The sequence below is a fragment of the Pedobacter suwonensis genome, assembly GCF_007833675.1.
GTDB lineage: Bacteria > Bacteroidota > Bacteroidia > Sphingobacteriales > Sphingobacteriaceae > Pedobacter > Pedobacter suwonensis.
Map to the genome: position 1 here is coordinate 2,594,982 of NZ_CP031708.1, position 57,671 is coordinate 2,652,652.

Sequence of the window (57,671 nt, forward strand, 5' to 3'; positions counted from 1 at the left end):
GTTAAACTCCCAGGCATCCATTACGCTAAAGCATCGCCCGATTTGATGTACATATTTTTCCCAGAGCGAATTGTCGCCTGTTAAAATAGTATAGGCAGATAAACCAATTACTGCCCAAGATGGGTTATCGGCCCGGCCTGATGTGCCTCCAAAACTTACCGATCCATCGATGGGTGAAACGTTGGAGGGCATAAAACCGCTTTCGTGCTGGTGGTTAAAAATGGTTTCGATAGTTGCTTTGGCAGTACCTATAAGTGCTTTGTTACCGCTTAGCAAAGCCGCTATGCTTGTAATTACTCCATCCCTTGTCCACACCCGTTTATAATTATCATGTTCCTCTACTGCAGCCACAAAACCAGAAGGTGTTGACGCCCGGGCCATCAGTTTCAGTGCTAGCTCATATCCTTTTTGATTAACCATTGGTCTTGCCTCCTATATCACGCTTGCTGATCAGTGAAACCATTATGCCTGCTACTACAAGCAATCCACCGGCAAACAGGATGGCGTTTTCGGGCTTATGCCCTAAAAAATACCGGTATACATATTTAAAAGTGATGGTTTCTAAAAGCATGGGCAGCACAATAAACATGTTGAGGATACCCATAAAAATGCCGGTTTTCGCTTTTGGTATACTACCGGCAAGCATGGCATAAGGCGTACCCATCATGCTCGCCCAGGCAATGCCCAAACCAATAATGGGTATAAACAACAAAGCTTTAGTGTGGATTAGCGGCAAACAAGCCAAACAAACACCTCCCGTTAATAAACTGATGAGGTGAACTTTCTTTGCTGTTATTTTTCTGGCGAAATAAGCAAGTGGAAAAGCAACGATGAAGGTAACCACATTATAGCCGCCATTTACAGTCCCGGTTAAAAGCTGCGCCGAAGCAAAACCATCAGCTGCTGCATTACTGGTATTGTAAATGGTTTTTGCCAAACAAAGGGTTACAAACTGCCAGTAAACAAACATGCCGTACCAGTTAAAAAGGTAAACCAGACCAAGTTTTTTCATTGTTGTAGGCATTACCTTAAAGGCCTCGATAATATCTTTAAAAATATTGATAACACCCCCCGGCATTGCTTTAACCTTTTTAATTTCTTCAGGGCTTAACGGGTTTTCCTTTGTGGTAAAACAGCTGTACATGATAGAGCCGATGGATACCAGCCCACCGATAAAAAATGCCGCGTAAGTGGTATGCGGAATGTTGTTGCCACTGCGAGCATGTATGCCGATTAAACCTGCAGCAATTAAAATACCCGGAGTAAGATTGGCAAGTGTAATACCCAGACCGGTAAAAAAACTTTGTGTTAAAAAACCGAGGGCGTGCTGCTCTGACGGGAGTTTATCGCTAACAAAGGCGCGGTAGGGCTCCATGGTAATGTTGTTGCCTGCATCCAGTATCCATAAAATTCCTGCAGCCATCCAAATCGAACTGCTGTAGGGCATGGCAAATAAACAAATGCTGCATATAATGGCCCCGATTAAAAAATATGGTCTCCGCCGTCCAAATTTACTGGTCGTTTTATCGCTCATGGCACCTACTATCGGCTGGATAATCAGTCCGGTCATTGGCCCTGCGAGGTTTAGCAATGGAATCTGATCTGCATTTGCTCCCAGATAGGAATAAATTGGAGTCATGTTGGTTTGTTGCAAACCAAAACTATACTGTATACCGAAAAAACCCAGGTTCATGGCTATGATCGAACTGAAATTCAGTTTCACTGCCGATGAAATACCCTTGTGTTCTTCTGCTTGTGCAATTATCATATCAGGCCCTTTTAAGTTGATAAACAATAGCCTGCCAAGGCTTCAGATTTAATTTATTGTTTGCAATGCCCACTGTTCCGCTGTAGTTGTTGATGAGCTGTTTTGCAGAAAGCGTGTTGATACCTTTATCCAGCTGGTAAGTAACTTCGTGGTTAGAAAAATTTAACACAACCAAAACTTTTTCCTTACCCAAGCTGCGTGTATAACAGTAGATACATGGATTTTCGATATCGAAAACCTGATAACTGCCATAAACCAATACCGGGGATGTTTTACGCAAGGCCACTATCTTTTTAAAATAAGCGAGCTCACTTGCCGGATTTTTTTCCTCATCAGCTACATTTGCTTCGTTATAATTTTGGTTTACTTTAATCCATGGTGTTCCGGTGGTAAAACCTGCATTTATTGTTCTATCCCATTGAAACGGGGTGCGTGTATTATCCCTCGAAATGAATTTCTGTTTATCCATAAAAGCCGGCAGATCCTCATTTTTGTCCTTTGCATTTTTGTAAGCGTTTATGGTTGCGATATCGCGGTAATCTTCAATCTTGTCAAACCTGATGTTGGTCATCCCCAATTCATCTCCATTAAAATAATAGGGCGTTCCACGCATGGTCATAATCAGTGTGGTTAATAGTTTAGAAGATGCCGTTTTAAATGCTTTGCTGTCATTCCCGTATTTGCTCACCATGCGGGGAACATCGTGGTTGCCCAGAAATATGGCGAGCCAGCCTTTATTCGCAAACGAATGGTCCCATTTGGTAAATGCCTTTTTCAGATCCGGCAGTTTATAACCTTTGGGATCGTTCCCGATATCCATGATCTCAAAATGGTAGGCCATATTTAACTCCTGCCGGTCTGCGTCGACCAGCGAATGTGCATCGGCTAAAGTACTCCCTGCACCTTCTGCAACCGTCATAATGTTGTACTTACTTAAAACGGTGCGGTTCATTTCCTTTAAATATTGATGGAGGTGTGGACCCATTCCATAATATTTGATGATGTTGCTTTCGTAGCCTTCGGGATATTTTTTCCAGGTGGTATCTTTCGAAACATATTGGAAAGCATCCATCCTTAAGCCATCAATTCCTTTATCCAGCCAAAACTTCATTATGCCATATACTTCGTGGCGCAGTTTTTCATTTTCCCAATTTAAATCGGGCTGTTTTTGCGAAAAATAATGGAGATAATAAGATTTGGTTAAAGGCTCGTATTTCCAGGCATCATTGTTTACATCAAAAAAGCTGTAACGGGGTGTGGGTTTTCCTTTTTCTGCGGGCCACCAGTGATAATAATTACGGTAAGGACTATTGCGCGACGACATGGCCTGTTTAAACCATTCATGCTCATCACTACTATGGTTTAACACCATATCAAGCACCAGCCTGATCTTTCTTTTATGAAGGCCACTAAGCAGTTCGTCAAAATCCTGCATAGTGCCGAATTCTTTCATGATACTACGGTAATCACTAATATCATAGCCATTATCATCATTTGGCGAAGCAAATATCGGGTTAAGCCATACCACATCAATCCCGAGGCTTTTTAAATAATCCAGTTTTGAAATAATCCCACATAAATCGCCCACACCATCTCCGTCGCTATCTTTAAAACTACGTGGATAAATCTGATACACTACGGCTTCCTTCCACCAGGCCGGCTTGTTCGTTTCGCTGTATACATTATGATTAGAAACAGGCTGCGTGCGGCCATTACTAAAATAGAAAAGCAAACTTAAAATGATAAATGGTTTCAGGGATCTCATATTTTTTGATAACAACATGCCAGTCCCAAATGAGCGGGCTACTATATGTTGTGCTTTAGTTTAGTATCTGGTTAATGTAATTGCGAATTGGCAATGCCGAACATTTAGTCCTACATGCTTCATCTGTTTAATGATATGAAGATAGGTTTATAAAATATTTAAAACCATACAAACCAGCAAATTATGACCGCAAACGTTTGCGGAAACATTTGCGAAAATGTTTGTTGTGGAAAACTTATATTTGGGTAACCAAATATTAAACCATGAAACAGAATGCAACTTTAAAAAAAATTGCAGAAAGGCTAAACGTAAGTATATCAACCGTTTCGAGGGCACTAAAAAACCATCCAGACATTTCAGAGGAAACCAAAAAGAAAATAAATGAGTTAGCCGCATTGCTGGAGTACGATCCCAACCCCTATGCGGTTAACCTGCGTACACATAGCAGCAGGGAGTTTGCCGTGGTTGTACCAAGTTTATCAAACTTCTTTTACCATTCATTTATCAGTGCAATTGAAGAAGATGCACGCATTGATGGTTATACCGTAATTATCTACCGTTCGGCTAACGACCCGGTGATTGAACAGGAGATCTTAAAAAGCTGCAGACACAAAAGGGTTTCGGGAATATTTATTGCCATAACTTCCGGAACAAAAGAAATAGAACCTTTCCTTAAATTGGATTTACAGGGGATTCCGGTTGTTTTTTTTGACAAAGTACCAAAATACGAATCCTGTAACAAAATCTGCGTTGGAGATGCACATGCGGCAACCATTGCGGCGAATGAAATTTTAAAAAAGGGAATTACAAATGTCCTGGCTATTTTTGGTGATGAAAATATGTCGATTACGCAGGTAAGGCTGCAAAAATTTACCGAAATTGTTTCAGGTTACGCAGAATTTAAGGCTGTACACGCCAACAATTCGGAAGAAGCAGAGGAAATTGCCCTATCAATGATTCCCGGGTTTGAAAAAAAACGTTTTGCTATTTTTTGTATGAGCGATGAGATTTTGGTGGGGGCAATGAAAGCCATCCAGCGGATGGGCCTAAAAGTGCCGGCCGACCTTGGGGTAATCAGCATCAGTGATGGAATGATCCCCTCACTTTTTTATCCTGAAATTACCTATGCCGAAACCAGCGGTTTTAAACTGGGCAAACTGGCCTTTGGCAGAATGATGAGATGTATTGCCGGAAGTTCTTTTGCACAAACCATTATTGATGAATCTATATTAATCGAAGGCGGATCTATATAACCCCATAAAATCAGCGGCTGTGTTGCTTACTAAAAACAACACAGCCGCTAAAAAAATTATCTTGCCGAAGGGCCTTTCATTTGGTAATCTTTCGGCGGCTCTGCTCCTAAAAGATGTTGAACAAAATAATCCCAGCGGCGGCGCATCATATATGGCGAGTAGGCACCGTAACCATGCGCACTGTTTGGAAAAATAACCAGGTCGAAAGATTTATTGGCCTTTTCCAATGCCTCAACAACTAATAGTGTATTATAAGGCGGCACATTATCATCCATCATACCATGCACTAACATTAATTTTCCTTTTAGGTTTTTAGCATAATTCTGGTTGGCCTGTGCTTCATAATCCGAATTTTCTACCAAACCATTATAGCGCTCGCCCCAATCGTCCTCGTAGTTTCTATTATCATGATTACCTGATTCGGAAATGCCTACCTTGAAAAAATCAGGGTAACGGAACATCGCAGCAGCGGTTGCAAAACCTCCGCCTGAATGCCCCCAGATGCCTACCTTGTTGGTATCGATGGGATATTTTACAGATAGTTGCCTGATGGCTGCAATCTGATCTGGCAAGGTATTCTCGGCCATATTGCCGTAACTCATATCATGGAAACTTTTAGAACGGCCAGGATTACTGGTTCCTTCCATAACCACCACAATAAAGCCCAGCTCGGCCAAAGCCTGGTGATCCCCACGCGAAGCAACGAAGGCCCAACTGCCTACGCTACCACCCTGAGGCCCCGGATAAATATAATCGATAACCGGGTATTTCTGATTGGCATCCATTTTTGTTGGCGTAAAAACCAGACCATAAATATCAGTTTTGCCATCTTTGGCTTTCACCGAAACCGGAGCTGGTGCTTTCCAGCCTGTAGCAGTTAACCTGGAAACATCTGTTTTTTCTAAAGTACTAATCAGTTTACCACTAATATTTCTTAAAACAGTAACTGCAGGAACATCAGGTTGCGAGTAGCTATCAACAAAATATGCGAAAGATGGCGAAAATACAACCTGGTGATTGCCAACTTCTGGTGTCAAAAGCGTCAAATTTTTACCATCGAAACCAATTTTATACAGGTAACTGAAATAAGGATTACCTTTTTCGCGACCGTTGGCAAAGAAATAAAGTGTACGCGTCTTTTCATCAACCTTAACTAAACGTGTAACCACGAAATCGCCTTTGGTAATCTGATTCTTTAATTTTCCATTACCAGAATCATACAAATAAAGGTGTCCCCAGTTATCCCTTTCCGAATACCAGATAATCTCTTTAGAGGCAGGAAGATAACGCCAGTTAATGGCACCCTGCCCGGATTCGTATTGCGTTTTAACAGTTTCTTCGAAAACTTCGCGAACGGCGCCGGTTGTGGTGTTGGCAATGCGGAATTTTTCATTTTTATGATCGCGGGAAGTAGATACAAATGCCACTTCCGTACCATCCGTTTTCCAATCAATATCATCAAAAGTGCCACTGCTCGAAATATCATCGCTTAAGGTGGCCCGATGTGGATCTGCAGGAATAGTAAGTGAAATTACTTTTGGATTTTCTACATCAATGATCACCCTCCTGATCGTTGCAATTTGTTTATCGCCAGGCAAAGGATATTTCCAGGCTTTTAATGTTGGTGCTCCAACATTGGTTGTTACCAGGTACATATCTTTCGAATTCCGCTGATCTTGCTGAAAAGTGGCAATTTTTTTCGAATCAGGTGACCAGCGCAGAATTGGCGCATCACTATGCTTCCAACCTGCATTATCGGTTGCGTAACCATAATCCTTAATGCCGTCAGTAGTTAACTGGGTTAATTTTCCGGTGGCTATATCTTTAACAAAAAGGTTATAATCTTTAATCAATATTGCCTTTTTCCCGTCAGGAGATAATACCTCGCTCCAGCTAAGCCCTCGACGTGATGGCATCGCACTACCTTTATAATCGGTAGTTAAAGTTTTTGTTTTCTTTACCGGATCTACCAAAAAAGCCTGTTCATTACCATTTACTTTAGTGCTGTACCAAAATTTATCTCCTTCAAGCCAGTTTGGTTGCACAGTGGCATGATCGATGTATTTTGCGGTATTGTAGCTCATCAAACTTTCAGCCCTTTCGTAATCTTTAACGGTTAAAGCTTTCTGTTGGGCATTTGCTGTAAAAGCCAGCGTACAAGCTGTTACAGTAAACCAATATTTATTCATCATGTTAGTTAATCTTGCGATAAAAATAAGACTGTTTTGGCAAACGATTGGTATTAATCATGATACAAAATAACAGGTCCTTAGATGAGGTCGGGTAGTGAGAAATGCAACAAACAAACATCTATGCCGTAATTCCTTGATTTGCTTACAAACTTCGGGGATTTGCATACATCAGCTCAGTTTGGCTTGCTGATCTTTGGATTATGGAAATAAAACAAATGGCATTGGGCAACCAGGGTTTGGTTGTACCAATGATTGGGCTTGGCTGTATGGGTATGACAGGCTTTGAAGCAGGGCACATATATGGCCCTTCGGACGAGCATGAAGCCATTGCAACGATTCACCGTTCACTCGAGTTGGGCGGTAATTTTTTGGACACTGCCGATCTGTACGGCCCGCTGAAAAACGAACAGCTTATCGCGAAGGCCATCAGCGGGAAACGAGATCAATATATTTTGGCCACCAAGTTTGGCTGGGAAATCGACGATAACAATAAAGTAACCTGGGCCATTAATGGCAAAAAGGATTATGTAAAGAAATCTTTGGAGCGTTCGTTAAAAAACCTTAATACCGATTACATCGATCTGTATTACCTGCACCGCCTGGATAAAAATACGCCGATTGAGGAAACAGTTGAAGCCATGGCCGAGCTGGTTAAAGAAGGTAAGATAGGCTACATCGGCTTGTCAGAAGTATCGTCTGAAACCGTTAAGCGGGCGCATGCCGTACATCCGGTTACCGCCGTGCAAAGCGAATACTCTTTATTTGAACGAACAGTAGAAGAGCGCGGGGTTTTAACCACGTTAAATGAACTGGGTATCGGCTTCGTCGCTTACTCACCACTGGGCCGTGGTTTTCTATCCGGCCAGATCAAAAGCATCAGCGACCTGCCGGAAAACGATTTTAGAAGAGCGATTCCACGTTTCCAAGGCGAAATGTTCAACAAGAATATCGAATTGGTTAAAGCAATCGAAGCTATGGCTGAAACAAAAAACGTCACATCTTCGCAGCTGGCTTTAGCCTGGATCATGAGCAAGGGAATTTTACCTATTCCTGGAACGAAACGCACAAAGTATTTGGAACAAAACATAGCAGCAACCAACATTGAGTTGACCGAATCGGATCTTTCACAACTGGAAAGTATCGTACCATTGGGTACAGATACCGGTGCGCCTTATGATGAGTTTAGTATGGGTTTAATTGATTAAATTTGTTTATGAACGCCATTAACTCCTTATCAGAATTTCACCGCTTACTCTCGCTGCCAGAACCCCACCATCCGCTGGTGAGCGTAATTAACCTGGCACATAGCGTTTTTTTGGAAGATGAAATCTGGAAAGGTTTCGTTAACCGCTTTTATTGCATAGCGCTTAAACGCGAAGCTAAGGGTAAAATCAGGTACGGGCAACAGCATTATGATTATGATAAAGGCGTATTGAGTTTTACCGCGCCCAACCAGGTGCAACAACTAGACCTGCAAAGTATGGAATGTGGGTCTGGTTACCTCCTGATCTTCCATCCGGACTTTCTGTTACAGCATCCTCTTGCGAATAGCATTCATCAATATGGTTTTTTCGATTACGCGGTTAACGAGGCACTACATTTATCGGCAGAGGAAGAAGATGACCTGATCACGATTCTCCATAAAATTGATAAGGAGTGCCGGCATATCGATAAACATACCCAGGAGATCATCCTGACACAGGTTGAAAGCCTCTTAAAATATTCCAACCGTTTTTATGAGCGGCAGTTTTTGACCCGCAAAAACAATAACTTTGCACTTCTAACCAGGTTTGAGCAGTTGATAGACGACTATTTTAACAGCGATATAAACACTTTACTCACGGTACACTATATTGCAACACAGATGAACCTGTCGCCGAACTACCTGAGTGATCTGCTTCGGATTCATACCGGACAGAACACACAGCAGCACATTCACGAAAAACTGATTGCGAAAGCGAAAGAACAACTTTCTACCACTAATCTTTCAGTCAGCGAAATCGCTTACGCCCTCGGCTTTGAGCATGCACAATCCTTCAGCACACTTTTCAAAAGAAAGACAAATCTGTCTCCGCTGGAATTTCGTCAGGCTTTTAACTAACCAGAGGCGAAAAACAGAATTTGATTCTGTCTGACTGTTAGATTTTATTAGCATAACGGAAGATGATATGTTGCATGCATTTAGTTTGAACCCTTTAATGCATAATGTTTTGGGTTCATGCCAATATGCGCTTTAAATATTCTTGAAAAATGGCTGAGGTTTGTGAAACCCATCCGGTAACCAGCAGCTGAAACAGATAGCTGCTCCGTTCTTAGCAAAAAGGCGGCTTCCTGCATTCTAAATCTCTGATAATAATTGAAAATGCTGTCGCCAAAAATTTGCCTGAATAAACGTTTCAGTTTAGTTGGACTCATATGAGCAACAAATGCGAGGTCTTTAATCATTGGCGGCGTTTCTAAATGTTCAAGCATTTGCTGTTTTACGCGGTAAATGGCTTGTAAATCATGAATGTTTAAGGCAAGTAATTGTTTTTCACCGCGATTTTCCAGCTCCATCAATAACCTGCAAATCAGTTCTTCGGCCTTTACCCTTAAAAAGAAAAGTTTAAAGGTTTCATTGGCCGGTTCAGACAAGATTTCATCCACATTTTTTTGTAAAGAAGGCCACATAATCTGTTCAAACAGAAGAGGGCGTTCATTCTGCAAAAGGCCTTTCAAAACCGATGATTCTTGTGAGGCAGTAAACAAACTGTTCAGATAATCCACATCAACTTCTATAGTAATGGTAGCAGTATTGGAATGGATCGTAATCACATCATCTGTATTGATCCGACTGGTTCCTATTAATACCGATGGTATTGTATGCCTGAGGGGCGGTGACGTTTCTGCTCTGGGAAATATATTTTGAAACTTGAAAAATATCGTCTTCTTAGCAACATTGATATCAGGATTTTCAACAATTACATCTTTATTGAGCTCATAGTTACTAATAAGCATACGGATGTATTCATTAAAAACAAATCCGATACAGTATCCACTGCCAAACTGCGGTGGAATCTCTAATCTTGTATTTTTTAATTTTGTTCCCAATAGGCGGGCTAATCTTTTCAGCACTTGCGGAACCGTCTGATCTTCAATTTCCATAAAGTCTTTTACGACTGTTTTTAGGTCTAATATAGCTATTTTATACCTAAATTGACTAATAATTTTGTGTATCAATTAAAGGCAATGATACTAAAAGAAAAAAAAGTGGCTATAATCGGTTCGGGGCCAGTCGGCCTGACCATGGCGATATTATTACAGCAAAAAGGCATAGATGTAAGCGTTTACGAAAGGGATAAAGATCCACAAGCCAGAATTTGGGGCGGTACGCTCGATTTACACAAAGATTCAGGGCAGAAAGTGATGAAAAAAGCTGGTTTACTGGAAAGTTATTACGCCATAGCAAAGCCTATGGGGATGACGATCACAGACGAAAAAGGAAAAATATTATTGACCAAACAAGTTACACCGGAAAATCAATACGATAATCCTGAAATAAACAGAAATGCCCTTAGAAAAGTACTGCTAAACACGTTGAAACAGGGTACGGTGATCTGGGACAGCAGATGCAAGAAACTCAAGGTATGTGATGAAAAATGGCATTTGCGATTTGAAAACGAAACATTAGGAATTGCTGATTTTGTTATCGTGGCCAATGGCGGAATGTCTAAGATAAGGAAATATGTTACGGACACAGTCGCTGAAAACACCGGAACTTTTATCATACAAGGCGATGTAGCTCAACCTGAAATAAATTGTCCTGAATTTTTCCGACTCTGTAATGGTAACCGGTTAATGGCTGCCTACAAAGGAAATTTATTGGTAACAAACCCCGATAATAAGAGTGCGTTAACCTATGGTGTGATTTTTAAAAAGCCTGAAAATTGGGGTGATGATTATAATGGTTTAAACTTTCAGGATCAGGACAGTATCCGAACGTTTCTTTTAGAGAGGTTTATGGACTGGAATGAACATTACAAACAATTATTCCGTTCAACCTCTTCTTTCTGGGGCTTGCCGACAAGAATATTATCACTGGATAAACCCTGGAAAAAAGACCGCCCTTTGCCGATTACGCTTATCGGAGATGCTGCGCATTTAATGCCGCCTTTTGCAGGCGAAGGTGTAAATACCGGGCTAATGGATGCATTAATTTTAGCAGATAACTTAACTGAAGGAAAATTTGAAAACTTAGCAGATGCTATTAATGATTATGAAAAACAAATGTTTATTTATGCCAACGAGGCACAACTTGCATCAGTAAGGAACGAAATAGAAATGCATCAGCCAGATTTCACTTTCGAGAAGTTTATCCGTTAAGGTGATTAAGGTAAAAAGGGGTGATTTAAAAAATCACCCCTTTCAGCGGAGAGAGAGGGATTCGAACCCTCGATACCGTTGCCAGTATACAAACTTTCCAGGCTTGCTCTTTCGACCACTCAGACACCTCTCCGTATTGGACTGCAAAAGTAATTTTTTTATTCATATCTCCATAAAAATTAATGACAAGAAATTCGGTCTGATGAATTTATTCTTTTGTTAAGTTATATCCCGTTTAACCGCTTGTTTTTTTTAAAGCTGAAGTCGTATAAAACACATTGCAAATATTTCTCCACTGCGGTCGAAACGACGGTTCGCAAAAAAGACGGCTAGACTCCTTTAACGGACTTTCGCCGGACTTAAGCCGGGGTTTCGTCGGACTTATGACAATTCTACCCGACTAAAATCTAAATTAAATCCGTAGTATATCTTTTGATAAGGATAAGCGATTAGCCTGATGTTTAAAAGATCAGGCATAAAAAAAAAGGCGCCTCATTTAAAATGAAGCGCCTTGTAATAAATTATATATAATTAATCTATAACGGTAATTTTTAACATATTGGTTTTGCCTTTTGCTTCGATTGGAATAGCGGCGGTATTGATGATGATATCACCTTGTTTAACCAACTTTTTACTTTTCAAGAATTCGTTTACTTCAATAATGGTATTATCAGTACTTTCCCAATTATCATAGTAGAAACCTCTTACCCCCCAAAGCAAACTTACCGCATTTAATAATGCCCTGTTGCTGGTAAAAATAAAAGTTAGGGCTTCCGGACGGTGGCTTGAAATTTCGAAAGCAGTATAACCACTTAAAGTCATCGATACAATACCTACTGCATTGGTCTGTTTCGCTAAGAAACAAGCCGAATCACAAATCGCATCGCTTAAGAAAGAAGGTGATTTTGGTTTTAAAAACTTATCAGGATGGAAAGGATAATTGTTCTCTTCAATGTTCTGAATAATTTTTTGCATGGTTTCGATCACAATCAGCGGAAATTCTCCAACTGAAGTTTCACCACTTAACATTACCGCATCAGCACCATCCAAAACAGAGTTAGCTACGTCATTTACCTCTGCACGTGTTGGACGTGGGGTTGTGATCATACTTTCCAGCATCTGGGTTGCTACAATTACCGGTTTAGAAGCTGCCCTACATTTCGCAACAATCATTTTCTGTAACAATGGAACTTCTTCCATCGGACATTCAACACCCAAATCGCCACGGGCAACCATAATACCATCAGTTACCGCAATAATTTCATCAATATTAGCAATAGCCTCTGGTTTTTCTATTTTAGCAATTACGCGGGCAGTTTTACCACGCTCAGCAATAATCTTTTTAAGTTCGATAATGTCTTCTGCCTTACGCACGAAAGATAAACCGATCCATTCTACATCGTTTTCCAGAACAAATTCTAAGTTTTCACGGTCTTCAGGAGTTAAAGAAGGAATAGAAACTTTAGTATTTGGCAGGTTAACACCTTTTCTGGAAGTTAAAATTCCACCATGAACAACTTCACAAACTACTTCATCTTTTAAATTGGTAGAAATCACTTTCATCTGAAGCTTTCCATCATCCAGAAGTATAATTTCGCCAGCCTGAACATCCTGAGGGAAGTTTTGGTAAGTAATGTAAATGCGTTCTTCGTTACCGATGCATTCGTTCGTTGTAATTACGGTAGTAGTTCCATTGATCAGGTTAATGCCGCCTTCTTTTACTAAACCAATACGGATTTTAGGCCCCTGTAAATCAGCAAGAATACCTACATTATACTCATATTTTTTATTCAAATCGCGGATGGTATCCAAAACCGCCTGGTGATCTGCCTGTGATCCGTGTGAAAAATTTAGACGGCAAACATCTAACCCTGCGTTAAACATACTATATAATACATCTGGTTTTGCTGATGCAGGCCCAAGCGTGGCAACAATTTTAGTTCTCGAATGAAAAGGTTTCATTTATTAATTGATTTTAGGAATGCAGTTTAAAGAAAGCACTAATTATTATCTAAAATAATCAAACTGCATTAAATTTTATATATTTTGTTTTTTAGTTCTTTGTTTGTAACTGCCAAATATAGTGTATTTAATACACCATGTGTATAATTTTTATATTACCAAATTTTCACGGCTCTTTAATTTCGTCGGATCTATCTTTGCAGCTACCTGTATATCAGGAAGTTTATTCAATCCATTAATTAAATAATCCAAATCTTCCTTATCAATAAATTCTTTAATAATGATAAAAAAATCTACCTTGCTCATCTCCGGAATCAGGAAGCCATCGCTGCTTTTATTGCAGATTAAATAGTATTCTACTTCACCCTGCTCTACAAAAAAGTAATATTTAGAAAAAGACCAGGCGGGTTCATCGATATTAAAAAATATTTCGTGGTCCTCTATTTTTTCAAACTGGGTATTTAACCGGGTATTAATTTTGTGGCAAAGCACATAGTCTTTTAGGGGTGCTGTGATCGCAATTAGTGTAAAATCAAGGTCTAAGGTAAGTTTTAGGTAAGTCTTATTCAAAGCGAAATAAATTATTTACAGAACGAAATTAAAAAACTAATTCTATATTCGCTGTGTTATTGAGGTACCAAAATTACGTATCGAAATAAAAACATTTGAAAATTGTAAGAATTTATTTTTCTTTGCACAGAATTATTTAACCATTAAATTATAAAATTATGTCTGATATTGCTTCAAGAGTTAAGGCTATTATCGTAGAAAAACTAGGTGTTGACGAAAGCGAAGTTACGCCAGAGGCTTCATTCACCAACGATTTAGGTGCAGATTCTTTAGATACCGTAGAATTGATTATGGAATTTGAAAAAGAATTCAATGTAGCTATTCCTGATGATCAGGCTGAAACCATCGGTACAGTTGGCCAGGCAATTGCTTATTTGGAAAAAAACGTTAAATAGAATTACGCTTTTTCAGTATAAATGGAATTAAAAAGAGTAGTAGTAACAGGGTTGGGTGCGCTCACTCCTATAGGCAATAATGTTCCCGATTTTTGGGAAGGGTTGACTAACGGGGTGAGTGGCGCTGCTCCTATTAAAGGTTTTGATACTGAAAAATTCAAAACCAAATTCGCATGCGAGGTTAAAAATTTTAATCCTGAAGACTTTTTGGAGAAAAAAGAAGCCCGCAAGCTAGATCCGTTTGTACAATATGCTCTTGTAGCAACAGATGAGGCTGTAAAAGATGGTGGTTTTGATTTTGAAAAATTAGATACCAACCGGATCGGCGTAATCTGGGGTGCAGGCATAGGTGGATTGAAAACTTTCCTGGATGAAATTTCAAATTTCGCCAAGGGAGATGGTACCCCAAGGTACAATCCATTCTTTATTCCTAAAATGATCGTAGATATTGCTCCAGGCCATATTTCGATAAAATATGGCCTGCGTGGGCCAAATTTTGCAACTGTTTCAGCATGTGCTTCTTCAACAAATGCCATGATTGATGCATTTAACTATATCCGTTTGGGTATGGCTGATGTCATTATCAGTGGCGGTTCAGAAGCAATCATCAATGAAGCAGGCATGGGTGGCTTTAATGCCATGCATGCATTATCAACACGTAATGAAGATCCTTCAACAGCATCGCGCCCTTTTGATAAAGACCGCGATGGCTTCGTAGCGGGTGAAGGTGCAGGAACCATTATCTTAGAAGAGCTTGAACACGCTAAAGCAAGAGGTGCAAAAATTTATGCAGAACTTGTTGGCGGTGGAATGAGTGCAGATGCCAATCACATCACAGCGCCACATCCAGAAGGTTTAGGCGCAAGAATGGTAATGAGCAATGCACTGAAAGACGCTGGTTTAACAACTGCTGATATAGATTATATCAATGTACACGGTACTTCTACACCACTGGGTGACATTAGCGAAACCAAAGCCATTGGTACATTGTTTGGTGATGATGCTTACCGTTTAAATATCAGCTCAACCAAATCGATGACTGGCCACCTTTTGGGTGCAGCCGGAGCTGTTGAGGCCATAGCGGCAATCCTTGCTGTTAAAAATGATATTGTTCCTCCAACAATCAATCATTTTACAGATGATCCTGCATTTGATCCTAAACTGAATTTTACTTTCAACAAAGCACAGAAACGTACTGTTAGAGCTGCTTTAAGTAATACATTCGGCTTTGGTGGCCACAATGCTTCTGTAATTTTCAAAAAATACGAAGATTAATTAAAACTGCGCTGGTATATAATTTTGTATGCTAATTAAAAATAGATAACTTAGTTAAATATGCTAATTAGCCGTTAATTGTGTTATTTATTTAATGCCGATATTAAAATTATATAAACTCTATCTTTCTCCTGAAAAGGAGTTTGTTAAAAAGCTGAAAAATATTTTAGGCTTTGTTCCGGGTAATGTTACGCTTTATAAAATGGCGTTCAGACATCGTTCTGCAGCAAAAATCTTAAAAAATGGAAGCAGGAGCAGCAATGAACGCTTAGAATTTCTAGGCGATGCTGTGTTAGGTTCAGTAATTGCAGAGCTACTTTTCAAACACTATCCCTACAAAGAAGAAGGTTTTTTAACCGAGATGCGCTCAAAAATCGTAAACCGGGCTAATTTAAACCAACTGGCAAAAAAAATTGGTTTTGATAAGCTTATCCAGTTTGATCAGCGTTCCGTTAGTATACAGACAAAACACAACTCAATGTTGGGCGACGCTTTTGAAGCTATTGTGGGTGCCATTTATATGGATAAAGGCTACAATTTTACCAAAGAGTTTTTATTGCGGAGAATTGTAAAACCCCATATCGATATCCATACCCTTGAACTCACGGAAACCAATTTTAAAAGTAAGTTAATTGAGTGGTGCCAGCGCCATGGTAAGGATGTATTGTTCGAACTGGCTGAAAACGGTGAAGGCGAAAGCACTAAATTATTTACCATCAGTGCAGTGGTAGAAGGCGAAAAAGTAGGTACCGGCAGAGATTATAACAAAAAAAATGCTGAAAAACTTGCTGCAGAAAAAGCTTGTGAGATGCTTAGTATTTAATAGTTCATCCGCTCACTGGTCATTTGTTCATCAGTAAAGGCAAACCGCTAACTGTATACTGTTTAATCGGTTAATTGTTGAAACTGGTTAACTGAAATCCAACCCTCAGATCATGAGTAACTGCAAACCTCTAACCGCTAACTGGAAACTGTATACTGTTTAATCGGTTAATTGTTGAAACTGGTTAAGTGAAATCCAAATCTCAGATCAGATCATAAGTAACTGCAAACCGCTCACTACAAACTGTATACTGCTTAATAGGTTAATTGTTGAAACTTTGTTAACTGAATCCAAACCTCAGATTAGATCTTGAGTAACTGCTAACCGCTAACTGCAAACTGTATACTGCCCGATCGGTTAATTGTTGAAACTGGTTAACTGAAATCAAAACCTCAGATCAGATCATGAGTAACTGCAAACCGCAAACTGTATACTGCCCGATCGGTTAATTGTTGAAACTTTGTTAACTGAATCCAAACCTCAGATCATGAGTAACTGCAAACCGCTAACCGCTAACTGCAAACTGTATACTGTTTAATTGGTTAATTGTTGAAACTGGTTAACTGAAAAATTCAAACCTCAGATCAGATCATGAGTAACTGCAAACCGCTAACTGGAAACTGAATACTGTTTAATCGGTTAATTGTTGAAACTGGTTAACTGAAATCCAAACCTCAGACTAGTTTATGACTAGCTGCAAACCGCTCACTGCAAACTGTATACTGCTTAATCGGTTAATTGTTGAAACTTTGTTAACTGAATCCAAACCTCAGACTAGTTTATGACTAGCTGCAAACCGCTCACTGCAAACTGTATACTGCTTAATCGGTTAATTGTTGAAACTTTGTTAACTGAATCCAAACCTCAGATTAGATCATGAGTAACTGCAAACGGCAAGCCGCTAACTGCAAACTGCTTAACGGACTCCAGACTAAAGACTCCTGACTAAGGACTAAACTACTTCCCCTTCCCAAGCGTATCTGTAAATTTTTTCGAAGATTCTTTAATATACTTGATGTAATCGTAACTGTTCCAGTACTGCGCTTTATTAAATTCAGGACGACAATTGAGCATGTATCTTTCTAAGGTATCGCCTCTTAATTCAGTATTATTTTTAATGATGCTTTGATTAAAGTATACATCGATCTGCGATTGTTTAATCTCATTATCCGCATACCGGCTAAATCTCCGGGCATTTTTAGGGTCAGTTCCAAAGAGGTTATAAAGTGCATTTAAAGGACTAAATATAGCCGACAGGAACGTAGTTTTACCGCCATTGTATACACCCTTATTCTTAAACTCCTGCTTAATCTCATTCAGGTCTTGCTGTTTTGTATTGCCCCGAATGGTTACATCGGCCAATGTGGTACTTCCTCTAACCAGATAAACGACCAGGTCCTTTTCACTGCTTACCGCTACGCGCTGATCAATCAGGTCCCTTTTAGTTACCAAAAGTGTATCACCAATTCTGGCTTTCAGTTGAAACATCCCAATATCATTACTGCCAACACCGATACCGGTACGCAAATTCGTAATCTCCGATAATGCAATTCTAACATTTGAGCCTTTCTCGATAACCACACCTCTCACAATAAAGTCTTGCGCTTTTGCCACAAAGCCGATTAAGGTAAAAACAAAGATTATGAAGGCAGATTTAACGTTTCTCATGTTATGCTAATTTGTGTGCGTTAAAGTATCGGTGTATTTCTTAGCCGACTCTTTAATGTATTTAACCGCATCATAATTGCTCCAATTAATGGTCATGCTGCGTGTTGGGTAATAATCGAGCAGAAATTTGTCGAGGTCTTTCCCTGTTAATGTTGTATTGTCTGCAACCAGGTTTTTATTAAAAAACTTGTCTACTTCGATCAAACTTAACTCCTTTTTGTAATAACGGCTAAATTTACGTGCTCTTGCCGGTGTTTTCCCAAAAAGCTCATAAAAAAATGTTATCGGGCTGCCACCAAGCGGATTTAATAAAATTAATGGTGGTTTACCAGCAAAGAAAGAGCCGTTATGTTTCAAATCCCGCTTAATTTCTTCCATTTCCTGCTTTTTGGTCTGCCCTTTAACCGTCACTTCTGCCAGCATAGTGCTGCCCTTAACCAAAAAAACAACCAGGTCATCAGCTGTTTTAACAACTACTTTTTGATCATTTAAGTTTTTTTTCTGGATAAAAAGCGTATCACCGACTCTGGCATTTAACTGGAACATGCCGATATCGTTGCTGCTTGCACCCATTTTACTTCGGATATTGGTTATCGCTGCTAAAGCAACACGCACATTAGAACCTTTTTCAATCACCACTCCTTTTAGCAAAAAATCCTGGGCGTTGAGTTTTATACCTTTTATTAAAATGATGAATAAAAGAATAATCTTCAAATGCTTCATTGTTTAAAACTGGCAAATTAAATGATCAGATAGCGTGGCTTAGGTTCTATATCAACAGTGATTAAGCTTTTGTTTTTTTACGCATCATTCTACACCTTGGTCAGAAAATCATAAGCTTTATAAAAAAAGTTTGAAAGCCATCCTATTTACAACAAGTTGTAAAAATAAGATTTGTTAAGCATGCAAACTGTTAAATAAACGTTAATCCTATGAAAAAACTAATGGCATTTTTAGCACAGGAATAGAAGTCCCGTACCAAATGGGCAATAGCCCTTGCCAAAAGCAGTAGCACTTTTTGCTTGAACCTGATTGAAATGAAAAACTGCAGCGTAGCAAGGACATGTAATGGCGAGCAGGGCTTCACTAGCCGAAGAAATACTGAACGCTGTTTTTATAATCATAAAGCTATTTTATCTGATAAGCTATAATTCTAGCCCCTTAACCATTATTATTTCTCCTTTCGGCTTAAAACCCTATCTTTGCGCATGATAAAATCCATGACAGGATACGGCTTAGCAACAGCCGATTATGCAAACGCAAAGTATAGTGTCGAAATCAAATCACTCAACAGTAAATTCCTGGAGCTGAATTTAAAATACCCAAAGGCATTTTCAGATAAGGAGCTGATTCTACGCAATATCTGCAGCAAAGATATAGAGCGCGGAAAGGTAAGTTTAAGCATCACGATAGAACGCACTAACGGCGAGGTTACAGGTGCTACTATTAACACCGCTTTATTGGGTCATTACTACCAGCAACTTGTTGCTGTTAATAACGAATTGGGTGCTGATAGCAGTAATTTATTGCAAACAGCCTTAACTTTTCCTGATGTAATTAGTTACAAGGAAGAAAGTGTTAGCGAAGATGAGTGGAACCAGCTGTACCAGATTTTTACCGAAGCCCTGGCCAACTTCAACCAATTCAGGGAAGATGAAGGCGCTGTTTTGAAGGCAGATCTGGAACTGCGGATTAAAAATATCCTGTCGTACTTTAAATCGGTGGAAGAACTGGAGCCTAAAAGGATTACAGCCATCCGCGATAAATTTAACCAGTTTTTAGAAGATGCAGTAGGTAAGGTAAATATTGATCAAAACCGTTTTGAACAGGAATTGATCTACTACATCGATAAAATTGATATTACCGAAGAAAAAACACGTTTAAAAAGCCATTGCGATTATTTCTTGCAGACTCTGGCAAGCAAAGAAGCAAACGGCAAAAAAATGGGTTTCATTTCGCAAGAAATAGGTAGAGAAATCAATACCATGGGCGCTAAAGCGAATGATGCTCAGATGCAGCAGTTTGTGGTAGGAATGAAAGAAGAATTAGAAAAGATAAAAGAACAGTTACTGAATGTGTTGTAGTGTTAGGCGGAAAGCGGTAAACGCTTACTGCCAGACGCCAATCGCAAAACTTTTAAAAGCATGCAAGGCAAATTAATCATATTTTCAGCACCATCAGGAGCAGGTAAAACCACCATAGTACATCATTTATTAAAGAAGTTTCCTGAACTGAGCTTTTCCATTTCTGCAACTACCAGAGAATTGAGAGGTGATGAAACACATGAAAACGATTATTATTTTATTACCAAGGAAGAATTTTTACACAAAGTTGCCCACCAGGAGTTTGTAGAGTTTGAAGAAGTATATAACGGCACCTTTTACGGAACACTACGCTCAGAAATAGAGCGCATCTGGAATGAAGGCAAACACGTTATTTTCGATATCGATGTTGAAGGCGGCATCCGTTTAAAAAGAAAGTATGAAAATGATGCCTTGGCTATTTTCGTTCAGCCGCCATCATTAGAGGTATTAAAGGAACGTTTAAGCGGCCGCGGAACCGACAGCCCTGAAAAATTACAGGAACGTTTTATCAAAGCCGAAAAAGAATTGCTTTATGCAGATAAGTTTGATGTGATCTTAAAAAATTACGATTTAGCCACCGCTTGCGCAGAAGCAGAGCAATTGGTCGGGGATTTCTTGAAGAAATAGTTTTCCTAAGCGTGTAGAAATCCTTATATTTGATTGATGACTGATATTCAATTGTATAGCCAAATATCTTCATTGCCTTCAGACCTGAAGAAGCAAGTATCTGAGTTTGTCTCATCCTTAAAGAAAAAATCGAAAGCCAGTAAAAAACTGAAAGAAAGACAATTTGGCTATGCCAAAGATTTCTTTAAAATGTCTGCCGATTTTGATGAACCATTAGAAGACTTTAAAGATTATATGTAATGCAGTTTCTGTTAGATACGCATACATTTATCTGGTTTATAAATGGAGATTCATCTTTGCCGAATGAGTTAATTGATGAAATTAAGAATCTAAAAAATCAATGTTTTATCAGTATTGCCAGTATTTGGGAAATTGCGATCAAATGCAAACTAAATAAACTTTCATTAAATGCTGACTTCGATAGAATTTTAGATTTTCTGGATCAGAATCAAATAGAAATATTACCAATTTCATTTGATCATATTGTTAAATTAAACGAATTAGATTTTCATCATCGTGATCCATTTGACAGGATTTTGATCGCTCAAGGAATCTCAGAAGATTTAACTATTTTGACAAAAGACCAAAATTTCAGCTTTTATAAGATTAAAATACGCTGGTAAACTAATAATATAAATAAATCCGTCATTGCGAACCGAGCGATGAAAAAGGCGCACAAAGCCGAAGCAATCTTTTTTTTAAAATAACTACTTCGGCTACGTTTGTACTGATGACAAATATATACTGAAAACCGCAAACATGAAAACTGGTCTTTTCTTCGGTTCTTACAACCCTATCCATACCGGGCATTTAATTATCGCCAATTATATGGCGAACCACACGGCACTTGATGAAGTATGGCTGGTGCTTTCTCCACACAATCCTTTAAAAGACAAAAGTGGCTTGACCAACATGTACGATCGCTTGGAAATGGCCAAATTAGCTACCGAAACCGCAGAACATATCCGCGTTAGTGATATCGAATTTGCATTACCACAGCCTTCTTATACCATTGATACGCTAACCTATCTCCATGAAAAATATCCTGAGAAAGAATTTGTACTGATCATGGGCGCTGATAATCTCGTTTCTTTTAAAAAATGGAAGAACTATGAGGTGTTACTCAAAAACTATCATATCTATGTTTATCCCCGTCCGGGAGCAGATGTGGACGCATGGAAAAACCACCCCTCCATCACTTTTACAAACACTCCCTTAATGGAAATTTCATCAACCTTTATCCGAAAAGCCATCAAAGAGAAAAAAAATATACAGTTTTTCCTGCCTGATAAAGTAATTGACTTTATTGAGGGCAAGGGAATGTACAGATCTTAATCTGCAGGATATTTTTTTAAAACCTACTGTATTAAATTCGTTAATTGGACGGGTTTTTGTTCAATACGGCTTTGGTTTATTAATTTAGCTAACTGATCCAAAAAATAAGTGAAAAAAAATCTTTTTATCCTCATTGCCCTATGCGGAGTTGCATTTTCGGGCAGCGCACAACAAAAATCCTATTTAGAAATGTTAGCCAATCAACCAAAATGGGTCGATTCGGTTTTTAATAAATTAAACCGCAGAGAGCGTATTGCACAGATGTTTTTTGTACGTGCTCATACCAACCTGGGTCAAAAATATACCGACTCGGTTGGCCAGGTAATTAAACGCGAACAATTGGGCGGAGTGATCTTTTTTCAGGGTGGACCGGGCAGGCAAGCCATTGCCACCAATGCCTATCAGAAACTGAGCAGGGTACCGCTTATTGTGGCAAACGACGGGGAATGGGGCTTGGGTATGCGCTTAGACAGTACCATCTCTTATCCTTACCAAATGACTTTAGGTGCCATCCAAAATAAGGAGCTATTGTATAAAATGGGCTTGGAAATAGCTAAAGACTATAAGCGACTGGGGATGCAGATGAACCTAGCTCCTGATGCGGATATTAACAATAATCCTAAAAACCCGGTAATTAACTACCGTTCTTTCGGCGAAAACAAATATAATGTGACGAGTAAAGTTGCATCCTATATGAAAGGTATGCAGGATGGAGGTTTATTAACGACGTTGAAACACTTCCCCGGTCATGGCGATACCGATGTTGATTCACATTATGATTTACCGCAGCTTACTTTCTCTGCTACACGTTTGGATACCTTAGAAATGTATCCATTTAAAGAACTGATCAAACAAGGCGCGTCCGGAGTAATGATTGCCCACATGAACATCCCCTCTTTAGATAATACTCCAAATGTACCATCTACACTCTCTAAGCCTATTGTTACTGGTATTTTAAAGCAGAAATTAGGCTTTAAAGGGCTGATTATTTCAGATGCGATGGATATGAAAGGGGTAGTAAAATACTTTAAAAATGGCGAAGCTGATCTGATGGGGATTATTGCAGGTAATGACATCATAGAACTTTCTGAAAACAGTGATAGAGCCATTAAGTTGGTACGTAAAGCGGTAAGACATGATCGTGTAAGTATGGCTGAGATTGACCAAAGCGTGCGGAAGATCCTAACTGCAAAATACTGGGCGGGTTTAGCTAAACGCGATACGATTGTAACCCAAGGTATTGTTGCAGGTGTAAACCGCAATTCGAGCAGTGCTTTAGTGCAGGAACTGGCAAATGCATCAGTAACTTTGCTCAAAGGTAAAGATTATATTAAACGCCTTATCCCTATCAGGAGAACAGCGATTATCAGTATTGGTGTACCATCTGTAACTACCTTTCAGAAAGAGATATCGAAAGGTTATTACAACTCTGTTTATTATGTTTTGGACAAAGACGCCGGTGCAGCTCAAATTTCAAACATCGCTCGTGAAATCAGTGCATTTGACCAGGTAATTGTAGGCATTCATGATAGCAGGTCAAGGCCTGCAAATAATATACAGCTGAATGCAGGTGTTAAGAATTTTATTAAAGAATTATCGACCAAAAATGCTGTTTTTGCCTTGTTTGCAAATCCGTATAACTTGGCTGGCTTGTCCGGGTTAGAAAATAGCAAAGGTTTGGTAGTTGCCTATCAAAAAGAAGATTACATGCAGATTTCGGCTGCTGCAGTAATTAACAACCGCTTGGTACCTACGGGTAAGTTACCCGTGAGTGTGGCTCCATATTATAAATTTGGGGATGGGCTTTAGCTTTACGCTGCCCACAAAATATCATATTTTTTGTTACTGGGATAACTATTGTATAAAATCAATATGAGTGACAGATAAATTTTATTTGGTAATATCATTCGATCGATCTTCATTCCTAGCTTGATCGGGAACCACAAAGTGCTCATGAATGCTATTGAATAAAAAACATTCATGAATAATCTTAATGCGAGGGCGTTAAGATTCCCACATACTCGGGATGCGATAGCTAGCGATCGGGTGACGACCTTTCTATTGGATTTATGTCATTGATAGCTTATCCAGCGACTATTTAAGTCATTTCAATAAGTTCAATGCGACCTACCTATCAATTTAGCTATTTCTTAACCAACTCAATCTGAAAAATGTGTGGCCATTTTTTACCAGCTACAAAAAGCCTTTTACCAGCCTTATCGTAAGCAATTCCGTTTAATACATTGTTATTTTTTTCATCATCAGTTTTAAAGTAATCGGCTGGCAACAGTCCTGATAAATCGATCTTGCTTTCAACAGCTCCTGTTTCAGGGTTAATGATCATGATTTCATTCGTCGTATATACATTTGCATAAATCTTACCATCAATCACTTCAAGTTCGTTCAGATTTTGGATAGGGCCCTTATTATCGAAAACATCAATCGAACCAATTTTTTGATAGGTATCCTTATCCAGGAAAAAGATCGTGTTGGAACCATCGGTATTCAATACCTTCTCCCCGTCAAAGGCCAAACCCCAGCCCTCTCTTCCTGTAGTGTAAGAAAATTCCGATAATTTTTTGAAGGTAGCCCTATCGTATATAAAACCTACTTTCTCGCGATAGGTTAACTGAATAATCTTATTTCCGATTACGGTCATGCCTTCGCCAAAATACTGTTTATCTAAATCTGTTTTCTGAAGAATTTTCCCTGTAGCAGGATCTACCTTGCGCAAGCTCGAGTGACCATAATCTCCTGCACTTTCGTAAAAGAAGCCATCATGGTATTCTAAACCCTCAACATAAGAAGCGGTATCATGAGGCAGGCTCCTGATTACTTTATAAGTATATTCTGCAGGTGCCTGGCCTGCTAATACATTTATATTTGATGTGATATCTTCTGATTTCCCTTCACCAAATACTTTAGCTGTTAACAGGTGATTACCCAGTTTCAGACCGTTAGTTTTAAGTTTAAGGGCCAAAGTATCGGTTTTTGAAGCAACTTTGACGGTATCGATCAAATACACTACTGAATCTACTTTCTGATCAGCTCCAAACAGCACTTTCACATCAAATTCATTCCCCGATGGTACATTAAGACCGGTTAATGGAGAAACAAAGCTACGGTAGGTTGTAGTAGCACTTTCTTTACAGGCAGTTACCAATGCAAGTGCAGATCCAACAAATATGAAATTTTTAATATGGTTAATCTTCAGGCCAAAACGCATCTTCTATATGGTTTAAGTTATAAGTCTTATTTTTTGTAAAGGTAATCGCAATAATATCAAAACGGATATCATTTTGATGATTCATGATTTCAATATAGGCATTAGCCGCCAATTCCATCTGAATTTGTTTCGATTTTTGTACAAATTCTTCTGGTTCGCCAAAAGCGATAGAGCTACGGAATTTAACTTCTACAAAAATCATAATACCATTTTTATAAACAATTAAATCTACTTCGGCTTTACCATGCGTCCAGTTTTCATCTAAAATTTCATAGCCCTGATCTTCCAGATATTGTTTCGCAATCCTTTCTCCTGCTCTGCCTAAATCGTTATGAAGCGCCATAAATAATTATTTAATGATCGATTTTTCACTGAACAACCTTCGTGCTGGAAAAACCGTAATTTCTAGTAGTGTGCAAGCCAGTCGCCAACCACAAATTGCCCAACGAAGTTATATCTGTTTACATAGATCTCTCCATTTCGCTATGCTTCAGTCGAGATGACGAAATCTCTACAGGACTCCAATCATTTATAATCTACTTTACGATAACAGAGCCTAAAAACTTTGAGATTTCCCTTTCTACACCTTTAATCACGCCGTAGCGCTGCATTAAAATCATTTGGTTATCCTCATTCTTTTCCTCTTTAATTTCTTTCAACAGGTTCATTAATATCTTCTCCACCTTCCGTTTTTTGAGGTGAAAAATACCGCCCAAAATGGTTGCTTTCAAATTCATCGATTCATCTTTAACATAGATAAGATGTTTATTTAACCAGTTTTCACTTAAAGCATACTCGGAAGTGGAAAGCGTAATTGCAAGATCGGCAATATCCCGGTCTTCATGTTTAACGAAGTGGTTCGCAGTTGGTAATCTGCCGTTGTCAATTTCAGATTTATAATGGTCAATAATTCTCTTGCAAAGCGGATCATCAAATTCTACATCGCTCAGGTTCTGCATGATGAATGGACCGATGTACATATCATCAATTTTATCCCAGTTTACAAATTCATGCCCGAAAGCCAGTAACAAGCGAACAATTTCCTTTTCCTGATACTCTTCTTCTTTAGCTGGCTCTTGCGGCTCGTAACCCATTGGGCCGGCACTATCATCCCATAAATCATCGGGCGGACCAAGCGGTTCTGGGGGACCTGAAGTATATGGTTTCGGATTTGAGGAAGGAGCTGCACGATGATTACCCTCAAAACTTTTTTTAAGTTTTGCCGAACGCATCTTATTAAGTTCGCTCAGCAGAATATGTTCTTCTATTTCGAGCAGGCTACTACTCTCGCGGATAAAAACCGAAGCTTTAATCGGATCAGGAATTTTAGCTATACTTTCTACAATATCGCGGATAATACCTGCACGTTTGATTGGATCTGTACCGGCATCCTTGAGCAGCACATTCGCTTTGTATAAAATAAAATCTTTTCTATTCTGCTCCAGATAGGTTCTAAATGCTCCGGCACCTACGTGATGCATATAAGAATCAGGGTCATGACCATCCGGAAAGGAAACAATCTTCACGTTCAGTCCTTCTTCCAAAATCATATCTAAACCACGGAGCGAAGCTTTAATTCCCGCAGCGTCGCCATCAAAAAGAATGGTGATATTTTGTGTAAAACGGCCGATCAGTTTAATCTGCTCTACCGTTAAGGAAGTACCCGAAGAGGCTACTACGTTTTCTACGCCAGCCTGGTGAACAGAAAGTACATCAGCATAACCTTCGGCCAGGTAGCAGTTATCTAAATCTCGGATGGCTTTTTTGGCATGGAATAAACCATAAAGCACATTCGATTTGTGGTAAATTTCGCTTTCAGGAGAATTTACGTATTTAGGTACATTTTTATCTGTTTTTAGGGTTCTGCCCCCAAAACCAATAATCCTACCGGTAAAGTTATGGATGGGAAACATCACACGGCCGCGGAAACGGTCGTAAATTTTCCCATTATCATTTTTGATTGATAAGCCGGTGGCTTCTAAAAATTCCAACTTATGGCCCGCATGGGTTGCGCTTTGTGTCATCGCATCCCAAACATCGGGAGAATAACCCACCTCGAATTTTTTTAAGATATCTTCCCTAAAACCACGCTCTTTAAAATAGCTCAGGCCTATGCCCCTGCCCTCGTCTGTTTCCCAAAGCTGTTTTACGAAAAACGTAGCAGCATACTGAGATACGATGTAGAGGCTTTCTTTGGCACTCTGGGCTTCGGCAGCTTCAGGAGAAAGTTCGGTCTCCTCTACTTCTATGTTGTATTTATTGGCTAAAAACTTAAGTGCTTCCGGATATGAATATTTTTCATGATCCATAATAAAGCGCACCGAATCGCCCCCTTTACCGCAGCCAAAACATTTATAAATCCCTTTGGTTACAGATACGTGGAAAGACGGTGTTTTTTCGCCATGGAAAGGGCAATTACCAATTAAACTGGTTCCACGTTTTTTTAAATGCACAAAATCCCCAACTACCTCCTCAATACGGGCGGTATCCATTATCTTATCTATTGTTTCGCGGTTTATCATACCCACACCCCTGAAGGGGCTTTACCTTTCATTTAATATAAACTCTATTTCCCGATTCTTGATGAAGAACCGCCCCATTTAACCACAAAGATAACAGAGAAAAAACACAAAGCACACAGAGAAAATTTCTTTGTGTGCTTTGCGAAATACTTAGCGAACTTTGCGGTTTGGAAACCTGTTACTTCACCAAAGGCAAAAGCTGATCCGCTACCAATTTATTCCCGGTTTCGCTTAAGTGCACCCGATCAACGGTTAAAATACCTTTCTCTTTATCTTCCGGATTATTTTTTGCTTCATAATCTGCAAAAACCTTCCTCAAATCGCATACAGGAAGATTGTTTTTTGCGGCCAATGTCCTGATTCCTTCGGCATATTTATTCAGATCGGCATCCAGTTCATTGGTACCATCTTTTTTCTCACCAACAACTGACGGCGTAACCAATACCACTTTACTGCCCACACCCTGAATTTTATTGATCAAAGCCTGATAAAATTTCAAATATTTATCATAATCCGTTCCCGTATGAGAAGATTGTTTATGCCACACATCATTAATGCCTACATAAATCACCACTAAATCCGGCTTTTTGTTTAATACATCATCTTCTAAACGCAGGTAAAGGTCATAAACTTTATTGCCACCGATACCAGCGCCTATCACATCATATTTGGTTGAATCGAGCGACTTTTTGATCAGCGTTACATATCCGTTTTTTGAAACACCCTGCTGGGTAATTGAATCGCCGAAAAAGATAATGCGTTTAGGTTTAAATGTCATTGAGGTTAAAACAATTAAGCAAAAGCTTAGTAAAATACTCGTTTTTATTACTGTTTTCATCGTGTATAATTGGTTAGGTTATTTATTATCGGTCTTTTTAAAATCCAGGTCCTGAAAATCGAAACTAAAATCAGTTAATGGGGAAATGGCCTCAATTTTGAAACCATCGGCCCGAGCATTGTTATCTAAGCTAAAATTAACAAAGGCATCAGCATCCAAACTTCTGTCGTACCATTTCACAATAAAAGTATTGCCCTTATAGTAAGTCATATCGCCCTTTAATTTAGGTGAATTTTTAGCCTGGAAATGCATTTTACCATTTACTTCACTAATGCTTACTTCGCCAAACCAGGCGTCGCGGAAAGTTCCATAATAGTTTTTGGCATCAGGTTTTGAAGCCGCTAATTTTTGCTGTACAGCAATATCGCTCCAAACCCTGGCAACCATCTCATTTGCTTGTTTTTCGTTTCTTAACCTGTTATCATTGTAAGTTTTAATCCTATCCTGACCTTTAATACCTAAATAACCATCTTTGATTGAATTGGTAATGGCATTGAAAGCGGCTCCGGATTGCTGATTGGTTAATACAATGATACCCAATTTCAGTTCGGGCAAAATGGTAACTTGTGTTACGATTCCTGAAAGGCCACCGGTATGTGTAGCCTGAAAATTACCGTTCACATTACTCAAAAACCAGCCTAAACCATAACTGCTAAAAGCTGCCGGATTACCGCCGGCAATAATAGTTTGCGGGGTCCAGAGTTCTCTTGCCACAGCAGGACTGAATAATTTTTTATCAAGGTTCTCTCCATATTTACCACCGTTGATCATCGCCAATACCCACTTGCTCATATCGGTAACATTTGAGTAAATCCCTCCTGCGGCATTAGCAATTTCGCCGAAGCTTAATCCTACAGGAAGCAGTTTACCTTCATAAGGTGCATGACCATCAATTACATTTGATTTATCTTTTAAACGGTACCATGAAGCAGCCGTTTTACTCATACCTAATGGTTTAATGATCCTGCTTTCAATAAAATCCTCATAGGTAATACCTGAAACTCTTGCCACAGCTTCGCCGGCAACAATATACATCAGGTTGTCGTAATCGTATTTGGTACGGAAGGATGAAACCGGTTTTAAGTACCGTAAATTGTGAATGAGTTGTTTTTTATCCACAGTTGATGAATCAGGCCAGATCATTAAATCGCCTGCGCCTAAACCTAAACCACTGCGGTGTGTAAGCAAATCGCGGATAGTAAACTCACTGGTTACGTAAGCATCGTACATTTTAAACTCAGGAATGACATCGGTCACTTTTGTATCCCAGGTAATCTTCTTTTCATCAACAAGCATACCTAAAGCAGCTGCCGTAAAGGCTTTTGTATTGGATGCTACACCAAAAAGGGTATGCTCATCAACTTTCTTATTGGTTTTGACCGAGCTTATCCCATACCCCTTTAAATGTATAATTTTACCATCTTTTATAACGGAAACTGCAATTCCGGGAACGTTAAAGGTAGTCAATGTTTTTTCTACAACACTATCGATCTGCTTTGATGTGAGTACCTGTGCCTGCAGGTGAACAGCACAAAACAATAAGAAAATGGTTGATATTTTAAATCTAAAAGCTGAAAAAATTTGCATGAATATGAGCTTAAATAATCTTTTAAAGATACTAAATCTTTTTATGCGATAGTAAATTGAGGACAGGTGATCAAAGAAAATAAATCTTCCAGCTTTTTATAAAACCTCGTTTAAAGGTTTCTCCATTTCGCTGTGCTCCAGTCGAAATGACGTCCAATTTTAAGCAGCTGATTCAGTAACCTGTTTTGATAAATTTTATATTGACAATCCTGATTTAGATATCTCGGAGATAGCTTATTTTAAGTTATTACTTAGCTTTTTCGAGTTTATAATCTTTGTGTACGATTAAAAAGCTTGCTCTTTCTTCTTTTTTGAAAGGATAATCCCAGTTACCCTGATAAGTAATTTTGGTCGGCAATTTATCCTCTCCGAAATAGCCCATTTCTATATTCATCTGCACATCAAAATCAAATAGCATATTGCTGTATTTCATGTCAACATACCGGCCCAGGATATTAAAATTACGCTTATCAAAAATTGTAACCAGTTCTTTGATCATGATCCCATCTTTGGTCCATTTGCTTAAATCAGGTTTAACAGAAACTTTAAAACGATACACCGGGATGGAATCGAGATAAGTACCGCTTGTGAAACCATAATCATAATATTGGCGCATATTGGCCGAAAATATCTCCGTTTTACTACCGATGAACGGCACTTTTATCGGACGGCCAGGATTAAAAATTAAGGTTTTCAGTTTATCTTTATAACTTTCGTTTGTTCCTCCTTTTCCATCAGGCTTGGGTGCATTGGGTACAAAATCGGTGTTATAAGCATTCATAAAAATGTAATCAAACATTTCTACGGTATACAACTGGTATTTCCCGTTTCTTTTATAAATTTTTCCGGTATCCTGTTTTACCAGATATTCCATTTTGTAGGGGCCGCTATTGTTATGGCGGATTTTCCGGTAAATTTTTCCATCTACCTTATTCTTCTTATCGTAACTGTAAATCCTGTTTTCAGCAATGAAAGTATAACGTTTCATATCTCTGAATGATTGATAAAATGAAGTATCATACATCACTTTTCTGATAAAGGTTTCTACATTCAACTTCTCAGCCTTGATATTTACAGCCGAATCGAGTACGATGGTTTTAATTGTATCCGGGTTAAAGCGGTTGATTTCCTGAGCAAAACCCTGGCGAAAGAAGGGGATGAATAATAAAAGCAGAAATATCTTTTTCATGTGTAATGGATAATGTTAGTGGAAGATGGGTGATGGAAAATGGGCGACGGAACTTAAATTCCCATCATCCATCTTACCTGTTTACATCTTCCATACTAATTTCCCAGTTGTTTTAAAGCAATGTAAGCCATTAATCCGGTTGATATTTTCAAGGCATCCTCATCCACATCAAATCTTGGCGTATGTACCGAGTATTGGGTGTCTTTAGCTGCGTTCCCAGTACCTAAACGATAAAAACAGGCATCTGTTACCTGTGAATAAAAAGAAAAATCTTCAGCAGCCATCCAGATATCTAAATCAACCACATTTTCTTTCCCCAAATAATCTTCTGCAAAGGCTTTTGCATTTGCGGTTAGTTTTTCTTCATTGATTAAAAACGGATAGCCCCTATGGATATCGAAATTGCAGCTTCCGCCCATGCTTTCGGCAATCCCTTCGGCCATTTTTTTCATGCGTTTGTGCGCTTCATCTCTCCAGTTTTCATCCAATGTTCTGAATGTACCTTCAATTTTAACCTCATTCGGGATAATATTGGTTGCACCATTGGCTGTAACTTTACCAAAAGACAGCACCGATGGAATACGTGGATCGGCATTGCGACTCACAATCTGTTGCAGAGCAATAATGATATGCGAAGCGATTAAAACCGGATCGATGTTTTGATGTGGCTGTGCGCCATGCCCGCCTTTTCCGGTTACGGTAACATAAAGTTCATCAGTCGAGGCCATGTAAATACCTGAGCGGAAACCCACTTTACCGGCATCAATTAATGGCATTACATGCTGGCCAATAATATGTTGCGGCTTTGGATTTTCGAGTACACCTTCTTTAATCATAATGCTTGCCCCACCTGGCAGAAGTTCTTCAGCAGGCTGAAAAATCAGTTTGATGGTTCCGCCGAAATCATCTTTCATTTGATTCAGGATATAAGCTGTTCCCAAAAGCGAAGAAGTATGCACATCATGTCCGCAGGCATGCATTACACCATGATTCTTGGATTTATAAGGTTTGTCGTTTGCTTCATGGATGGGTAACGCATCCATATCAGCACGCAAAGCAATAATTTTATCAGATGGCTGGTTGCCTTTAATTAACCCTACCACACCCGTATTGGCACAGTCGGTATATTCAATTCCCCATTTTTTTAATTTATCCTTGATGAACAGTGATGTTTCGAACTCTTTAAAAGATAATTCGGGATTGGCATGAATATGTTGACGATAACCTACTACATCGTTAAAAATGTGAGCGGCAAGTTCCTTTACTTTATTTTTGATCATTGGTTGTTGTGGTGTCTAAAGTTGGTGCATTTATTTTTTCCCTGAAAATAAATAATGTAGGGAAGGTTGGTCTCAGCTCGTTAATCAGTCGTTGAGCTTCTAAACGGCTTCTAAAGTCGCCCACACGAACATAATAGTTGGGTTCTTTGTAAGTAAGGTAGGTATTTAACTGAGGATACATTCCTTTAAAACGTGCCTGCTGGTTAAAAACTTCGCGCCGGTCTGAGCCGTAAAAAATCTGTACGCGGTAGCCATAGGATGAAACGATCGGTTTGCCAGGTTTTACCTCACCTGAAGTTTTATAAACCTCTAGCCGTTTGGCAATCAAACTATCAATTAAAGGGTCTTTTATAACAGTTACTTCGCCTTTCTGTGCAAAAGCAGTTATGGTAAGAAACAAACAGGATATAAAAGTAAATGTTGTTTTCATGAGTAAAATAATTGGCATTTAATGGGCAGATATATCGCCTCCATCTTCTTAACAACAAGAATGCCGAAATCGTTGCAAAAATCGGCATTCTTTATGGGTTAAGCAAATCGGTTATTATTTGGGAGATTTTGACTCGTCATTTCGAGCGAAACGTAGTGAAGTCGAGAAATCTTTTAAAATAGATAATCAGCTAAGTGTAATTCAAAGATTTCTCCATTCCGCTGCCGAAGAAAAATCTGCAGCTTCAGTCGAAATGACGACCAATTTATGTGATGACAACAATAAAAAAGAGGCTGTATCAAAATAACAGATTCAGAGCTGGCAAAAGAATTAAATTTAGCGGTATCGTCATGCTCAGCTTGACTAGGCATCTTAATGATTTGGCAGGGACTTACTTGTTGCCATTCCATCGTATTAAGATTCCCGTTTTCACGGGAATGACGACCTCTCAAAATATTATTCTGCCAAAAATCTTCAAAATCATTTCTGATACAGCCTCATTAAGAATTATAACCATAAGGCAATTGATTAATTTGCTTTCTTCGGTTCTAACGTAAATTCGTAAACTTTTGGGTCGTATTTCATCATTGCACCAGTAGCGGCATCAATAATAAAACCTGGTAGAAATAGAAAATTTACAACAGATACTGCATTAAAGGCGGTTTCTGGTTGAAATGTTTTGGTTTCGTAACCATCCAATTTTAAACTGATGGTTTGCCCGGTAAATCCTTTTTTTAAGGATACAGCCATTGGTGTAACGCCTGTTTTAATGCCATCTACTTCGATGGTAGCGGCCGGAGGATTGGAATTAATTTGAACGGTTTGTTTTGTACCCGTAAAAATAGTGGCGCAGCTAGACAGCAGCAGTGTCGCTGAAACAGCGGCAATGTTTAAAATTCTTTTCATTTGTGTGTTTTTTGTGTGTGTTTCCTACTCTTATGGCTTTTCGGTTACGCCCCGTTTTTTATGGTTGTCAGGCTCCATTTTAAGTTTATTAACCATTGAGAAATTGCCTACCAATTTCAAATTGACCGTCCATAAATATACCTGTTAATTTGAGGATTAAAAATTTAGTTACAAAAAAAGGCCTCAACAAATGTTGAGGCCTTGTAAAGCGCTGTATATCTTAATTATAAATTAGCGCCATGGCAGTTTTTATACTTTTTACCGCTACCACATGGGCAAGGTTCATTTCTGCCAATAGTTGCTTCTTTACGGATTGGCTGCTGTGGAATCGCTTCACGTGTATCGCCAAACTCAATTCCTGGCTCTTCTCTTCCAAACTCCTGTTTAGTAGTTTGCAGTTTCGGCTGCTTAACCGGAGCTGGTGCTTCTCTTACCTGATCTGGTTCTTGTTGCACCGGAATACCGCCTTTATATAAGAAACTCACTACTTCTTTATTCACCGCGTTAAGCATGTTTTTAAATAAGTTGAAGGCTTCCATTTTATAAATTACCAGTGGATCTTTCTGCTCGTAAACCGCATTTTGTACCGACTGTTTCAAATCGTCCATTTCACGTAAGTGTTCTTTCCAGCTATCATCAATTAAAGCAAGAACAATGGTTTTTTCGAATGAACGAACCACCTCTTTTCCTTTATTCTCAATCGCTTTCTTTAAATCAACAGCTACCTGAATACCACGGATGCCATCTGTAAACGGCACTACAATTTGCTCGATATGCTCTCCGCGCTCTTCGTACACCTGGGTTAATACTGGTAACGATTGCTGAATAATGGCTTCAGATTTACGTGCATAAAAAGACTCGGCTTCTTCAAATAACTTTTCAGTTAACTGAGGGATACTGGTTGAAGAGAATTCTTTTTCAGTAATCTCTGTATCTAAAGAGAAGTTTTTGATTACTTCGAGCTTAAATCCGTCGTAATTTGCTTCTTGTTTATATTCGCTCACAATGTCTTCCGCAACATCGAAAACCATATTGTTCATGTCTACGTCTAAACGTTCGCCAAATAATGCATTTTTACGTTTAGCATAAATCACGGTACGTTGCGAGTTCATCACATCATCGTACTCCAATAAACGTTTACGGATACCAAAGTTGTTTTCTTCTACTTTTTTCTGCGCACGCTCAATAGATTTGGTAATCATAGAGTGCTGGATCACCTCACCATCTTCAATACCCATACGCACCATGATACTAGAGATACGTTCTGAACCAAATAAACGCATTAAGTTATCTTCTAATGAAACGAAGAACTGTGAAGAGCCCGGATCGCCCTGACGACCTGCACGACCACGTAACTGCCTGTCTACACGACGAGATTCGTGACGCTCAGTACCTACAATGGCTAAACCTCCTGCTTCTTTAACGCCTGGCCCCAATTTGATATCGGTACCACGACCAGCCATGTTGGTTGCAATGGTTACGGTGCCTGCCTGACCAGCTTCGGCAACGATATCGGCCTCTTTCTGGTGCATTTTAGCGTTCAACACGTTATGTTTGATGCCGCGGAGTTTAAGCATACGGCTTAATAACTCAGAAATCTCTACAGAAGTGGTACCCACCAATACCGGACGACCAGCTTTTGGTTCTAACTGCCCTGTTTGAGGATTAACCGCAGGAATTAACGCCCCTTTGGTATCCAATTTAGGCACAGCCCTGCCTGTTTGATCGTATTTAACAACCGGCTTACCATCTTTCTGTTTTACATTACCTTCTTTATCTGTCTCATATTCTGTCTCATAATGAGAATAAGGGAAAACCAGGTATTGTATCTCTGCTGCAACTGCATTATATTTTTCACGAACAGTGCGATAGACATAATCCTGCTCATCAATCCTCGAAATGTTTCTGTTGGTCGGGATTTCTACCACATCTAATTTATAGATCGACCAAAACTCACCGGCTTCTGTTGTTGCAGTACCCGTCATACCGCAAAGTTTGTGGTACATACGGAAATAGTTCTGTAAGGTTACAGTTGCATAAGTTTGGGTAGCATCTTCAACCTTAACATTTTCTTTAGCCTCAATGGCCTGGTGCAAACCATCGGAGTAACGGCGGCCATCCATGATACGGCCTGTCTGCTCGTCAACAATTTTAATTTTTCCTTCATCGATGATGTATTCCACATCAATTTCGAATAAAGTATATGCTTTTAACAACTGGTTAACCGAATGGATACGTTCTGCTTTAACAGAATAATCGCGCATTAAAGCATCTTTCTGCATCACTTTTTCTTCTAACGGAAGGTCAGATTTTTCGAGCTCTGCAATTTCGGTACCGACATCCGGCAATACAAAGAAATGAGGATCCTCACCTGATTGGGTGATTAGTTCGATACCTTTTTCAGTTAATTCAACCTGGTTATTCTTCTCATCGATATAGAAATACAATTCAGAATCTACCTTTGGCATATTCTTAGATTGATCTGCCATGTAGTGGTTTTCAGTTTTTAACAACAAACCACGGATACCGGTTTCACTCAAAAATTTAATTAAAGCTTTGTTTTTAGGTAAACCGCGGTATGCACGCAATAAGGCTAAACCACCTTCGCCTTCTTCGGTTCCACTGTTGCCTGCATTAATTAATTTTTTGGCTTCGTTTAATGCTTGTGTTACATAGGCTTTTTGTGCATTAACCAAACGCTCAATGCGTGGTTTCAACTCATAAAACTCATGTTCATCTCCGCGTGGAATCGGACCAGAAATAATCAAAGGTGTACGGGCATCATCAATTAAAACCGAATCGACCTCATCCACCATCGCAAAGTGCAGCTTGCGCTGTACCAATTGGTCTGGCGTTTGCGACATATTGTCACGCAGGTAGTCAAAACCAAATTCATTATTGGTTCCATAGGTAATGTCTGCAGCATAAGCCTTTCTTCTGGCTTCAGAGTTTGGCTCATGTTTATCAATACAATCAACCGTTAAACCGTGAAATTCGAATAAAGGGCCGTTCCATTCACTATCCCTGCGGGCCAGGTAATCATTTACCGTTACGATGTGTACACCTTGTCCGGCCAGTGCATTTAAGTAAGCCGGTAATGTACTTACCAGGGTTTTACCTTCACCTGTAGCCATTTCGGCAATTTTACCGCTATGCAATACAATACCACCAATTAACTGTACATCGTAATGTACCATGTTCCAGGCTACTTCTGTTCCGGCAGCATCCCATTTATTGGCCCATTGTGCTTTATCGCCAACAATTTTTACGTTGTTTTTTCTTGCAGCATAATCTCGATCAAACTGGGTTGCGGTAACTTCCAGATAATCGTTTTCGCTTAAACGACGTGAAGTTTCCTTAATCACCGCAAAAGCTTCCGGAAGGATTTCCAAAAGTACTTTTTCCAACTCCGTATCGCGGTCTTTACCCAAGGCATCAACCTGATCATAAATTGCCGTTTTTTGGTGAAGATCTAATTCTTCACTTTCTGCCTCAGCTTTTAGTGCCGAAATTTTCTCATCTATATCGGCTAAAAAAGCCGATATTCTTTCTTTAAACTCAATGGTTTTGCCACGTAATTCATCGTTGCTTAAGGCAGATAGTTTACTGTAGTGTTCGTTAATTTTAACAACCAATGGCTGTATAGCCTTTATATCTCTTTCTGATTTACTTCCGAAAATCTTCGCTAAAAATCCTAACATTATATTTTAAATCGTATTTTATTATTGAAAAATGGGTATGTTACAACAACCAAGCCATTGTCAGCATTAAGTCAGTCTGGCAGTTGTTGGTGTAATGAGGTTTAAATCTTAAAAAGATTTTTTAGATAGAAAGAAAACTATGGACTATTGTTTTTTGGTTTTTTCCTGATGGTTAAATCAGCAATTACCTGGTCTGCACTTACATATTTAGCCACTTTTAACGGCGCTTGCGTTCCGATTAAGGCTAACTTAGTATACGATAACAGATAAGGATTACGGTCTTCATTGAGCTGAACCGAAGCTTTACCACTTGCATTAACGCAAATATTATGCTCATTGCAATATTCGTTTAATATCCTTAACCCTTCAACACGTTCGGCTTTTGCCAAATGTGTTAAGCTAAAAAATACAAGCGATATGGTAACAAAGTGTTTCATTAATTGCGGCAAAGCTAGTTTTAATCTTTTATAAAAAGAAATTACAGCTTAGCAAAAAGTGTACCTCAATCTAACTGTCGTGCTGAACATAGGCAAGAATCTCTCACCTATAAAGTATAACCTGAAACTAGTACACTAAAATCATTGCTTACATTAGTGATACTACTCAACTATAATAAAGATCCTTCATTGCATTCAGGATGACACCGAAAATCACTTAAACACCACTTCAGTAGCACCATAACCAAACTTTTCTTTTCTGGCATCCATATAGGTTTTTACATGGGGATTTCTGCTGATCAGTTTATGTATTTTATCCCTTAAGGTACCATTCCCCGTACCATGGATAAAAACAATCTTATCAAAGTGATGCACCACTGCAGCATCCATAGCGGTTTGAAAATGGCTGATCTGTATCTGCAACATTTCATCTGCTTCTAAAAAATGATGATCATCTCTTAGTTTTTCAATGTGCAGATCAATCTCTTTTTGTGGCGCTTCCACCGTTCTTTTCTCTTCTGATGACTTAAAAAAACTTTCCTTTAATTTCTGTGGATCAATGGTTACCGGAACAAGATCATCTAAACGGATTAACCAACCCTTATTCTTCAATTGGGGCAATTCCTTTTGTTCGGTACTAAAATCTTTTGCCCTAAACTTTTTACGGACCACCAATGGATCGATGGGTTTCACATCGGCTTTACTAAATACCACCATCTGAAAATTAAACTCAGGCCAAAGATCAAGTTCAGCCAATGATGCAGAATAAACCAACGCGGAACCGTAAGATTCAATTGCCCCATGAAAAACGCCTGCATATTTCCCTTTTCGATCGGTAATTAAACCTACCAATAAAATGTTCGGAGAATAGTTTTGGAGATGAAAATGTACTACATTACCCGCTTTATCATCGGTGGCAACGGCTACATAAATGCCATTTTCGATTTTGTTAACACCGGGAACATTCACCTGGATGGGTTTGGGCGCGTCCGGTTCTACAGCAACCACCCCGTGACCATGCACAGATGTTAAATTGCTCATCGCAACAGGTATCTCAAAGCCATCTTCATCGGTAACGCCTAAAGTCTGCGTATCAATAATTCTGGTTACGTAACCTTCACGTTTTTCATCAACAAAACGCACAAAATCTCCTAGTTTAAATTTCATTTCTATTATTTTTTAGGCACAAAGTACACAAAGATTTTTAAGCAGTTTGTGTTAAAATGTCGTTCATGAAGCTATTTACTCCTTTAGTCTTTCAGCTTTTTGGCAGGAGTCTTCAATCTAATTCGCAGTACAATCAAGAAATGTACCATCACACATCACATCTTCGGACTCCGGACTTCCGACTTCTGACTAAACTAATGTCGCGTATCGTTTCCGTGGTAAATGCTCAGGTAACTTTCATATCTGGAAACTGCAATTTCACCTTCATTTACGGCTTCGATAACCGCACAGCCCGGCTCGTTAATATGCCTGCAGTTATTAAATCGGCAATTGTGCGAGGTTTCAAAGATTTCCCTGAAAAAATGCCCCAGTTCTTCTTTTTCGATATCGATTACCCCCAATTCCCTGATGCCTGGAGAATCTACAATAAAACCGCCTTGTGGCAGTTCGAACATTTCGGCAAAAGTAGTGGTGTGCTGCCCCTTATCGCTCCAGTCAGAAACCTCCCCTGTTCTTAGATCACGATCTGGCATTAAAGCATTGATCAAGCTAGACTTTCCTACACCTGAATGTCCGGATATCAAAGTAATTTTATCCGTAATCAATTCCTGTATTACCGGGATATTAATACCTTTTAAAGCGGAAACCTCATAACAGGCATAGCCGATATTTTCATAGATATCTTTAAACTCCTGCAGAATTTCCAAACCCTCTTTACTAAACAGATCGAGTTTATTAAATACCAATACGGCTGGTACATCATAAGCTTCAGCCGTAACCAAAAAACGATCGATAAAACCCAAAGAGGTACGGGGCGAAGCTAAGGTAACCACCAACATCGCCATATCTAAATTGGCGGCCAATATCTGGGCCTGCTTGCTCAGGTTGATCGATTTGCGGATGATGTAGTTTTTACGGGGCAACATCTCGTTGATCAGACCCTGGCTACTATCTTTTTCCAGATCAAATTTCACCCTGTCGCCAACCGCAATCGGGTTGGTGGTTTTAAGTCCTTTAATCCTGAATTTGCCTATAATCCTGCAATCATAGCGTTCGCCATTATCGGCCAGAACACTATACCAGCTCCCTGTAGATTTAATAACTAATCCCTGCATATCTGCGGCAAAGGTATGAATATGATTTCATTGGTAGAAGTAGCCGGTACCGATAATGTTTGTATGTTAACAACGGAGAATAAAAAAGAATACAGACATTTCGGCTATATATTTACTTATCCATTAAATATCTTACATAAATCCAACGCTTTAAAAGGCAAAAAACCTAAATTTGCGACAACAAAATCGAAAATATAATGAGTTTCAGAATAGAACACGATACCATGGGTGAGGTGCAGGTACCCGCCGACAAATACTGGGGTGCACAGACAGAACGCTCACGCAATAACTTTAAAATCGGTCCGGAAGGCTCGATGCCAAAAGAAATTATCCACGCTTTTGGATACCTGAAAAAAGCAGCTGCCCTTGCCAACAACGAACTTGGAGTATTATCTGCCGAAAAAGCAGATTTAATTGCTAAAGCCTGTGATGAAATTATTGCCGGACAATTAGATGATCAATTTCCTTTGGTTATCTGGCAAACAGGTTCGGGTACACAAAGCAACATGAATGGTAATGAAGTGATTGCAAACCGCGCCCACGTGATTAACGGTGGTTCTCTAGCTGACGATAAAAAAGTGCTTCACCCAAATGATGATGTAAATAAATCACAATCATCAAACGATACTTATCCAACTGCAATGCATATTGCAGCGTATAAACTTACGATAGAAAATACCATACCAGGCTTAGAAAAATTAAGAAATACATTAGCCAAAAAAGTAGAAGAGTTCAGTACGATTGTTAAAACAGGCCGTACGCACTTTATGGATGCTACTCCGCTTACTTTAGGCCAGGAATTTTCTGGTTATGTACAACAGATCGACAATAGCATCCGGGCCATTAAAAATGCTTTGGTTATGGTTGCAGAACTGGCTTTGGGCGGAACTGCTGTGGGTACAGGCTTAAATACACCAAAAGGATACGATGTTTTAGTGGCTAAAAAAATTGCAGATTTAACCGGTTTGCCTTTTGTTACCGCTCCTAATAAATTTGAAGCACTGGCTGCGCATGATGCGATGGTAGAACTCTCAGGGGCATTAAAACGCACAGCAGTTGCCTTGATGAAAATAGCCAACGATGTAAGAATGTTAAGTTCAGGTCCCCGTTGCGGCATCGGCGAAATTGTAATTCCAGATAACGAACCAGGGTCGTCTATTATGCCAGGAAAAGTGAACCCTACACAACCAGAAGCTTTAACCATGGTTTGTGCCCAGGTAATCGGTAACGATGTTGCCGTTTCAGTAGGTGGTATGAACGGCCATTTCGAGCTGAACGTATTTAAACCATTAATTGCTGCTAATGTATTACAATCAGCACGTTTAATTGGTGATGCCTGTGTTTCTTTTACAGATAAATGTGCTGAAGGAATCACCGCGAATTTACCTGAAATTGAAAAACACCTTCAAAATTCTTTAATGTTGGTTACCGCTCTGAACCCACATGTGGGTTACGAAAATGCAGCTAAAATTGCGAAGAAAGCCCATAAAGAAAACAAAACCTTAAAAGCAGCTGCTGTGGAATTGGGATTGTTAACCAATGAGCAGTTTGATGAATGGGTGCGCCCTGAAGACATGGTTGGCAGCTTGAAATAAGTTATTTACAGATACGATCGTCATCCTGTCCCGATTTACATCGGGATCAGGATCTTTTCAGTATTCAAGATGCTTAAACGAGTTCAGCACGTCGTTCGGACTAAAATACGGCTAATTAAAACACAGGCAATATGAATTCAATACTTTCTAACCTTTTAAGCTTGATGCCCATCATTCCACTTGGTATTGTATTTGGAGCCTGTTGCTTTTTTTTATTGAAAAAACCTTCTGCTGAAGCCATCTTAATGACCATTGGCTCAGGCATTTCTTTGATTATCAACATACTTTATAGCTTTTTGATGCCATTGATCATGGCTGCCCAAAACTTAACACCTACAGAAGTGATGAAATACCATACTATTGTGGGCGTTATTAGCTTTATAGCCGGCCTGTGTTTTGCAGCAGGTCTTTTGATTCTCATCAATACCGTTAAAAAGAATAAGATCATCTACGATCAGTTTCCTAAAAGCAACAATTAATAACACAATGAACAAACTGCATCTGGCTTTCAGGAATTGCTACATCTTGCTTTTTATATTACCCATTTTACATCTGGCCTGTAGTCTGCGGCCCAATATACAGGGTAAGGGAGAAGATTTTATGCAAGGCGTTTGGAATGAAGATTCTGTTGCTTATAGCCACAAGTTGAGCAACTATACGCAACACCATTTTAAGTTCACCTGCGACTCGGTTTATATCGATATGGTAACCCATAGCAAAGTAAATTTTTACGAAGATTCTTGTTATAACAATGGCATCTGGAAAGAATATGCCAAAGGGGTGTATAGGGTTAAAGGAGATACGTTATTTATAGGTGCAACCTTTACACATGCCAATTATAAACAAAAAATATCAGGTTGCTACCGCATCGGCCGGTATGACAAAAACTTCCTGATCAGCAAAAAATCGTCAGACAGCTTAATTTTAGAGAGTTTGAGCGATCAGCGTGAGATTAAACTAACACTTAAAGAAAAAATTACCTGCGTACCAAAAGAATTATAAAAATGATTTTAACATCAATTAAAAAGAAATTAACCATTGCATTTACCCTGGGTTTTTTAGCCTATTTGCCTATTCAGGCAAATGCATGGGGCACCATCGGCCATCGTGTAGTTGGCGAAATTGCAGATAGTTATTTAAAAGCAAAAACACGCAAGGCCATTCAAAGTATTTTAGGCTATGAAACCTTGGCAATGTCTGCCAATTGGGGCGATTTTATTAAATCAGATTCTACTTATAACTATATGTACAACTGGCATTTTGTCAATCTTCCGGTTGGATTGGATAAAAGTGGTGTATATCAATTTTTGGAAACTGATAAAAAACCAAATCTTTACAACAAAATCCCTGATCTGATTGCCATTTTAAAGAAAACAAGCAGTACAGCTTCTGAAAAAAAACTGGCTTTACGCATGTTGGTTCACCTGGCTGGAGATTTATGCCAGCCCATGCACGTTGCCCGTAAAGAAGACCTGGGCGGTAACCGCGTTTCGGTATTATGGTTCAATGAGAAATCAAATATCCACAGGGTTTGGGACGAACAGCTGATCGAATACCAGCAGTTAAGTTATACCGAATATGCAAAAGCCATCAATCATGCTTCAGCTGTACAGCTTTACAACTGGCAAAACACCAGCCTGAAAGATTGTATTTATGAATCGTACACAATTTGCAATAAAATTTACGATACGACTAAACCAGATGCTAAATTAAGCTACCGCTACAATTTTGACTGGGTTGATACCCTTAATAACCAGTTATTAAAAGGTGGTGTACGTTTGGCAAAAATGTTAAACGATATCTACGGATAAAGAATAAGTTATGAGATAGTAGAATTTTAATAAAATAAGTCCCTAAAACTTATCGTCATTGCGAGAAGGCTTTTTCAGCCGATGAAGCAATCTTTAAAGCCAAGAGCGCTGTTACGAAAGATTGCTTCGTCGTTCCTCCTCGCAATGACGAGTTTTATGGCCTATCCATCATCAATAACCTTAAGGACTATTATTTACTTTTAAAGCGCTGTAGAAATTGAAAATTTTAATGGTTTGCCTCGGTAACATCTGCCGTTCGCCTTTAGCTGAAGGCATTATGCGCCATCTGACAGATGAACAAAACTTAAACTGGGAAATTGCTTCGGCAGGAACAGGCAACTGGCATATTGGCCAGGCACCAGACCACAGAAGTATTTCTGCAGCGAAGGCGTTGGGTTACGATATTAGTAAACAGCGGGCGCAGCAGTTTAACCCTTCGATGTTTGACCATTATGACCTGATTTTGGTAATGGACAAGAATAATTTAGCCGATGTTAAAAGTTTAGCCAAAACCGATGAGCAGCGAAAAAAGGTTAAACTTTTTCTTGATAACGGAGAAGTTACAGACCCATATTGGGATAATAGCCTGTTTAACCCTGTTTGCAAACAGGTTGAGGAAAGATGTATGGAAATTATCAAACAACTTTCCTAAATTTAAAGCTAATAATCTATCTTACTAACCAAGTCAAAGAAAAAATGAAAAAATACCTGTCATTATGTTTATTAGTTGCAACCGTAATTTTATTTCAAAGCTATACCGCAGCGAAGAAATCGGCAAAAGTTTTAGTTTTCTCCAAAACAAAGGGCTTTAGGCACAACTCCATCGAAACGGGAAAAGAGGTGATCCAGAAATTAGGCACTGAGCATCATTTTGAAGTAGATACGACAGAAAATGCTGATGCTTTTACTGAAGATAACCTAAAAAAATATGCCACTATTATTTTCCTGAATACCACAGGCGATGTATTAGACGATAAACAACAGGTAGCTTTCGAAAGGTACATACAGGCTGGTGGAGGTTATGTGGGTATTCATGCTGCAACAGATACCGAGTACGATTGGCCTTGGTATGGCAAATTGGCTGGCGCTTATTTTATAAGTCACCCCGCTGTTCAGGAAGCCAGATTTATTGTTAAAGATAAAAAACACCCTGCTACAAAATTCCTTACCGATTCAGTATGGATGAGGAAAGATGAACTGTATAATTTCAAAAATATCAACCCGGACATTAAAGTGCTGATTAATTTAGACGAAAAATCGTACACCGGAGGTAAAAATGGCGATTTTCATCCTTTTGCCTGGTACCACAATTTTGATGGCGGAAGAGCTTTCTATACCTGTATGGGCCATACCAAAGAAGGCTGGGCTGACGATAAATTTCAAAGACATTTATGGGGAGGTATTGAATACGCTATAGGCGGCCAAAAGAAACTGGACTACAGTAAAGCCCATTCAAAGTTCTAAATAATAGTTGGGCTTGTTGATTTTCTACTCAACAAGCCCAATGTTATCACATAAATATTTTAACGGTTGACGATTAATAAAACACGAATATATTCCACCAGATATTGTCGTTTTTATATAATGGTTTCATCGCCCAAAAACAATCAATCTGATCTTCGTTAACAATTTTTTCTAAATTCCGGGAAAAATCAAATAGCCAGTTATTGGATATTCCCCTCCATTCTTCAGGTTCCCTATATTTAAATGCGTTGTATTGCATCCGTTTGATCAGGTATTTTTTGAGTTGATCTTTAACTTCAGGTTTTTGAGCTGTTGTAAGCCTTAACTCTTGTTCCATCTCAAACATAACCTTATCGAAATTCAGTGTATCTATTATAAATTCTTTAACCTCTTTATTACTATTCCGGTAAAATTGTGCAGAGGCAAGATATCCTGTACAACAGGTAAACAATAAACCTAAAATTGCTTTTTTAATCAACATAAGAATTTGGTTTAACCCTTTTAAAATTAACCAAATAAATATAATTCAGCATACAAAAGGAGGCTATTGCTCCGAAGGTATGCCATAAAAAATGCGTGCCGATACTCAATACATCCCATTGATCTGCAATCCGGAAAGTTAAGGCAAAGATGAAGGCAATTAAGGCAAAACCAACCCATTTGCCATTTTTCCAGTTGGTCTTAATTAGGTACCCAAACACCGGAAACAAAACCAGCGCAGCCATAAAAGCATAATTGATATTAATAAAAATCTGAAAATCGCCATTGCTAAAAAGCCTTCTTACATAAAACTGAAAAAAAGCATAAACCGCTACAATTAAAACGGCAAAGTACCATTTGGTCAGCTTGGAAAGAAAGTAGACACCAGCCGAAAGGCACAAAAGCATAATCGGCATCCAATCCATCATAATAAAGATAGGCCAACGCCTAAACCCGTGGTAAGTAGTACCTCCAATACCGCCGACATAAAGCAGCACCAATGCTACACTTAAAAAGCCGTGCTGTTTAAAATTACCCCATAGTTTAAATGTCCAGTATACCGCTATAGCCAGGAAAAAGCAACTTGTTAGGGCATTAAAGGGTTCCGGAAATAATTGACTCAGATTAGTTTCTGCATATACTGTACCTCCATCAGGAGGATGCTGGTTAAAGGCGCTCATTTCTAGTTAACATATAGTGAAATTAAATGTTTGACGGATCAATGTAACACTCAGGATGTGAAAACAATTTCATATTCATATTTTTAACAGGGTAAATATTGGTTAACACTTAACAACAGCAATGGTAATTATTTGTACTTTAGTTGATCTAAGCTATAAGTATATGAAATCCTTCCTGATCTTTTTTTTACTTCTTTCTACAGCTATTTATGCTCAAACTCCTCCACAGCCTTATGGTGCAATACCATCAAAAAGACAGTTGGCCTGGCATGATGTTGAAGTTTATGGCATCATGCACTTTACACCAACTACTTTTGAAAATAAAGAGTGGGGTTTTGGCGATGCTGATCCAAAAACATTTAACCCAACAGATTTTAATGCCGACCAGATTATTAAAGCTGCTAAAGCAGGTGGCTTGAAAGGTATTGTTCTGGTGGCGAAACATCATGATGGTTTTGCTTTATGGCCAACTGAAACTACTGCTTATAATATCAGCAAAAGTCCGTTTAGAGGAGGAAAAGGAAATTTAGTTAAAGAAGTAGAACAGGCCGTGCGTAGAAACGGATTAAAGTTTGGCGTTTATTGCTCGCCATGGGACAGAAATAATCCACTTTATGGTACCGATAAATATCTTGCTGTTTATCAGGCACAGTTAAAAGAACTGTACAGCAACTTTGGAGAACTTTTTATGAGCTGGCATGATGGTGCCAATGGTGGCGACGGCTATTATGGCGGTGCAAAAGAAAAACGCTCTATTGACAACACCACCTACTACGATTGGAACACTACCTGGGCCATTACACGCAAAATGCAACCCATGGCGAATATATTTAGCGATATCGGTTTAGATGTACGCTGGGTAGGTAATGAAGACGGACATGCTGCACCAACCTCCTGGGCTACTTTCACCCCGATGGCTCCGGACGGAAAAAGTGAAGCCGTACCCGGGCAGGCAAACTACCCGCAAAGCCCTGAAGGCATCAGAAATGGTAAATTCTGGATGCCGGCAGAATGCGATGTTCCGCTTAGAAAAGGTTGGTTCTATCACCCTAACGAAAAGCCAAAAAGCCCGGAAGAATTGTTTGATCTGTATTTAAAAAGTGTTGGCCGCGGTGCAGGTTTAGACCTTGGCTTAGCACCCGATACGCGTGGACAACTTCATGATGATGATGTTGCTGCACTGAAAACTTTTGGCGACATGGTTAAACATACTTTCGAAGATAACCTGGCCAAAAATGCATCGGTTAAAGCAAATGATAGCAGAGGGAAAAATTATGATGTTGCTACGCTGCTAGATAGCAAGAGAGAGACTTATTGGGCCACCCATGACGATATACACCAGGCGGCCTTAGAACTTGATTTGAGAACTCCTAAAACCTTTGATATTATCAGCCTACAAGAGTACATTCCTTTAGGTCAGCGGATAGAAGCCTACAATATTGAAGTATTTGAGAACAATGCCTGGAAAAAGGTTTACGATGGCACGAGTATTGGCGCAAAACGCCTGGTTAAATTGGATAGCCCTGTTACAACGGACAAAATAAAAATAAACATTACCAAATCGCCGGTCTGTATTACATTAAGCGAAATCGGATTGTACAAAAAAGCCGGATAATTTAATCCGGTTTGTAAAGAATTTCGAAAACCTTTGCCAATGCGGCAGAAGTCTGTTTGCTATAGCGATAAGTGCTATCGGCCTTAATATCCCGATACATCAGCATTACGGCCCTATGCGATGCTTTACTCAGTTTTACTTTTTCTGCGCGTTCTTTAGCATCTTCAGGCCTCAAAGTCAGGGCCTGCATTTGCTTGATGATTATCAGGTTTCTTTCCATGGGTATGATACCATCTTCTTTAATAGAAGTAAGTTTAACATCTTTAGGCAAAGAGATTTTCAAATTCATAATGTTATTGAGGGAACCCAGATTAGCATTAAAAGTATCTCTTAGTTTTCGATATTCCTCTGTCCCGTATTTCGGACTAAAATGAAGCACTCCGCTAAAAAACATTAAAAATAAAAGTACCGATACTGCATATCTTGTCCAGGTTTTAACCTCAAAAGTTTTATTAGGCTCATAGGCGAGCAGATAAGTAATAATAAAACCGGAAACAAAGCCCCCGATGTCCGCTGCATTATCTACCCTTTTACCAAATGCGCCATTTATGACCACCAATAATGATACAATTAGTGTACTTACTAATAAGGCCTTAGTGGCTTTAGGCTCGAAAGACTTTGTGATCAACAGCACAATAAAAGCCCCATACAGGCCCATAATGGCTCCGGATGCACCCATCATTACCCCTTCCTGATGAAAAATCAAACTGACCAAACCACCACAAACCCCGCTCATTAAATAAATAAAAAGGTATTTTTTCCAGCCTAGTTTATTCTCAATCATCAAACCCAGGTAAACCAGGGCATACATATTAAAAAACAGGTGCGAAACCGATCCATGGATAAACTGATAAGTAATCAGGCGCCAATATTGCCCTCCAAGAACCAGGTTGCGTTGATTAACACCAAAGTTCAATACCAATCGTTTTATTTCTGCAAGATAATCTTCTTGAGAAGCATGTCCGGTTTTTAGCGACAGATAGGCAATGAATACAATTGACAATAAGACAATTGCGATATAATATAACGTATTAAGCAGAACAATTATTGGCGTTACCGTATAACCTTTCTGGGGGAAAAGCAAGAACAACACGTTTTTGATTTTATTCTTCGTAACCAAAGGAGCTTTTTCGAAGTAATGGTCATCTTGCGTTGCAATAAACTGGTGAAACTTTTGCAGATTCTCTTCCCAAACATCTTTCAGGTGGAATTCTACATATTCAAATTCGTGAAAAAATTTCTCCAGATTGAGATCGTTTTTACCGTAATCGTTAAAGAGCATCTGGATCCCAACGCATTCACTTTTTACCACTGCAAAATTTCCGTGGATACGGATTGATATTTCTTCGCTGTACGACTGGAAGGATATCGGGGTATAAGCAATTAAGCCGGTTTCGGAAACGTGACTTAAGGCCCAGCCAAGATTTTCGATAGCTTGTTTGGCAACAATTAAATATTTATCTGCCGGAAAATCGGCCAGGGGAATAAATTTTTCGATTTTAGGCGAGTAACCCCAACTTACTGACATAGCGCGTTAATTTTTTTTCGCTGCTAAGATAATATAAGGTGACAGATTTTTGCTCTCGAATGGGATCAGCTTCGTAAATATTTTTCCGGTCAGCCAAACTGCCTTTTTAAATAGGCGCACACTTGCCGACTTTTGATCTTCGTTTTCCAACCAAACGCTAAAGCGTCCAAAATAACCTGATTGTACATCTTTAAGGCCAGCCTGTTCACATATTGATTTCAGCAATGACGGGTCCATGCTGTTGATATTGTGTTTATCGTAATTTTCCTTATCGAAATTCTTCTGGAACCAACCGTTAACTGCTTTAAAATTTGGCAGCGTGATAAACAAAGTACCACCTGGTTTTACGAAAGCAATGTGACGGTTGATGATATCGGCCGTATCGTTAAAATGCTCAATTAAACCGCAGCTTAATACCAGATCATATTGTTGCTCCGGTGTGTAATTAAAAAGATCGGTTTCGATGATGTGGATATCCTTTTCCGCTAAATCGTTCTTTTCCAAAAGTTCTTTTACCACCGGCGGATGAACAAAATAATCAAGAAGGGTAACGTCAAGTTTAAAATATTTTTTCAGGAACACGGCATAATAACCAGGAAAACCTCCCAGTTCAATGGCTGTTTTAACGCCGTTTTTCCGGATTACATCAGCCAGCTGAGCATGAAATAAATAATTTGAAGGCAAATGAACTGCCAGTCCTTTTTTACTCTCCCAATAATTTACCCAAAAAGCCCTGTCGGTTAATAAATTTGCCATGTTTTAAATAATTCCAGGCTCAAAGAAACGGAAAAATTTGATTAATTGTTTAAATGATATTGCTGGATTGCCAGATTGCCAGATTGCTTTATTGCTAATTTAGTAACTCCGCTTATATATTTTATTGTTGGTTGCCATATAACAGCCCGACAATAAAACAATCTTTTTAAGATTAACCCTATTTCAGGTCTTTCAAAATTTCGGCTACTGCTTTTTCCAGTTGCGGATCCCTGTCTGCCAGGCGGTCTTCAAAAGTATTTTTCACCAAAATATCTGGTTTAACCCCCTCCTTTTCAATGTTCTTACCATCCATGGTATAACAGCCCCAAGATGGTAAACGGTAAGAAGAACCATCAACCAAACCCTTAGCCGACGTAAAAATAATCCATCTGTAGGTTTCTGTACCGATAATCTTTCCCAGTTTTAATTGTTTAAAACCTGCAGCCGTCATTTCAGCATCACTTAAGGATTGTTCGTTTATCAGTAATACGATAGGTTTCGCAGCCGGGCCAAAGTTACTTTGTGGGGCCATTTTACCTCCACGGTATTTCCACTTCAGGTAAGGACGCTGCGAAAGAAATTTTAGTACCTCATCGTGTACATTCCCACCGGTATTGTAACGAAGATCAAGGATAATGGCTTCCTTGTTTTCTTCCTGGGCCACCATATCCAAGAGAAAATTTTCAAGCTCACCACTTCCCATATTTTTCATGTAAGAATAAGCAATCCGGTTGTTGCTCCACTTATCTACATTTTTATGGTTCTGGCTAATCCATTCATCATAAAGGTTCCCGCGTAGTGTACCCGAACTTTCAGGATGTACATTTACATAAACATCCTTGCCGTTGCGTTTAAACGTTAATGTCATCTCCCGATCTAATGATGGCTTGCTGAAATAATAATCGCGGTCTATTTTTTCATCTACTTTAACCCCATTTACTTCTGTTAAAATATCACCAGCTAAAATGTTATTTCCAGTACGGGCAGCATTGCTTTTTGCGGCAATACGTTCAACCTTCAATGGGTTTTCATTATCGAAGATGATTCCGGTTTCGTTGGTGATATAATTCAGGTTTTTGCGTTCCTCTGCTCCTGCGCTATTAAATCCCATATGCGAAGAATTCAATTCGCCCAGCATATCATTCAATAAAATCCTTAAATCACTGCGGTTATTCACATAAGGCAGATAAGCGGCATAACGCGTCCGCATTTTATCCCAATCTACACCATGAAATTTTTCGTCGTAAAAATTTTCGTCTAAACCTACCCAGGTTTCGTAAAACATCTGGTTAAACTCGGCATTTAGGTTCCTGGTAAATTTATAGCCGTGATCCACCCGATCAAGCTTGTTTCCTTCCAGGGTATATTTGTTGATTGCACCTCTTGATAAAACGAAAAATTTGTCGCCTGCAGAAGTAATCGAATAATCGCCACCATCGGCAACTTTTTCAGTTTTATTGGCTTCAAAGGGTTCGATAGTAGTGCGATACAAACCTGGCGTACCGCCTTCGTGATTAGATGAATAAAAAACATACGTTTTATCGCCCTTAGCATAAACATCTGTTCCGTACTGGCCACCAAATGAAGGGCCGACCAATTCAATTCTATCCAAAAGATCTTCAGTATTAATGGTAATTATAGTTGCAGGCTTAGGTGTAGATTTAACTTCAGTTTTCTTTTTAGCCGTATCAGTCTTTGATTTTTTATCATTTTTATTTTCCGGTGCAGGCTTAACATCTGTCGGTGCGGGCTTGCTCTCTTTAAACAGGTCATCAAATTTATCAGAACGATAAGGCTCATCATAATTATTTAAAGCCATGCGGTAAATATGTGCATTTTGCATTCCTGTTGGATAGGAAGGCTTGGTGCGGGCACTGGTAAAGAAAATATATTTGCCATCTGGCGACCAGGCCGGGCTGGTTTCGGTAACGCCTGTGTTGGTTAAGTTGATGGTTTTATTGTTTTTGATGTGATGTACCATAATATCCTGTTCAAAATTGCGGTAAACGGTAAACAGCACATATTCGTCATTTGGCGAAAAACTTGGTGTTGCGCTCTGTATGGCCCAAAACTCATCGGTTACCAAAGTTTTAGCCTCGAAAGTTTTAAGGTCCATCAGTTTAAGTTCGTTCCTTCCACTTAAATACACCGCCATGGTTTTAGTTTTGTTCAACGTAATATCGCGTACATTTGCTTTACCTTTTGTAAGCTGTTTTACATTACCTTTTCCATCGCCTGTGATGGTAAACCAGTTCTGGTAACCATTAGTGGTTTGACTGAAGATAATGGTTTTATTATCCGCCAGCCACTTACATTCCAGGGCGCGTTCGCCGCTGTTGGTAACTTTGCGGATAAACTTTCCATCAGCATCGCTCACAAACACCTCGCCACGTGAAATGAAAGCCATCTTTTTCCCGTCGTTTGAAACATCAAAGGCTGAAATATTGCCACGTACATCGTACTCCTGCTCTTTACTCAATACCTGATTGCGCGAAGTGCTTATATTCACTTTTTCGGCTTTCTTAGTGGCAACATCGTAAGTATACAACTGATAATCTTTCTCGAACACCACCGTAGTTCCATTAGCCGAAACAAACGGACGCTTAATGGAAGTATCAAAGTTTGTTAAGCCGGTTTTTTTACCATTGATAAAGGTATAGAGGTTATATTCATCGTTGCTTTCATCCGACACAAAAAAGATATTGCCTTTTTGGTCAACACTCGTCCAGAAATCTTTCCCGATATAATCGGTATAACGTTTATAACTTTTTGTTTTTGGGTTGTATGACTGAATATCGGGATTATAGGCTCCTTTATAGTGTTTACGGTTGGCGAAGCGCATACTTTCCCAGGTATCGTTAAAAAACAACTCTCCTGTTGGTGATTCAGCAATATGGTGTGTGGTATTAAAATAGTTATTGAATAAACGAACCGCTGTTCCACCGTTTACATTTACTTTATAACTTGAAAAAGAATTGTAACGGCCCGAAGTAAAATAAATGGTTTTAGAATCCCAGCTCCAGTTATCTACTTCATCACTGGCATCATTAAATGTTAATTGTTTAATATCTCCACCTGCTAAAGGCATTACATAAATATCATAATTACCAAACTGATTAGATGAAAAAGCCAGCCATTTTCCGTCGGGAGATATTTTAGGGTTGATTTCTTCGCCCTGCATGGCTGTAATGCGCGATGCTACGCCACCTTTTACCGGAACTTTCCAAATATCGCCATCGTAACTGAATACTATTGTTTGTGCATCTGGCGTTAAAGCAGGATATGCGGCGAAATAAGTTTGATTTTGGGCAAATGAATGTGCCGGCCATAAAAAAGCCAGTGCCACAAGTGATTTCACGAAGGATTTGATCATAATTAAGTTAGTTTGGCTCTGGAAAGGCAGTTCTTTTTTGATAAAAACAGCTTAACCTTAAGAACGATAAAATTTATGGATGAATTTACACAACAGATTTTATATTCGTAAACAATAAAATGTATTTTTGATTGATTTGAAAGTAGTACACCTAAATACCTATGATGGAAATGGCGGAGCAGGCAGGGCCTGTTTGCGTTTAAGTGATGCTTTAAAAGCCAATGGAATCGATTCGAAAGTATTGGTTTATTATAAATTTGGCCAAAATCCCAAAATAGACACTTTCAGCAAATCACCATTACAGAAAGCCAAAGCCGTTTATAACATCTTATCAGAAAGATATTTTGCCAAGTGGTTAAGCAAATCGGTAAAAACGCCATTCAGTTTGCAATGGTTCGGCCGTTCGGTGATCAACCATCCTGACGTTAAAAATGCAGACATTATCCATTTACATTGGATAAATCATGGTTTTCTCAATCCTAGGTTTCTGGCGCAGCTGGATGAACTGGAAAAACCGATTGTGTGGACTTTTCATGATAGCAATGCATTTACCGGTGGCTGCCATGTACGCTATGGTTGTGAACATTTTCATCAGCAATGTGGCCATTGCCCCATTCTGAAAATTAGCGGTAAAGACGATATTTCGCACAAAACCTGGGTGCGTAAACAAAAAGCGTACACTAGATTAAATTTCCATATTGTGGCACCAAGCCAATGGATGGCCGCTTCGGTAAAATTCAGTAGCTTATTGGGTACCAGGAAAACTACCGTTATTCCGAATACGATCGAAACAAAAATTTTTAAACCTTATGTTAAATCGGAAGCGAAAAAAGTCCTGAAAATCAATCCCGATAAATTTGTATTGATGAGCGGATTTATGCCATCAAAAAACGACAAACATAAAGGAACCCCTTATTTAGTTGAAGCTTTGGAAATCCTTTCGCGCAGAAGCGGGATACATAAAGAAAATATTGAACTGGTTATTTTCGGAAACAAAGAAAATGCAGAAATGCCCGAATTTCCTTTCAAAACCACTTTCCTGGGCACTATCAACAAAGATGATCATTTAGCGAAGTGCTATTCTGCTGCCGATGCTTTTATCACGCCTTCGTTAGAAGATAACCTGCCCAATACAGTGATGGAAAGTTTATCTTGTGCTACACCAGTGATTGCTTTTACCACCGGCGGAATTCCGGATATGGTTAAACACCTGCAAAACGGCTACCTGGCCAAATATCAAAATGCAGAGGATTTAGCGAATGGCATTGAATGGTTGTATCAACGTCCGAATAAAGAAGAAATTCAGAAAGCTGCGAGATTGAGTATTCTAACCGATTTTTCGGAGGAAGTTATTGCTGCAGAACACATCCATCTTTACGAAACACTGATTGATTTACTGCCTAAATAAACCCATATTTAACAAAATTTCATAACGCTACTAGTTATTCGGTTTACAAAATCTTATTCTCCATTCTACAAATAAAAAACTGGTTAATCTTTATTAAATTTATACCGACTGAACTGGTAAATGGAAAGCATCGAAAACTATTCTGCAAGTATTAAAGCATTAAAATCTGCTATTTTATCTAGCCGGTATAAAGCAGCTACTTTTGTGAACAAAGAGCTTTTACTGCTCTATTTTACAGTAGGTAAATTCATTTCGGAAAAGGTAGAAAAAGAGAAATGGGGCGCCAAAGTGATAGATAATCTTTCTAATGATTTACAGTTAGAGTTACCAGGTTTAAGAGGATTTTCAGGCACAAATATTAAACGGATGAGGTTCTTTTTCGAATCGTGGAGAGAACAAATCTTAATTAGTCCGTCACTGACGGACCAATTACAAAAAACTGATATTGAACACATTGAATTTAGACCGTCAGTAACGGACCAATTGGAAAAGACATTTTTCAACATCAGTTTTACCCACCACATTGAAATTCTACAGAATTCACAATCGGTTGAAGAAAAGATATATTATATCCAAAAGGCAGCTGTCGAATTTTGGAGTGTTGGTACCTTAAAGCACCAACTTAAAAACAAATCATTCAGTAACTCCGGCAGTTTACCAAATAATTTTTCGAAAACAATTTCCAATGAAGAATTAAGAGACCAAGCATTGAAGTCTTTTAAAGATGAATACCTTTTGGATTTTATTAACCTAGAGGATCCTGATGAAGAAGATGAAAGAGTTGTAGAAAGTGGAATAGTACAGAATATTAAGAAGTTCTTAATGTCGTTAGGAACTGATTTTGCTTTTATCAGCAACCAGTACAGATTGATTGTTGAAGATGAGGAATACTTTATAGATCTTTTGTTTTTTAACCGCCGCTTACAATGTTTGGTTGTTTTCGAACTTAAAACCGGAAAATTCAAACCTGAGTATTTGGGCAAAATGAATTTCTATCTATCTGCTCTTGATGAATATGTTAAACAGCCACATGAGCAGCCATCCATAGGCATCATACTTTGCAAAGAAAAGAAGAATAAAATTGTAGAATTTTCATTCCGCGATTTTAACAAAGCAATGGATGTTTCTACCTACAAAACCAGTGCAACATTACCTAAAGCATTTAAAGGTTTAATTCCGGATGCCGAAACCTTTAAAAAATTAATGGATTAACCCATGCCCAAATTAACCGTTATCACTATAGTGTACAATAACGTTCGCGACATTGAGCGTACTATGAAATCTGTTTTAAATCAGACTTATCAAAACATTGAATATATTATCATTGACGGAGCCTCGTCTGATGGAACACTGCAGGTAATTCAGCAGTATAAGGACCGGATCTCGAAAATCATATCAGAACCCGACAAGGGCATTTATGATGCCATGAATAAAGGTTTGGCCTTGGCAACAGGTGATTATGTGTTATTTATGAACTCGGGAGATGAGATTTATGACAACCACACAGTAGAAGATGTTTTTGCAACTGCTCCCGGTGCCGATATATATTACGGCGAAACTGAAATGTATAACGATAACTGGGAAAATTTAGGCCGAAGGAGGCACGAAGCACCAGATGAGTTCGACTGGAAGAGTTTTAAATATGGCATGAATATCAGTCATCAGGCCATTTATATCCGCCGCAGCATCATTACGCCTTATGATTTAACTTACCAATACAGCGCTGATATCGACTGGATTATCAAAGCGGCTAAAAAGGCATCTAATATTGTAAACGTACACCGTTATGTAGCCAAATACCTGGTTGGTGGCATGAGCAAGAAAAAACACCGGGAAAGTTTAAAAGAACGATTTAAAATTTTTACTAAATATTATGGCTTGATCCCCAATATTTTTAATCATATGATTATTGCCGGCAATTTAGCATGGTACTTTATTAAGCACAGAAGAACAAATGATTAATTTATGAATGAAGAAATTAACGAGCTCATTTCTCACTATGAAGAAGAAAAAACACAGCTTGAACTATGGATAAAGGCAGCGGTAGAACAATCAGACTATAAATCTGCTCACGTAAACCAGAAGGCTTTAATTTATATTAATAACCAACTTCGCATCTTCAAAGCACTTAATGATCCTTACTATTTAAAAAAAGAAGAATATGAAAACCATATCAGTCTTTATGAAAAGATTTCTTTAAACCATGAACAAATTAGTGATTACATTAAAGAGCAAATTCAGAAAATAAGATTGAATTTAGATGACCTAAACAGTCGCAAAATTGCTGCTTTTCATGACGGACAAGAATTTGATGATGCAGTATTTGATCTGGTTGAAAATAAGATTAGTGCTTTCATTTTTAACCTCCGTAAAGAAGAAAATCTTTATATCAGGTTTTCGGTTAAAAAGAACAAAATCATTATCCGTCTAACCCCGTTTGCAGATATTTTGGTTAGCGATTATTTTAATAAATCTACAGTAACT

51 protein-coding genes and 1 tRNA gene (2 of these 52 cut by a window edge) are annotated in these 57,671 nt (G+C 38.9%); 24 read left to right on the plus strand and 28 right to left on the minus strand.

From position 1 onward, the window contains the following. The 3 genes in view from DV942_RS10470 to DV942_RS10480 are tightly spaced (at most 1 nt apart) and all read right to left on the minus strand, a layout consistent with a single transcriptional unit that may run on beyond the window. Positions 1–420: the beginning of a glycoside hydrolase 100 family protein gene (locus tag DV942_RS10470; RefSeq protein WP_145857348.1), read on the minus strand. Its footprint begins 780 nt before the window's first position; 420 of the gene's 1,200 nt are visible here — the first part of the coding sequence; its start codon is at positions 418–420; the stop codon falls past the left edge of the window. Continuing rightward, the gene (locus DV942_RS10475) at positions 413–1,768 is read right to left on the minus strand and encodes an MFS transporter (protein ID WP_090986315.1); all 1,356 of its coding nucleotides are present in this window, start codon (positions 1,766–1,768) and stop codon (positions 413–415) included. Before DV942_RS10475 ends, DV942_RS10470 begins: the two co-directional genes overlap by 8 nt. 1 nt (position 1,769) lies before the next feature. Beyond that, the gene (locus DV942_RS10480) at positions 1,770–3,533 is read right to left on the minus strand and encodes a glycoside hydrolase family 13 protein (RefSeq protein WP_145857351.1); all 1,764 of its coding nucleotides are present in this window, start codon (positions 3,531–3,533) and stop codon (positions 1,770–1,772) included. A 263-nt stretch (positions 3,534–3,796) separates the two neighbouring features. Between DV942_RS10480 and DV942_RS10485 the strand changes: the two genes are divergently transcribed. Beyond that, positions 3,797–4,786 carry a LacI family DNA-binding transcriptional regulator gene (locus DV942_RS10485; protein ID WP_145857353.1) on the plus strand — a complete coding sequence of 330 codons (990 nt, stop codon included), beginning with the start codon at positions 3,797–3,799 and terminating at the stop codon, positions 4,784–4,786. A gap of 56 nt (positions 4,787–4,842) precedes the next feature. Here the strand turns inward: DV942_RS10485 and DV942_RS10490 are convergent, their stop codons facing one another. Then, a complete protein-coding gene (locus tag DV942_RS10490; RefSeq protein ID WP_244950878.1) occupies positions 4,843–6,978 on the minus strand; it encodes a S9 family peptidase in 2,136 nt (711 codons plus the stop codon). A 200-nt stretch (positions 6,979–7,178) separates the two neighbouring features. On the opposite strand from DV942_RS10490, the gene DV942_RS10495 reads away from it, so the two are divergent. Beyond that, entirely contained in the window at positions 7,179–8,183 is a 1,005-nt protein-coding gene (locus DV942_RS10495; protein WP_145857355.1) for an aldo/keto reductase, read from the plus strand. 8 nt (positions 8,184–8,191) lie between these two features. After that, positions 8,192–9,079 (plus strand): helix-turn-helix domain-containing protein, encoded by an 888-nt coding sequence (locus DV942_RS10500; protein ID WP_145857356.1) that lies wholly within the window; start codon positions 8,192–8,194, stop codon positions 9,077–9,079. Positions 9,080–9,159: 80 nt separating this feature from the next. On the opposite strand, the gene DV942_RS10505 is transcribed toward DV942_RS10500, so the two are convergent. Next, positions 9,160–10,122 carry a helix-turn-helix transcriptional regulator gene (locus tag DV942_RS10505; protein ID WP_186462468.1) on the minus strand — a complete coding sequence of 321 codons (963 nt, stop codon included), beginning with the start codon at positions 10,120–10,122 and terminating at the stop codon, positions 9,160–9,162. 84 nt (positions 10,123–10,206) lie between these two features. On the opposite strand from DV942_RS10505, the gene DV942_RS10510 reads away from it, so the two are divergent. Next, positions 10,207–11,340, plus strand: a complete 1,134-nt coding sequence (locus DV942_RS10510) for an FAD-dependent oxidoreductase (protein ID WP_145857358.1) — start codon at positions 10,207–10,209, stop codon at positions 11,338–11,340. 46 nt (positions 11,341–11,386) lie between these two features. Here DV942_RS10510 and DV942_RS10515 read toward each other — a convergent pair. The 3 genes from DV942_RS10515 to DV942_RS10525 all read right to left on the minus strand — a co-directional run bounded on the left by DV942_RS10515 (position 11,387) and on the right by DV942_RS10525 (position 13,872). Continuing rightward, a tRNA-Ser gene (locus DV942_RS10515) sits at positions 11,387–11,473 on the minus strand. Between the two features lie 398 nt (positions 11,474–11,871). After that, entirely contained in the window at positions 11,872–13,302 is a 1,431-nt protein-coding gene (pyk, locus tag DV942_RS10520; RefSeq protein WP_090984242.1) for a pyruvate kinase, read from the minus strand. A gap of 150 nt (positions 13,303–13,452) precedes the next feature. Then, on the minus strand, positions 13,453–13,872 hold the full coding sequence (locus DV942_RS10525) for an IPExxxVDY family protein (protein ID WP_090984244.1): 420 nt from the start codon (positions 13,870–13,872) through the stop codon (positions 13,453–13,455). Between the two features lie 158 nt (positions 13,873–14,030). On the opposite strand from DV942_RS10525, the gene DV942_RS10530 reads away from it, so the two are divergent. The 3 genes from DV942_RS10530 (at position 14,031) to rnc (ending at position 16,365) form a co-directional block, all read left to right on the plus strand. Then, entirely contained in the window at positions 14,031–14,267 is a 237-nt protein-coding gene (locus tag DV942_RS10530) for an acyl carrier protein (RefSeq protein WP_008508386.1), read from the plus strand. A 21-nt stretch (positions 14,268–14,288) separates the two neighbouring features. Next, on the plus strand, positions 14,289–15,542 hold the full coding sequence (fabF, locus tag DV942_RS10535; RefSeq protein ID WP_145857361.1) for a beta-ketoacyl-ACP synthase II: 1,254 nt from the start codon (positions 14,289–14,291) through the stop codon (positions 15,540–15,542). A gap of 94 nt (positions 15,543–15,636) precedes the next feature. Further along, complete coding sequence (gene rnc, locus DV942_RS10540; protein ID WP_090984249.1) at positions 15,637–16,365, plus strand: ribonuclease III; 729 nt, start codon at positions 15,637–15,639, stop codon at positions 16,363–16,365. Between the two features lie 957 nt (positions 16,366–17,322). Here the strand turns inward: rnc and DV942_RS10545 are convergent. Continuing rightward, positions 17,323–18,033 (minus strand): hypothetical protein, encoded by a 711-nt coding sequence (locus DV942_RS10545; protein ID WP_090984251.1) that lies wholly within the window; start codon positions 18,031–18,033, stop codon positions 17,323–17,325. Between the two features lie 6 nt (positions 18,034–18,039). Then, positions 18,040–18,756: a hypothetical protein gene (locus DV942_RS10550; protein WP_145857363.1), complete on the minus strand. Its 717-nt coding sequence runs from the start codon at positions 18,754–18,756 to the stop codon at positions 18,040–18,042. Positions 18,757–19,253: 497 nt separating this feature from the next. On the opposite strand from DV942_RS10550, the gene DV942_RS10555 reads away from it, so the two are divergent. From DV942_RS10555 to DV942_RS10580, 6 genes are all read left to right on the plus strand, one after another. Continuing rightward, the gene (locus DV942_RS10555) at positions 19,254–20,117 is read left to right on the plus strand and encodes a YicC/YloC family endoribonuclease (RefSeq protein WP_090984255.1); all 864 of its coding nucleotides are present in this window, start codon (positions 19,254–19,256) and stop codon (positions 20,115–20,117) included. A 60-nt stretch (positions 20,118–20,177) separates the two neighbouring features. After that, a complete protein-coding gene (gene gmk, locus DV942_RS10560) occupies positions 20,178–20,744 on the plus strand; it encodes a guanylate kinase (protein ID WP_145857365.1) in 567 nt (188 codons plus the stop codon). 36 nt (positions 20,745–20,780) lie between these two features. After that, the gene (gene vapB / locus DV942_RS10565; protein WP_145857367.1) at positions 20,781–20,984 is read left to right on the plus strand and encodes a type II toxin-antitoxin system VapB family antitoxin; all 204 of its coding nucleotides are present in this window, start codon (positions 20,781–20,783) and stop codon (positions 20,982–20,984) included. Continuing rightward, positions 20,984–21,367 carry a type II toxin-antitoxin system VapC family toxin gene (locus DV942_RS10570; RefSeq protein WP_145857370.1) on the plus strand — a complete coding sequence of 128 codons (384 nt, stop codon included), beginning with the start codon at positions 20,984–20,986 and terminating at the stop codon, positions 21,365–21,367. Before vapB ends, DV942_RS10570 begins: the two co-directional genes overlap by 1 nt. Positions 21,368–21,503: 136 nt before the next feature. Continuing rightward, on the plus strand, positions 21,504–22,079 hold the full coding sequence (nadD, locus tag DV942_RS10575; RefSeq protein WP_145857372.1) for a nicotinate (nicotinamide) nucleotide adenylyltransferase: 576 nt from the start codon (positions 21,504–21,506) through the stop codon (positions 22,077–22,079). A gap of 189 nt (positions 22,080–22,268) precedes the next feature. Further along, positions 22,269–23,888 (plus strand): glycoside hydrolase family 3 protein, encoded by a 1,620-nt coding sequence (locus tag DV942_RS10580; RefSeq protein WP_403001967.1) that lies wholly within the window; start codon positions 22,269–22,271, stop codon positions 23,886–23,888. A gap of 334 nt (positions 23,889–24,222) precedes the next feature. Here the strand turns inward: DV942_RS10580 and DV942_RS10585 are convergent, their stop codons facing one another. The 13 genes from DV942_RS10585 to rsgA all read right to left on the minus strand — a co-directional run bounded on the left by DV942_RS10585 (position 24,223) and on the right by rsgA (position 40,477). Further along, on the minus strand, positions 24,223–25,305 hold the full coding sequence (locus tag DV942_RS10585) for a glutaminyl-peptide cyclotransferase (protein ID WP_145857376.1): 1,083 nt from the start codon (positions 25,303–25,305) through the stop codon (positions 24,223–24,225). Further along, positions 25,283–25,648, minus strand: a complete 366-nt coding sequence (locus tag DV942_RS10590; protein ID WP_145857378.1) for a YraN family protein — start codon at positions 25,646–25,648, stop codon at positions 25,283–25,285. The genes DV942_RS10585 and DV942_RS10590 overlap by 23 nt, the downstream gene beginning before the upstream one ends. Positions 25,649–25,841: 193 nt before the next feature. Further along, positions 25,842–27,827, minus strand: coding sequence for a DNA primase (dnaG, locus tag DV942_RS10595; RefSeq protein WP_145857380.1), 1,986 nt, complete (start codon positions 27,825–27,827; stop codon positions 25,842–25,844). 178 nt (positions 27,828–28,005) lie between these two features. After that, positions 28,006–28,665 (minus strand): SGNH/GDSL hydrolase family protein, encoded by a 660-nt coding sequence (locus DV942_RS10600; protein WP_145857382.1) that lies wholly within the window; start codon positions 28,663–28,665, stop codon positions 28,006–28,008. An 18-nt stretch (positions 28,666–28,683) separates the two neighbouring features. Next, positions 28,684–30,252: a serine hydrolase gene (locus DV942_RS10605; RefSeq protein ID WP_145857384.1), complete on the minus strand. Its 1,569-nt coding sequence runs from the start codon at positions 30,250–30,252 to the stop codon at positions 28,684–28,686. 247 nt (positions 30,253–30,499) lie between these two features. Beyond that, a complete protein-coding gene (locus DV942_RS10610) occupies positions 30,500–31,441 on the minus strand; it encodes a hypothetical protein (RefSeq protein WP_145857386.1) in 942 nt (313 codons plus the stop codon). A 95-nt stretch (positions 31,442–31,536) separates the two neighbouring features. Next, positions 31,537–32,721, minus strand: coding sequence for a M20 metallopeptidase family protein (locus DV942_RS10615; RefSeq protein WP_145857389.1), 1,185 nt, complete (start codon positions 32,719–32,721; stop codon positions 31,537–31,539). Beyond that, entirely contained in the window at positions 32,708–33,151 is a 444-nt protein-coding gene (locus DV942_RS10620) for an SPOR domain-containing protein (protein WP_145857391.1), read from the minus strand. The genes DV942_RS10615 and DV942_RS10620 overlap by 14 nt, the downstream gene beginning before the upstream one ends. Positions 33,152–33,679: 528 nt before the next feature. Beyond that, entirely contained in the window at positions 33,680–34,057 is a 378-nt protein-coding gene (locus DV942_RS10625) for a PEGA domain-containing protein (protein WP_145857393.1), read from the minus strand. 224 nt (positions 34,058–34,281) lie between these two features. After that, the gene (locus tag DV942_RS10630) at positions 34,282–37,758 is read right to left on the minus strand and encodes a preprotein translocase subunit SecA (protein WP_145857396.1); all 3,477 of its coding nucleotides are present in this window, start codon (positions 37,756–37,758) and stop codon (positions 34,282–34,284) included. A gap of 137 nt (positions 37,759–37,895) precedes the next feature. Beyond that, positions 37,896–38,195 (minus strand): hypothetical protein, encoded by a 300-nt coding sequence (locus DV942_RS10635; protein ID WP_090984289.1) that lies wholly within the window; start codon positions 38,193–38,195, stop codon positions 37,896–37,898. A 213-nt stretch (positions 38,196–38,408) separates the two neighbouring features. Next, on the minus strand, positions 38,409–39,362 hold the full coding sequence (locus DV942_RS10640; protein ID WP_090984291.1) for a Smr/MutS family protein: 954 nt from the start codon (positions 39,360–39,362) through the stop codon (positions 38,409–38,411). A 194-nt stretch (positions 39,363–39,556) separates the two neighbouring features. Then, positions 39,557–40,477: a ribosome small subunit-dependent GTPase A gene (rsgA, locus tag DV942_RS10645; RefSeq protein WP_090984293.1), complete on the minus strand. Its 921-nt coding sequence runs from the start codon at positions 40,475–40,477 to the stop codon at positions 39,557–39,559. Between the two features lie 197 nt (positions 40,478–40,674). Here rsgA and fumC point away from each other — a divergent pair, with 197 nt between their 5' ends. The 6 genes from fumC to DV942_RS10675 all read left to right on the plus strand — a co-directional run bounded on the left by fumC (position 40,675) and on the right by DV942_RS10675 (position 45,347). Beyond that, complete coding sequence (fumC, locus tag DV942_RS10650) at positions 40,675–42,072, plus strand: class II fumarate hydratase (protein WP_145857398.1); 1,398 nt, start codon at positions 40,675–40,677, stop codon at positions 42,070–42,072. Positions 42,073–42,203: 131 nt separating this feature from the next. Then, the gene (locus DV942_RS10655) at positions 42,204–42,551 is read left to right on the plus strand and encodes a hypothetical protein (protein WP_145857400.1); all 348 of its coding nucleotides are present in this window, start codon (positions 42,204–42,206) and stop codon (positions 42,549–42,551) included. Positions 42,552–42,558: 7 nt separating this feature from the next. Continuing rightward, entirely contained in the window at positions 42,559–43,074 is a 516-nt protein-coding gene (locus DV942_RS10660; RefSeq protein ID WP_145857402.1) for a fumarate hydratase, read from the plus strand. 2 nt (positions 43,075–43,076) lie between these two features. Then, positions 43,077–43,883 carry a S1/P1 nuclease gene (locus DV942_RS10665; RefSeq protein WP_145857404.1) on the plus strand — a complete coding sequence of 269 codons (807 nt, stop codon included), beginning with the start codon at positions 43,077–43,079 and terminating at the stop codon, positions 43,881–43,883. Positions 43,884–44,100: 217 nt separating this feature from the next. Further along, entirely contained in the window at positions 44,101–44,535 is a 435-nt protein-coding gene (locus tag DV942_RS10670) for a low molecular weight protein-tyrosine-phosphatase (protein WP_145857406.1), read from the plus strand. A 44-nt stretch (positions 44,536–44,579) separates the two neighbouring features. Then, positions 44,580–45,347 carry a ThuA domain-containing protein gene (locus tag DV942_RS10675; RefSeq protein WP_145857408.1) on the plus strand — a complete coding sequence of 256 codons (768 nt, stop codon included), beginning with the start codon at positions 44,580–44,582 and terminating at the stop codon, positions 45,345–45,347. Between the two features lie 73 nt (positions 45,348–45,420). Here DV942_RS10675 and DV942_RS10680 read toward each other — a convergent pair whose 3' ends face one another. Continuing rightward, on the minus strand, positions 45,421–45,828 hold the full coding sequence (locus DV942_RS10680) for a hypothetical protein (RefSeq protein WP_145857409.1): 408 nt from the start codon (positions 45,826–45,828) through the stop codon (positions 45,421–45,423). Next, positions 45,818–46,507: a hypothetical protein gene (locus DV942_RS10685; RefSeq protein ID WP_145857411.1), complete on the minus strand. Its 690-nt coding sequence runs from the start codon at positions 46,505–46,507 to the stop codon at positions 45,818–45,820. The genes DV942_RS10680 and DV942_RS10685 overlap by 11 nt, the downstream gene beginning before the upstream one ends. A 163-nt stretch (positions 46,508–46,670) precedes the next feature. Between DV942_RS10685 and DV942_RS10690 the strand changes: the two genes are divergently transcribed. Further along, positions 46,671–48,122 carry an alpha-L-fucosidase gene (locus DV942_RS10690; protein WP_145857413.1) on the plus strand — a complete coding sequence of 484 codons (1,452 nt, stop codon included), beginning with the start codon at positions 46,671–46,673 and terminating at the stop codon, positions 48,120–48,122. Between the two features lies 1 nt (position 48,123). On the opposite strand, the gene DV942_RS10695 is transcribed toward DV942_RS10690, so the two are convergent. The 3 genes from DV942_RS10695 to DV942_RS10705 form a co-directional block, all read right to left on the minus strand. Next, positions 48,124–49,650 carry a rhomboid family intramembrane serine protease gene (locus tag DV942_RS10695; protein ID WP_145857415.1) on the minus strand — a complete coding sequence of 509 codons (1,527 nt, stop codon included), beginning with the start codon at positions 49,648–49,650 and terminating at the stop codon, positions 48,124–48,126. 6 nt (positions 49,651–49,656) lie between these two features. Then, positions 49,657–50,406, minus strand: coding sequence for a class I SAM-dependent methyltransferase (locus DV942_RS10700; RefSeq protein WP_145857417.1), 750 nt, complete (start codon positions 50,404–50,406; stop codon positions 49,657–49,659). Between the two features lie 178 nt (positions 50,407–50,584). Beyond that, entirely contained in the window at positions 50,585–53,779 is a 3,195-nt protein-coding gene (locus DV942_RS10705) for a S41 family peptidase (RefSeq protein ID WP_145857419.1), read from the minus strand. A 127-nt stretch (positions 53,780–53,906) separates the two neighbouring features. Here DV942_RS10705 and DV942_RS10710 point away from each other — a divergent pair, with 127 nt between their 5' ends. The 4 genes from DV942_RS10710 to DV942_RS10725 form a co-directional block, all read left to right on the plus strand. Then, positions 53,907–55,187 carry a glycosyltransferase family 4 protein gene (locus DV942_RS10710; RefSeq protein ID WP_145857421.1) on the plus strand — a complete coding sequence of 427 codons (1,281 nt, stop codon included), beginning with the start codon at positions 53,907–53,909 and terminating at the stop codon, positions 55,185–55,187. A gap of 120 nt (positions 55,188–55,307) precedes the next feature. Further along, positions 55,308–56,399 (plus strand): PDDEXK nuclease domain-containing protein, encoded by a 1,092-nt coding sequence (locus tag DV942_RS10715; RefSeq protein WP_145857423.1) that lies wholly within the window; start codon positions 55,308–55,310, stop codon positions 56,397–56,399. Positions 56,400–56,402: 3 nt separating this feature from the next. Further along, positions 56,403–57,149, plus strand: a complete 747-nt coding sequence (locus tag DV942_RS10720) for a glycosyltransferase family 2 protein (protein WP_145857425.1) — start codon at positions 56,403–56,405, stop codon at positions 57,147–57,149. Positions 57,150–57,152: 3 nt separating this feature from the next. Continuing rightward, positions 57,153–57,671, plus strand: the 5' portion of a protein-coding gene (locus DV942_RS10725; RefSeq protein ID WP_145857427.1) for a hypothetical protein. 183 nt of this gene lie beyond the right edge of the window; 519 of the gene's 702 nt are visible here — the first part of the coding sequence; it begins with the start codon at positions 57,153–57,155; its stop codon lies off the right edge, out of view.

Coding starts and splice junctions, on each gene's coding strand:
- DV942_RS10715 (WP_145857423.1), top strand. CDS start 55,308: ATGGAAAGCATCGAAAACTATTCTGCAAGTATTAAAGCATTAAAATCT.
- DV942_RS10620 (WP_145857391.1), bottom strand. CDS start 33,151: ATGAAAACAACATTTACTTTTATATCCTGTTTGTTTCTTACCATAACT.
- DV942_RS10700 (WP_145857417.1), bottom strand. CDS start 50,406: ATGGCAAATTTATTAACCGACAGGGCTTTTTGGGTAAATTATTGGGAG.
- vapB (WP_145857367.1), top strand. CDS start 20,781: ATGACTGATATTCAATTGTATAGCCAAATATCTTCATTGCCTTCAGAC.
- DV942_RS10475 (WP_090986315.1), bottom strand. CDS start 1,768: ATGATAATTGCACAAGCAGAAGAACACAAGGGTATTTCATCGGCAGTG.
- DV942_RS10675 (WP_145857408.1), top strand. CDS start 44,580: ATGAAAAAATACCTGTCATTATGTTTATTAGTTGCAACCGTAATTTTA.
- DV942_RS10665 (WP_145857404.1), top strand. CDS start 43,077: ATGATTTTAACATCAATTAAAAAGAAATTAACCATTGCATTTACCCTG.
- DV942_RS10610 (WP_145857386.1), bottom strand. CDS start 31,441: ATGAAAAAGATATTTCTGCTTTTATTATTCATCCCCTTCTTTCGCCAG.
- DV942_RS10570 (WP_145857370.1), top strand. CDS start 20,984: ATGCAGTTTCTGTTAGATACGCATACATTTATCTGGTTTATAAATGGA.
- pyk (WP_090984242.1), bottom strand. CDS start 13,302: ATGAAACCTTTTCATTCGAGAACTAAAATTGTTGCCACGCTTGGGCCT.
- DV942_RS10660 (WP_145857402.1), top strand. CDS start 42,559: ATGAACAAACTGCATCTGGCTTTCAGGAATTGCTACATCTTGCTTTTT.
- fabF (WP_145857361.1), top strand. CDS start 14,289: ATGGAATTAAAAAGAGTAGTAGTAACAGGGTTGGGTGCGCTCACTCCT.
- nadD (WP_145857372.1), top strand. CDS start 21,504: ATGAAAACTGGTCTTTTCTTCGGTTCTTACAACCCTATCCATACCGGG.
- DV942_RS10480 (WP_145857351.1), bottom strand. CDS start 3,533: ATGAGATCCCTGAAACCATTTATCATTTTAAGTTTGCTTTTCTATTTT.
- DV942_RS10705 (WP_145857419.1), bottom strand. CDS start 53,779: ATGATCAAATCCTTCGTGAAATCACTTGTGGCACTGGCTTTTTTATGG.
- DV942_RS10580 (WP_403001967.1), top strand. CDS start 22,269: ATGTTAGCCAATCAACCAAAATGGGTCGATTCGGTTTTTAATAAATTA.
- DV942_RS10530 (WP_008508386.1), top strand. CDS start 14,031: ATGTCTGATATTGCTTCAAGAGTTAAGGCTATTATCGTAGAAAAACTA.
- DV942_RS10585 (WP_145857376.1), bottom strand. CDS start 25,305: ATGCGTTTTGGCCTGAAGATTAACCATATTAAAAATTTCATATTTGTT.
- DV942_RS10630 (WP_145857396.1), bottom strand. CDS start 37,758: ATGTTAGGATTTTTAGCGAAGATTTTCGGAAGTAAATCAGAAAGAGAT.
- DV942_RS10635 (WP_090984289.1), bottom strand. CDS start 38,195: ATGAAACACTTTGTTACCATATCGCTTGTATTTTTTAGCTTAACACAT.
- DV942_RS10615 (WP_145857389.1), bottom strand. CDS start 32,721: ATGATCAAAAATAAAGTAAAGGAACTTGCCGCTCACATTTTTAACGAT.
- DV942_RS10505 (WP_186462468.1), bottom strand. CDS start 10,122: ATGGAAATTGAAGATCAGACGGTTCCGCAAGTGCTGAAAAGATTAGCC.
- DV942_RS10690 (WP_145857413.1), top strand. CDS start 46,671: ATGAAATCCTTCCTGATCTTTTTTTTACTTCTTTCTACAGCTATTTAT.
- DV942_RS10495 (WP_145857355.1), top strand. CDS start 7,179: ATGGAAATAAAACAAATGGCATTGGGCAACCAGGGTTTGGTTGTACCA.
- DV942_RS10680 (WP_145857409.1), bottom strand. CDS start 45,828: ATGTTGATTAAAAAAGCAATTTTAGGTTTATTGTTTACCTGTTGTACA.
- dnaG (WP_145857380.1), bottom strand. CDS start 27,827: ATGATAAACCGCGAAACAATAGATAAGATAATGGATACCGCCCGTATT.
- DV942_RS10605 (WP_145857384.1), bottom strand. CDS start 30,252: ATGCAAATTTTTTCAGCTTTTAGATTTAAAATATCAACCATTTTCTTA.
- rsgA (WP_090984293.1), bottom strand. CDS start 40,477: ATGCAGGGATTAGTTATTAAATCTACAGGGAGCTGGTATAGTGTTCTG.
- DV942_RS10555 (WP_090984255.1), top strand. CDS start 19,254: ATGACAGGATACGGCTTAGCAACAGCCGATTATGCAAACGCAAAGTAT.
- DV942_RS10600 (WP_145857382.1), bottom strand. CDS start 28,665: ATGAAAACAGTAATAAAAACGAGTATTTTACTAAGCTTTTGCTTAATT.
- DV942_RS10655 (WP_145857400.1), top strand. CDS start 42,204: ATGAATTCAATACTTTCTAACCTTTTAAGCTTGATGCCCATCATTCCA.
- DV942_RS10485 (WP_145857353.1), top strand. CDS start 3,797: ATGAAACAGAATGCAACTTTAAAAAAAATTGCAGAAAGGCTAAACGTA.
- DV942_RS10510 (WP_145857358.1), top strand. CDS start 10,207: ATGATACTAAAAGAAAAAAAAGTGGCTATAATCGGTTCGGGGCCAGTC.
- DV942_RS10695 (WP_145857415.1), bottom strand. CDS start 49,650: ATGTCAGTAAGTTGGGGTTACTCGCCTAAAATCGAAAAATTTATTCCC.
- DV942_RS10490 (WP_244950878.1), bottom strand. CDS start 6,978: ATGATGAATAAATATTGGTTTACTGTAACAGCTTGTACGCTGGCTTTT.
- gmk (WP_145857365.1), top strand. CDS start 20,178: ATGCAAGGCAAATTAATCATATTTTCAGCACCATCAGGAGCAGGTAAA.
- DV942_RS10590 (WP_145857378.1), bottom strand. CDS start 25,648: ATGGCGCTTCATAACGATTTAGGCAGAGCAGGAGAAAGGATTGCGAAA.
- DV942_RS10625 (WP_145857393.1), bottom strand. CDS start 34,057: ATGAAAAGAATTTTAAACATTGCCGCTGTTTCAGCGACACTGCTGCTG.
- DV942_RS10550 (WP_145857363.1), bottom strand. CDS start 18,756: ATGAAGCATTTGAAGATTATTCTTTTATTCATCATTTTAATAAAAGGT.
- fumC (WP_145857398.1), top strand. CDS start 40,675: ATGAGTTTCAGAATAGAACACGATACCATGGGTGAGGTGCAGGTACCC.
- DV942_RS10500 (WP_145857356.1), top strand. CDS start 8,192: ATGAACGCCATTAACTCCTTATCAGAATTTCACCGCTTACTCTCGCTG.
- DV942_RS10640 (WP_090984291.1), bottom strand. CDS start 39,362: ATGAAATTTAAACTAGGAGATTTTGTGCGTTTTGTTGATGAAAAACGT.
- DV942_RS10685 (WP_145857411.1), bottom strand. CDS start 46,507: ATGAGCGCCTTTAACCAGCATCCTCCTGATGGAGGTACAGTATATGCA.
- DV942_RS10720 (WP_145857425.1), top strand. CDS start 56,403: ATGCCCAAATTAACCGTTATCACTATAGTGTACAATAACGTTCGCGAC.
- DV942_RS10545 (WP_090984251.1), bottom strand. CDS start 18,033: ATGAGAAACGTTAAATCTGCCTTCATAATCTTTGTTTTTACCTTAATC.
- rnc (WP_090984249.1), top strand. CDS start 15,637: ATGCCGATATTAAAATTATATAAACTCTATCTTTCTCCTGAAAAGGAG.